This is a genomic window from Sphingopyxis sp. (assembly GCF_036261875.1).
GTDB lineage: Bacteria > Pseudomonadota > Alphaproteobacteria > Sphingomonadales > Sphingomonadaceae > Sphingopyxis.
Map to the genome: position 1 here is coordinate 220,523 of NZ_DATAJZ010000025.1, position 56,053 is coordinate 276,575.

Genomic DNA, 56,053 nt, shown 5'->3' on the forward strand with positions numbered 1-56,053 from the left:
CCACGAAGCGCGAGGGCAGGGGGCTGGGCCTCGCGCTCGTTGCCAAGCTGGCGCGCGACATGGGCGGAACGGCGCAGCATCTTCGCGACGGCGACTGGACGCGCTTCCGCGTCCACCTGCCCGCCGTATCGAAACAGGGACGAGGCGCATGAGCAGCGGCAAGACGATCCTGCTCGTCGAGGACGATCCGGCGATCGCGCTGATCATCCGCGAGACGCTCGATGCCGAGTGCAGCACCTTCGCGTCGGTTTCGAGCATCGGCGAGCGCAACGCCTGGCTGGCGGACCATCGCGCCGACCTGATCATCACCGATGTCGCGCTGCCCGACGGCGACGGCATCGACTCGCTGCCCGGCGCGGGCGTCGATCCCGACACGCCGGTGATCGTGCTGTCGGCGCAGAACACCCTCGACACCGCGGTGCGCGCGACGGGGATCGGCAGCTATGATTATCTGCCCAAGCCGTTCGACCTCGAGGAACTGACCGCGAGCGTCCGCGCCGCGCTCGAACGGAGCAGCCAGCCCGCGGTCAAGGCCGATCCGGGGCAGGCCGACAGCCACGGGCTGGTCGGCCGCGCGCCGGCGATGCAGGCGGTCTACCGCACCATCGCGCGGCTCGCGACCAACGATCTCGCGGTGCTGATCCTGGGCGAATCGGGCACCGGCAAGGAGGTCGTCGCGCGCGCGATCCATGCGACGGGATTGCGGCGCAGCGGGCCGTTCGTCGCGATCAACATGGCCGCGATCCCGCGCGAACTGATCGAGGCCGAACTGTTCGGCCACGAAAAGGGCGCCTTTACCGGCGCGACCAGCCGCAACGCGGGCCGCTTCGAGCAGGCGGCGGGCGGCACCCTGTTCCTCGACGAGATCGGCGACATGCCGCTGGAGGCGCAGACGCGGCTGCTGCGCGTGCTCCAGAGCAACGAATATTCGACCGTCGGCGGCAGCCAGGCGCTGCGTGCCGACGTGCGCGTCGTCGCGGCGACGCACCGCGACATGCGCACGCTCGTCGCCGACGGGCGCTTTCGCGAGGACCTTTTCTACCGGCTCAACGTGATTCCGGTGACGCTGCCGCCGCTGCGCGACCGGCGGAGCGACATTGCCGCGCTGGTGCGCCATTTCGTCGATGCGGGGCGGCATGCCGGGCTTCCCGACCGGCAATTCGCGCCCGCGGCGATGCAGCTTCTCGAACGCCACGACTGGCCGGGCAACGTCCGCGAGCTTGGGAACGTCGTTCAGCGCCTCGCAGTATTGTCGCGCGACACCTCGGTCGGTGCGCGCGATGTCGAGGCGGTGCTGCGCGACCATGGCGAGAGCGCGGCGATTGCCGCTCCCGCTGACCTGATCGCGCGCGCGGTCGACGATTGGGCGCGCGAGGCGCTTGCCACATCGGGTCAGGACGGCGCGATCCATGACGCGCTCGAAGCGATCGTCGAAACGGCGCTGCTGCGCCGGACGCTGCGCGAAGTGCGCGGCAACCAGCTCGAGGCGGCGCGCCGGCTGGGGATCAACCGCAACACGCTGCGCAAGCGGCTGGGGCAACTCGCCATCGACCCCGCGCGCCCCTGACGCCTCGCACCAACGGCAAAAAGTACACATATCGGCGTGCGTCCGCACTTTGTGTGTTTTCTATGCAACAGGATTGTCGTAGCAAGGCAACAATGGAGCCTGCCGCTTCCCTTGGCGTCGAAAACGATTCTACCGATCCGACCGCGGATTCGCGGGGCTGGCACTTTGCGGCGCCCGAATATTACACGCTGGCGATCATCATCAGTGTCGCGATCGCCACCTATATCTTCGTCACCGGCGACGCGCAGAGCGAAAGGCTGCTGACGCCCGCGCTCGTGGCGGCGATCATGGTCGTCAACCTCGTTCCGGCGATGGCGCTGATCGTGCTCGTGGGCAGCCGCATCGCGCGCGCGCGCGCGGTGCGGTCGATGGCGGGGGGCAATGGCCGCCTGCACGTCAGGCTGGTGGCGCTCTTTTCGCTGCTTGCGGCAACGCCGACGCTGCTGGTCGTGATCTTCGCCTCGCTGCTGTTCCAGTTCGGCGTCGATTTCTGGTATTCGGATCGCTCGCGCGGAATGTTCGAAAATGCGGCGAGCCTGGCACAGGCCTTTTACGAGGATAGTCAGAAATCGCTGAGCGCCCACACGACGGCGATGGCGAAAGACCTCAGTGCCTATCTTCAGCGCTATCCCATCGACAGTCAGTCGTTCCAGGATGCCTATGTGCAGCAGGTGGTGCTTCGCGAACTCAATGAGTCGGCGATCATCGAAGTCGGTTCGGATGGAATTGCGCGCACGGCCGCGATGATCGATCCGGACAACCGCGCCGCCGATGCCCGCATTTCACCGGATACGGTTGCCAAGCTCGATCGCGGCGATCCGGTGGTGGTTACGCAGAAGCCGGACCGGATCGAGGCGGCAACCCGGCTGCCGGGCAGGCCAAAAGTCTATGTATATGCGTCGCGCGAGGCCAATATGCTCGGACTGCGGCAATTTGACCGCGCGCGGACGGTTTTGGCCGATTATAATGGATTGTTCGAGCGATCTCAGCAATTGCAGCTTCAATTCAACGGCGCGCTCTATCTCGGCTCGCTGTTGCTGCTCGCGCTTGCGGTCATCGCGGCGATCGTCGTCGCCGACCGCATTGTCCGCCCGCTCGGCACGCTGATCGGCGCGACCCGAACGGCGGCGGGGGGCGATTTGTCGGTGCGGGTGACGCCGCCGGCGCGCGACGACGAGATCGCGGTGCTGACGCGAGCGTTCAACCGCATGACCGAGCAGCTCGAGGGACAGACCGGCGCCCTCGTCAACGTCAACGCCCAGCTCGAAGCACGGCGGAGTTTCATCGAGGCGGTGCTGAGCGGCGTTTCCTCGGCGGTCGTGTCGGTCGATGCCGATCATCACATCCTGCTCGTCAACGCCGCGGCCGAGCGGTTGATTGGACAGAGCGCGGCGGACCTCACCGGCCAGCCGCTCGCCGACGTCGCTCCCGAACTCGCGGGCCTGTTGACCAGCGGCGAACGCGAGGGCGTCGTTCAGCTCGCGCGCCGCGATGCCGAGCCCGCGACGCTGGCGGCAAAAGCGGTGGCGCAGGGCGATGGTTTTGTGCTGAGCTTCGAGGACATCACGCAGCAACTGCTCGATCAGCGCCGCGCCGCCTGGTCCGACGTTGCGCGGCGCATCGCGCACGAGATCAAGAATCCGCTGACCCCGATCCAGCTTGCCGCCGAGCGGCTTCAGCGCCGCTTCGGTGAAAAGGTCGAAGGCGACGCGCCGACCTTCCGCCGTCTGACCGACACCATCGTCCGGCAGGTGCACGACATGCGGCGCATGGTCGACGAATTTTCCAGCTTCGCGCGTATGCCCAAGCCGACGTTCGGGGTCGAGGATATCCGCGATATCCTGCGCCAGGCGGTCTTCCTGTTCGAGGTGGCAAAGCCCGATATCGTGTTCAGCGTGAAAACGCCCGACGAGATCGAGCCGCTCGTCTGCGACCGTCGCCTGCTGTCGCAGGCGCTCACGAACATCGTCAAGAATGCGGTCGAAGCGATTGAAGAAAAATCAGATAATATCGCATCATCGCCGGTCGGCCACATCAGCGCCGAACTCGCGACAGGCGCGGGCGACGCCATCGTCATCCGGGTCAGCGACGACGGAGTCGGGCTGCCGCAGGCCCGCGACACGATCGCCGAACCCTATATGACGACGCGGCAGGGCGGCACCGGGCTGGGGCTCGCGATCGTCAAGAAGATCGTCGAGCAACATTATGGCGAACTCGAATTCTGCGACAACCCGGCGGGGCCGGGCACATGCGTGACGCTGACCCTGCATCCGGGACGGCTGCGGTCGTTGGCGAGCAAGGGGGGGGAATTGGTAACAGGGCAGGGTGAATCGGTTCCCGGACGGGTCCGGAACCGGCAGGACAGAGAAGAATATGGCGCTTGATATCCTGATCGTCGACGATGAGCGCGACATTTGCGAATTGGTGGCCGGTGTCATGGAGGACGAAGGCTATGAGGCGCGCACCGCGTCGGACAGCGACGCCGCGCTCGATGCGATCCGCCAGCGGCGGCCGTCGCTGGCGTTGATCGACGTGTGGCTGCAGGGATCGAGGCTCGACGGGCTGGGGCTGGTCGAGGCGATCAAGGCGTTCGATCCGACGCTGCCGATCATCGTCATTTCGGGCCACGGCGGCCTCGACACCGCCGTCGCGGCAATCCGCCGCGGCGCATTCGACTTCATCGAAAAACCGTTCGAGGCCGAGCGACTGCTCCACCTCGTCGCGCGGGCGACCGAGAGCGAGCGGCTCAAGTTCGAATATGAGCAATTGCGCGAGAAAGCAGGGCCGTCGGACGAACTGACCGGCACCAGCGCCGCGATCAACAATGTCCGTGCGACCCTGAAACGCGTCGCCGGAACGGGCAGCCGCGTCCTCATCACCGGCGCGCCGGGCGTTGGAAAGGAAGTCGCCGCGCGCGTCCTCCACGGCTGGAGCGGGCGGCACAACGCGCCCTTCCGCGTGATTTCCTCGGCGCGCATGGACCCCGAAACGGTCGAGATCGAACTCTTCGGTTCGGAGGCCGAGGATGGATCGATCCGCGTCGGCCTGCTCGAACAGGCACATGGCGGAACCTTGTTCCTCGACGAGGTCGCCGACATGCCGTTGACGACACAGGGCAAGATTCTCCGCGTCCTGACCGATCAGAGCTTCACGCGCGTCGGCGGGCGGACGATGATCCGCGTCGATGTCCGCATCATTTCGGGTTCGGCGCGCGACCTGACGGTCGAGATCGCCGAAAACCGGTTCCGCGAGGATCTTTATTACCGGCTCAACGTCGTGCCGGTGCATATCCCGCCGCTGCGCGAGCGCCGCGACGACGTCGCCAGCCTCTGCGATCATTTCGTCCGCCGTTACGCCGCCGACCGCCGCGTGCCGCCGCCCGAAATCAGCGGCGAGGCCATGGCCGCGTTCCAGGCGCATGACTGGCCGGGAAATGTCCGCGAATTGCGCAACGTCATCGAACGGGTGATGATCCTCGCGCCGAGCGATCGGCTGGGCCGCATCGATGCCGACATGCTGCCCGCCGAACTGGTGCGCGGCGGCACCGATATCCTGCCGAACAGCGAGTCGATCACCGCGATTCCGCTCAAGGAAGCGCGCGAGAATTTCGAGCGCGAATATCTGCGCATCCAGATCAACCGCTTTTCGGGCAATATCTCGCGCACCGCCACCTTCATCGGGATGGAGCGTTCGGCGCTGCATCGAAAGCTCAAGCTGCTCGGACTGACCGAAAATCCCGACAGCGACGGTTGACGGCTTTCCCGCTAGACCTGCACCGAGCTTTGCCGCATATTGCGCGTGCGAAGATGGTCGCTAACGCCGGAAACGGCGTTGCATTTGCGGTTCCACCGCCAAAATCAAGGAGGCAAATATGTCCGACAAGAATCAGAATCTCCAGGATCTTTTCCTCAATGCGCTGCGCCGGACCAAGACGCCGGTGACGATGTTCCTGGTCAAGGGCGTCAAATTGCAGGGCATCATCACCTGGTTCGACAATTTCTCGCTGTTGCTGCGCCGCGACGGCCAATCGCAGCTCGTCTACAAGCACGCGATCTCGACGGTGATGCCGTCGCATGATTTCGATCTCGCGTCGCTGGGCAACGACATCCGCGACGCGCCGGCGAGCAAGGGCAAGGCGCTGCAGGACGTGTTCCTGAACGCGGTGCGGCGGTCGGACGAGTCGGTGACGATGTTCCTGGTGAACGGCGTGATGCTGCAGGGCGATATCGTCGCCTTCGATCTGTTCTGCATGTTGCTGGAGCGCGAGCGGCAGGTGCAGCTCGTCTACAAACATGCGATCTCGACCGTTCAGCCGAACGGGCCGATCAACCTCACCGGCGATGGCGACGAAGAAGGCGCTGCCTGATCGACGCGACGAGCGACAGCGACGATGACGTCACCCGCGGCGCCGCGGCGCTGCTGATCGTGCCCGAATGGCACGGACAGCGGCTGTCGCGCGATCTGGACGCGCGCGCCGAGGAAGCGAAGGGGCTGGCGCTGGCGATCGGGCTCGACGTCGTGGCGGTCCATGCGCTGCGGCTGCGGCAGACACGCGCGGCGACGCTGATCGGGGTAGGGCAGATCGAGGCGATCAAGCCCGATGTCGTCGAACGGAGCGCGCAGCTCGTCATCGTAGACGCGGCACTGACCGCGATCCAGCAGCGCAATCTGGAAACCGAGTTCGGGACGAAAGTCATCGATCGGACGGGGCTGATCCTCGAAATCTTCGGCGAGCGCGCGGCGACGGCCGAGGGACGATTGCAGGTCGAGCTGGCGCATCTCGACTATCAGGCGGGGCGGCTGGTGCGGAGCTGGACCCACCTTGAGCGGCAGCGCGGCGGATTCGGCTTCCTCGGCGGGCCGGGCGAAACGCAGATCGAGGCCGACCGGCGGATGATCCGCAACCGGATGGCGCGCATCCGCCGCCAGCTCGACGATGCCCGCCGCACCCGCCAGCTTCAGCGGTCGAAGCGCCAGCGCGCCCCCTGGCCGGTGATCGCGCTCGTCGGCTATACCAATGCCGGAAAATCGACTTTTTTCAATCGCCTGACGGGAAGTGATGTCATGGCGGAGGATATGCTGTTCGCGACACTCGACCCGGCGATGCGCGAGATACGGCTGCCGGGGATCGACAAGGCGATCCTGTCGGACACCGTCGGCTTCGTCTCCGACCTGCCGACCGAACTCGTCGCCGCCTTCCGCGCGACGCTGGAGGAGGTCACGACCGCCGACCTGATCGTCCACGTCCGCGACATCGCGCATCCCGACAGCGAGGCGCAATATGACGACGTTCGTGCGATCCTCGACTCGCTGGGCGTGAATGGACCGCGCGACGGGGAAGGGGAGGATGACCCCGAGGCCGTCCCGCAGATCGAAATCTGGAACAAGATCGACACCGCCGACGCCGAAAGGCGCGAGGCGATCGCGGAGATGGCGGCGCGGCGGCCGGACGTCGCGGTCATCTCGGCGGCGACGGGTGAGGGCGTCGAGGCGGCGCGGACGCTCATGGCGTCACAATTGACCGCGCGCCACCGCGTCGAACGCCTCTTCCTGCGCTTCGATCAGGGCGAGGCGATGGCATGGCTCCACGCGCGCGGCGAAGTGCTGTCCGATGTTGCCGAGGGCGAGGGGCATGTGCTGACGGTGCGGCTCGACCCCGCCGACCGCGCCCGGTTCGAGCGGTTGTGGCCGCAGGGGGATGGGTAGCGGGGCAACGCTGAGCAAGGTTGACATCGTCATTGCGCGGAGCGCAGCGACGAAGCAATCTCCAGCTACCAGGATCGTGCAAGGTCGATGGCTGGAGATTGCTTCGCTTCGCTCGCAATGACGAACCGGGGTTAATCTAACGTCAGTTTCGCTCCGACGCCTTGACCGCTTGCCAATACGCTTCGAGCGTATCGAGCGGCAGCGTGGCAATCTCCGGCCCCGCGCGCTCCTCGACGCCATGAAAGCGGCGGGCGAATTTATCGTTGGCGGCGCGGAGCGCACCTTCGGCATCGACGCCAAGATGGCGCGCGTAATTGACCACCGCGAAGAGCAGGTCGCCGATCTCCTCGGCGCGCGCCGCATCGTCGGGTGCGGTCACGACTTCGTCCAGTTCCTCGGCGATCTTGGCGCGCGGGCCTTCGGCGTCGGGCCAGTCGAAGCCGACGCGCGCGGCGCGGCCCTGCAGCTTTTGCGCGCGGAGCAGCGCCGGGAGCGACAGCGCGACGCCGTCGAGCGCGCTTTTGGGACCATCGGCGGCGCGCTCGGCCGCCTTGATCGTTTCCCACTGGACGCGGACATCGCCCGTCTTCGCATCACCGAAGATTTGCGGATGGCGGCGCTCCATCTTGTCGCTGATCGCGGTCGCGACATCATCGAAACCGAACAGCCCGCGGTCGGTCGCAATCTGGCTGTGAAAGACGACCTGGAGCAGCAGGTCGCCGAGCTCGTCGCAGATCGCCGCGGGATCGCCGCCGGCGATCGCGTCGGCGACCTCATAGGCTTCCTCGATCGTATAAGGCGCGATCGTCGCGAAATCCTGCGCCAGATCCCATTCGCAGCCGCCGTCTGGATCGCGGAGCCGCGCCATGACGCCAAGCAGGCGATCGATGGGGGACGCAGCCGAGGGGGCCTTGGTGTCGGTCATCTAATTATCCGATAATATATATTATGTTAAATAAATATGGAGATGGAGAGGGCGTAGCCCCGACGCTTCATCCCCCGCGCACCGTCTGGAATGTCCAGACTGCCAGAAAGATCAGCCCGAAGATCGCGACCCACGCGAGCGCCATCTTGATGCTGTCGGAGACTTTGATCCGGCGCGCGACGAGCGCGCTCAGCACCAGCGCGAAGGCTCCGGCGAACCAGATCAGATCGACCGCGCTGTTGCCGCTCATAATTGCACCTCCAGCCCGTCATAGCCCGGCTCGACGCCCGGCGGCAATTCAGCCGCCAGATCGTCATAGTCCATCGTATTATCCATATGCGTGATGATCGCGCGCGGATGACCGACTTTGGCGAGCCCTTCGAGCGTCATCGCCAGATGCGGATGCGTCGGATGCGGATAGCGGCGGAGCGAGTCGATAACGAACAGATCGACGCCCTGGAAGAAATCGACCATCTCGTCGGTGAATTTCGAAAAATCAGTCGCATAGGCGATCTTGTGCGCACCGTCGCTGAAGATCAGCCCGGTCGCCTTGATCGGGCCGTGCGGCATTTCGAGCGCCGACACCTCGATCGGCCCGATCGACTGATGATCGTGAAGGTCGATCGGATCGACCGACGCCGGATAGCCGGCGTTGCCCGCAAAGGCATAAGTGAAACGCCACTTCAATATGTCGAGCACATGCGCGCGGGCATAGGCGGGCACCGCCGAACGGCGCAGATGCATGATCTGGCGCAGGTCGTCGAGCCCGTGGGTGTGGTCGGCGTGCTCGTGGGTCCAGATGACGGCGTCGACCTCGCCTACGCCGGCGCCCAGCAGTTGCAGCCGCATGTCGGGACTGGTGTCGACGAGGATGCGAAAGCCGCCGAGCGAGATCATGATCGAGGCGCGGCTGCGCAGGTTGCGGGGATTGTCGGGGTCGCACGCGCCCCAGTCGTTGCCGATCCGCGGCACCCCGGAAGACGTCCCGCAACCCAGGATTCTTACCTTCATGAGCGGTGTGACGTCATGCTGCCGCCTTGTTGAAAAGCGTATAGAAATTAGCGCTTGTCGCGGCCGCCAATGCTTCGGCATCCTCCCCGCGCAGGTCGGCGAGATAGGCGAGCGTGTCGGCGACGAAGGCGGGCTCGCCGGTCTTGCCGCGGTGCGGGACGGGGGCGAGGAAGGGGGAGTCGGTTTCGATCAGCAGCCGGTCCTGCGGCAGCCAGCGCGCAGTCGCCTGAAGATCGGCGGCATTTTTGAAGGTCACGATCCCCGAGATCGAGATATAGAGGCCGAGATCGAGCGCGCGGCGCGCGAAATCGTCGCTGGCGGTGAAGCAGTGGATCACGCCGGGGAAGACCGCCCTTCCCATCTCCTCGCCGAGCAGCGCGAGCGTATCGGCTTCGGCTTCGCGCGTATGGACGATGATCGGCAGGCCCGTTTCCTGCGATGCATGGATGTGGCGGCGGAAACTGTCCTGCTGCCGCGCGCGATCGCTCTTGTCGTAATAATAATCGAGCCCGGTCTCACCGATCCCGATGACGCGCGGGTGCGCGGCGCGGCGGGTCAGCTTCGCGGTATCGACGTCGGGATGATGGTCGGCGTCGTGCGGATGGATACCGACGCTGGCCCAGACGTCGGCATTGGCTTCGGCCGCTGCGAGCACATCGTCCCATTCGCTTTCGCGCGTTGCAATGTTGAGCATCGCCGTGACGCCTCTCTCACGCGCCCGCGCCAGCACCTCGCCCTGCTGCTCGGCAAGGCCTTTGTAATTGAGGTGACAGTGCGAATCGACGAGCATCAGGCCTCCCCTTCCCCCTCCGGCAGTTCGAGACGGGGAAAGATGGGAACCGGCTGGCCCAGGGTGAAACCGCTCGCGGCGAGTTTCGCGAACCAGTCCCGGTCGGCGAGCGCCGCGAAATCGCGCGCGTCGGTGGCGATGCCCATCTGGTCGAGCAGTTTGTCGGCGGCATCGGGCACCACCGGGCGGATCGCGATCGCGAGCGTCCGCACCGCCTGGAACAAGGTCATCAGCACCGCGCGCATCCGTTCGGGATCACTCTTGCGCAGCGCCCAGGGCGCCTGCGCGTCGACATATTGGTTGCAGGCGAAGACGGCGCGGATCCAGTCCTCGATCCCGACCGAGAAAGCGAGCTGCTCGAACTCGCGCGGCAGGCGCTCTTCGGCCATCGCGAGCAGGTCGGCGAGCAGGTCTGCATCCTCCTGCGATGGCGTGTAGTCGGTCGAAAGCTTGCCATCCAGATTCTTGAAAATCATCGATAAACTGCGCTGGGCGAGATTGCCGAAGCTGTTCGCCAAGTCGGCGTTGGCGGTACGCACGATCGCCTCGGCCGAATAGCTGCCGTCCTGTCCGAAACTGACTTCGCGGAGCAGATAATAGCGCAGAGCATCGACCCCGAAACGCTCGGCCAGTTCCATCGGATCGACGACATTGCCGAGCGATTTCGACATCTTTTCGCCGCGGTTGAGCAGGAAGCCGTGGCCGAAGACCTGTTGGGGCAGCGGCAAATTAGCGCTCATCAGGAAGGCCGGCCAGTAAACGGTATGAAAACGCACGATATCCTTGCCGATCATATGGATATTCGCGGGCCAGAATTTACCGAAATCGCCATCGGGATCGGGGTAGCCGAGCCCCGAGAGATAAGTGGTCAGCGCGTCGACCCAGACATACATGACATGCCCCGGCGAACCCGGCACCGGCACGCCCCAGTCGAAGCTGGTGCGCGAGACGCTGAGATCCTTGAGCCCGCCCTCGACGAAGCGCAGCACCTCGTTGCGGCGGCTTTCGGGGCGGATGAAATCGGGCTGGTCGGCATAGAGCGCGAGGAGCTTGTCCTGATAGTTCGACAGGCGGAAGAACCAGCTTTCCTCGACCGTCCATTCGACGGGGGCGCCCTGCGGCGACAGGCGAACGCCCCCTTCCCCGTCGGTGAGTTCGTCTTCGTCGTAGAAAGCCTCGTCGCGGACCGAATACCAGCCCTCATAGCGGTCGAGATAAAGGTCGCCGTTCGCTTCCATCGCCTGCCAGATCGCTTGCGACGCCCGATGATGCGCGGGATCGGAGGTGCGCATGAAATTATCATAGCTGATATTCAGCCTGGCATACATCTCACGGAAATATCCCGACATTTCATCAGCAAGATCGATCGTTTCGCGGCCCTGGCCGCGCGCGGTCTGGAACATCTTCAGCCCATGTTCGTCGGTGCCGGTGACGAGGCGGACGTCGCGGCCGCGCGCGCGCTGGAACCGCGCCATCACGTCGGTGGCGATGGCTTCATAGGCATGGCCGATATGCGGACGGCCGTTGGGATAGCTGATGGCGGTGGTGATATAGAAAGGTTCGGACATGCGCGCGCCTTAGCGGGTGCGGGGCGCGAGGGGAAGCGTCCCGTGCCCCAGCGCCGCTCAGGCCTTGGGCGCCAGTTCGGCTAGGCAGTTGCCGATCTCGAAGCCGACCATTGACCCGTCGTAGGAGCCGCGGACCGCGTCGCGCACCGTGCGCTGGACCCGGCCCCACTGCGCGAGCACCGGGGCGATCTCGGCAACCGGGCGCTCGCGCGCCAGCCGCGCGAGCAGGCCGGGAACGATGTCGATCACCAGTTCGAGCCGGACGCGATTGCTCGTCCCGCCGACCTCGCGCGCGAGTGCTTCGCGGAGGCGATTGCCGGGGTCGCCGCCGGCCGCGATCGCGAGCAGCTTCGCCTCCATCGCCGCGACGTCGCTGTCGATCAGCGCGAGCGCCTTGCCGGGCACGCCGCCTGAGGCGGCGACGATCGCGCGCAGCTCAGCCCTGTCGGTCATCGGGCGTAGTTCGTGCAGCCACGCCGTCATGACGTCATGCTCAACCGGTTGAAAACGCAGGATTCGGCAGCGCGAGCGGATCGTCGGCAACAGACGCCCCGGCGAGTGGCTGACGAGCAGGAACAATGTCCGCGCGGGCGGCTCCTCGAGCGTCTTGAGCAGCGCGTTGGCGCCGTCGGTCTCGAGGTCGTCGACCGCGTCGACGATGATCACGCGCCAGTCGCCGAGCGACAGCGACAGGTGCAGCCGGCGGATGACGCCGCGCACCTGGTCGATGGTGATGTTGCGCGCAAGTTCCTTGCCCTTGTCCTTTGGCTGGCGCGCGAGTTGGATGATCTCGGGGTGATTGCCCGCCTCGACCAGCTTGCCCGCGGCTGCATCGCCCGGATCGTCGAGAGTGATCGCCTGCCCCGCGCCCGCCTGGCCGTGGGTGGCGAGGAAGCGCGCGACGCGCGCGGCGAAGGCCCCCTTCCCCATCCCCTGCGGCCCGGCGAGCAGCCAGGCGTGGTGCAGCCGCCCGCCCTGCCACGCTTCCAGAAATGCCTTTTCGACGTCGCTATGGCCGATCAAGGTCACAGCCACGGTTCCAGTTCGGCGAGGATCGCGGCGGTCACTGCGTCGGCGGGCGCGTCGGCGTCGATCACGCGCCAGCGGCCGGGCTCGGCCGCCGCCATTTCGGCGAAGCGCGCGGCGAGGCGGGCCTGATAGTCGGCGGGCTTGCTGCCCATGCGGTCGGCGCCCGCGGCGTCGCGCAGCGCGAGCCGCCGATCGGCCTCGCGCGCGCTGACGGTGAGCAGGAAGGTGCGGTCAGGGAGCAGGCCGAGCGAGCCGAAACCGTGCAGCGCGAGCAGATCGCCGTCGGTAATGCCGCCGCCGCCGCCCTGATAGGCGCGCGAGCTGTCGACGAAGCGGTCGCAGAGCACCCAGGCGCCGCGATCCAGCGCGGGGCGGATCGTGCGCGCGACATGGTCGGCGCGCGCCGCGGCGAAGAGCAAGGCCTCGCTCCGCGCGTCCCAGCGGTCGTCGCTGCCTTCCATCAGCAGCGCGCGGATCGCCTCGGCGCCGGCGCTGCCGCCGGGCTCGCGGGTCGCGACGACCTCGACCCCGCGCGCGGCGAGCGCGGCGGACAGCGCGCGGATCTGGGTCGACTTGCCGACCCCTTCGCCGCCCTCAAGGGTGATGAAGCGGCCGCTCACCAGCCGGTGAGCCGGTAGAATCCGGTGCGCAGCCGCCCACCGAAATCGCCTGCGCCGACATCGTTCGCGGCGAGCAGCGGCGTGACCTGCGGCGGCAGACCGTCTGGGGTGACGATCAGGTCGGCGACCCGCGTTCCGCGCGCGACCGGCGCCGGGACGGGCGAGCGGCTGCGCATCACCGCGCTGTAACCGCCGGTATAGCCGCGCGGGACCGTCATCCGCACCGGAATCGCGGCTTCGGCGAGGACGGCGGGCGCATTCCCCTGCCCCACGTCGATGCGGCCGATCTTCGCGCCCGCGGGCACGAGTTCGCGTCCTTCCCATTGCTCGAAACCCCAGGTCATCAGCCGTGCGGCCTCGTCGCGGCGCGCCTTGTCGCTCGCCATGCCGGCGACGACCATGATCAACCGCCGCCCGCCGCGTTTCGCCGAGCCGAGGAAGCAATAGCCCGCTTCGGCAGTATGGCCGGTCTTGAGCCCGTCGACCCCCTCGACGCGGCCGAGGATCGGATTGGTGTTCGGCTGGACGATCGGCTTGCCCTCGGGGCTCTTGCCGTGCTGGAGTTTCGGCAGCGAGAAATAGCGCGCATAGCCACGCGGATGCTCGCGGATCAGGCGGTCGGCGAGCAGGATCAGGTCGGCGGCGCTGACCTTCGTCACGCCACCGTCGGGCCAGCCGTTCGGCGTGCCGAAATGACTCGACCTCATGCCAAGTTTCGACGCCATCGCGTTCATTCGCTTGACGAAAGCCTCTTCGCTGCCGTCGATCCCCACCGCCAGCGCGGCGGCGGCGTCGTTGGCCGATACGGTGATCAACCCCTTGAGCAGTTCATCGACCGAGATTTTCTCGCCCGACCGCAGGAACATCGTCGAGCCGCCGTTGCTGCCGTTCCATTTCTTCCACGTCGCCTGACTGACGGTGACGATCTTGTCGCGCGGTAGCTCGCCCTTCTCGATCAGATCGAGCACGATATAGGCGGTCATCACCTTCGCCATCGAGGCGGGCGGGAAGCGCTTTTCGGCGCCGCGCGAAAAGAGGATTGCGCCCGAATCGAGATCCTTGAGCATCACGATCGGCGCCTGCGTCATATAGAGCGGGCGGCTGGCGGGCGCCGATTTCGAATGCGCATCGCCTGCCGAAGCCGCCGGAAAGGCCGCGATAAGTGCCAGCGCCGCGGCGCCGCCGATTGCGGCCCTGACGATGAAAAAGGGTCTTCGCATCGCGGCCGTCAACGGTCGCGAACGACCGCCGCGTCGCGGAAGCCCTTGTCCTTGGCCTTGCCGAGCGCGGTGCGCGCCTCGGCTTCATTGGCGAACGGCCCCATGCGGACCCGCCAATATTTGCCCGCCTTCGCCACCGTCCCGCCGACCGACTTGGCGGCGGCGGCAGCGCGCGCTTCGGTGCTGAAGGCGCCGACCTGGACCTGATAGGAGCCTGCGGCGGCGGCGGGCTTGGCGGGAACGGGCTTGGGGGCCGGCTTCGACGGCTGGACAGCGAGGCGGTCGTCGCCGGGCTTGACCTTGCCCGACGCCACCGGCGGCGCGGGCTGCGCCGCGACGGGCGCGGCGGCGGGCTTGGGTGCGGGTTGAGCCTTGAGCTTCTTGCGCAGGATCGCGAGCAGCGAGTCGGGGGTCGCGATCCGTTCGGGGACCGCGCGGCCCGCGCGAAGCTGCGCGCGTTCGGCCTGCGGCGGGTTCGTTCGGCGCACCCGCACCGCGGCTGTGCTCTCGGTGATGCCGAGCTGCCTGGCGGCGCCGCGCGACAGATCGATCAGCCGGTCGCCGACCATCGGCCCGCGATCGTTGACGCGGACAAGGATCGTGCGCCCGGTGTCGAGCGCGGTGACCTCGACATAGCTTGGCATCGGCAGCGTTCGGTGCGCGGCGCTGATGCCGTCGGGGTCGAAGATTTCGCCATTGGCGGTCGGCTTGCCGGCGCGTTCGTCGCCATACCAGCTCGCATAGCCGACATCGTCGTAATCGGGGATATCGACGGGCGTGTAAGTGACCCCGGCGACGGTGTAGGGCTCGCCGAGCTTGACCGGCGTGTCGCTGACCCGTTCGACCAGCGGCGCGGGCGCCGGACCCGCGGCGGGTCCGCCTTCGCGCTTGCCGTCCGTTACCCCGCATCCCGAAAGCAGCAACGCCGCCCCCGCGATCAGGGCCCCCTCCCTAACGATCGATTTCATCCGCCAGCAACCCCACAGACAATGCGTAAAAGTTGGAACAATTATAGTCCAATATCGCACGATAGTTGCCAGTCAGCAAATAAGCGGTTTTTCCCGGGCCGTCGGGTTCGAGCAGGGTCGCCTGCACCTGCCCGTCGGGCCAGCGGCCGCTGAGCGTCTGAAAACCGTCGGCGCGCCATTCGGCCATCGAGCGCCAGCGGCTGTAGCGCGCGAAGACGCGCGGGCAGCGCGTCGGCTGCAGGCGGCTCGCCATCGCGGCGCGGTTATAGCCCGCGGGCACCTGCACCGCGACGCCCCATGGCTGCCCCGCCCGCCAGCCGGCGCGGCGCAGATAGGCGCCGATCGATTCGATCGCGTCGGCCTCGCTCGACCAGATGCGCGCGACGCCGTCGCCATCGCCGTCCTCGGCCACTTGCAGATAGACCGAGGGGAGGAATTGCGGATAGCCGAAGGCGCCGGCCCAGCTTCCCTTGAGCACGTCGCGCGGCACGCCCTTTTGCACCATTTCGAGCGTCGCGATAAATTCGGGCTCGAACAAGGTGCGGCGGCGCCCTTCATAGGCGAGCGTCGCCAGCGCCTCGGGCAGATCGAAATTGCCCGTTACCGCACCATAAGCGGTTTCGTGCCCGAAGATCGCGATCATGATGCTCGTCGGTACCCCGGTGCGCTGCTCGATGCGCGACAGCAGGGGTAGCAGCCGGTCGTGGACGCGCCGCCCGCCGTTGATCCGCGCCGCATCGACATGTTTCACGCGATAGGGCGCGAAAGCCGGGATCGGCGTGTTCGGGTTCGGCGGCGCGCCGAGATTGTCGCGGTCGAGCGCAATGACGCGAGGGTTGTAGCGCAGTCCCGACGTCACCCGATCGAAGGTCGCGCGCGAAACCCCGCGCGCCTGAGCTTTCGGCCACAACGACTGGACATAGGCGTCGAACCCGGCATCGCCGCCGCTCTGGGCGTACAGCGGACCCGACATCACCATCGACCAGGCCGAGAGGGTGAAGCCCAGCAGGCTGGAAAGACGACCGATTCTGAAACCTCTAGCGTGCATCATGTCCCACCCCATAGAATCGGATTGAACCAGATGCACGCGGCTTCGCCATCCGCCGCGAGACAGGTCGAGTCATTCGCGCGGCGAACCGAGCCGTCGATCTTTTGCTTGCCGCGGGGGCGCCGCGCGCTATGTCGGCGGCAGCGGACAGGTGGCCGAGTGGTTTAAGGCAGCGGTCTTGAAAACCGCCGTGGGTGCAAGCTCACCGTGGGTTCGAATCCCACCCTGTCCGCCACCTTCTTTTTAATGCGCGACTTTATCGCGAGCGGCGATTTTGGGGTGGAAGGCTGCCCCTTCCTAGCTTTCGTCATCCCGGACTTGATCCGGGATCCATTCTCTCAGCGCCAGATAAATGGATCCCGGATCAAGTCCGGGATGACGATGTAAGATGGGGCAGTCCGGCCATTCAACTCGTCATCGACGAATGTAATCTGGGCGTCGCCTCCCTTCCTACCCCGCGTCGTGAAAGATCACGCCCAGCGTGAAGCGCTCGCCGCGGCGGATTTCGCTGACGCCATGGCGCAGCTTGACGCGATAGGGGCCGCGGCTGCCCTGACGCGGGGCTTCGTTGACCGCGAAGATCACCGCGTCGCCTTGCTTCAGCGGCACGACGTGTGGGCGCGACTGCATCCGCGGGCGCTGTTCGGTGAGGACGAATTCGCCGCCGTCGAAATCCGCGCCCGGCCGCGACAGCAGGATCGCGATCTGGAACGGGAAATGGAGTTCGCCGTACAAATCCTGATGCAGGCAATTATAATCGCCGGCGCCATAGCGAAGGATCAGCGGCGTCGGGCGCGACTGGCCCGCGAGCGCACATTGCGCGAGGAAGGTGGCATGGTCGGCGGGATAGAGCGATGTGCGTCCAAGCGTCGCCGCCCAATCGTTCGCGAGCCGTGCCAGCGGCGGATAGAAGGCTGCGCGAAGGGCCGCGACGGGATCGGGAAGCGGATAGCGGTAATAGCGATATTCGCCGCGGCCGAAGCCGTACCGCTGCATCGAGATCGTGCTGCGATAGAGGGTGTCCGCCGCATAATCGGCCCTGAGCGCGGCGCATCGGGCCGCTGGCAGCAGGCCGGGAACAACATGCCAGCCTCTGTCCCCGAGATCGGTTGCGAGCGCTTCCCTATCGAGACCGGCTACGCTGCGGGAGATGTCGTGGGTCGGCATGATCGTCTTTCAGTCGAGGCGGATATCGGCCCCTATCCGCGGCACGACGGCACTCCGCCCCGTTTCTTGCGATCAAATTTCTTTCAAGGCTGGCGCGCGGTGCCTCCGTCTTGAGGTCGGTTCCGGGAACACCCGGTCGACATCAAAAGAGGGATTTCATGCGCACGACCTTGCTGGCCTCCACCTGCCTTGCCGCCGTTCTTTCCACCACCGCTCATGCCGAAACGAGCATCAGCACCGCGACCACCACGCCGGTGCGCACCTCGACGGTAAAGTCGGGCGCCGCCGACGATGTGAAGATCACCTCGGCGGGATCGGTCAAGCCGACCAGCGGCACCGCCGTCACCATCGACAGCAACAACAAGCTGACCAACGACGGCACGATCCAGATCACCAATTCGGACGGCGCGACCGGCATCTTCGCGAACGCCGGCGTCAGCAGCACGATCACCAATTCGGCGACCGGCAAGATCATCATCGACGAAAGCTATGCGCCGACCGACATCGACAAGGACGGCGACATCGATGGACCCTATGCGGTGGGCAGCGGCCGCACCGGCATCGCGACCGGCGGCGCCTTCACCGGCAGCATCGTCAACAGCGGCGAGATCACGATCGAGGGTAATGACTCGGCGGGCATTCGCCTCGGCGGGCCACTGACCGGCAATTTCACCAACGACGGAAAGATTTCGGTGCTCGGCGACAATGCGCTCGGCGTCGGTTTGCAGGACGTGACCGGCAATGTCCGCCTGGCCGGCACGATTACCGCGGTCGGCGAGAATGCCATCGCCGCGCGGCTCGCCGGCAACGTCAACGGGGCGCTCGTCGTGCAGGGCACGCTGACGTCGACCGGCTATCGCTATACCACGGTCCCGACCGACCCGTCGAAGCTCGACGCCGACGACCTGCTGATCGGGGGGCCGGTGCTGTCGATCGAGGGCAATGTCACCGGCGGCATCGTCGTCGCGGTGCCCCCGAAGGACACCAAGCCCGACGACAAGGACGAGGACAAGGACGGTATCGAGGATGCCAAGGAGGGATCGGGCGCGATCCAGTCCTATGGCTCGGCGCCTGCGCTTCGCATTGGTTCGGCCAGCCAGGACATTGCGATCGGCGCGGTTGCGGGCACGGGGACCGGCCTGGGCCTGATCATCGACGGCACCGTCACCGGCAACGGCCTCTATGTGGGCAAGGACGCGGCCGCGATCCAGCTCGGCGGCATGGGCCGCAACGTGACGATCGCCGGCGGGGTCGGGATCAGCGGCGGCGTGTCGGCGATCTCGAACGGCGCGTCGGCGACGGCGATCCGCGTCGGCAGCGGTGCGACTACTCCCGAAATCCGCGTCGCGGGCAAGGTCGAGGCATCCGGCGGCAAGGAAGCCTCCGCCATCTCGACCGGCATCCTCGTCGAGGCGGGCGGCGACGTCGCTCTCATCCGCAACAGCGGCGTGATCAGCGCGAAGGCGGCGGGCGATGCCGGCACCGCGCGCGCGATCGTCGATCTGTCGGGCACCGTCGATGCGATCGAGAACAGCGGAACGATCAGCGCCACCGGCGCGCTCGCCACCTCGGACCGCAACATCGCGATCGACCTGTCGGCGAACGGCAATGGCGCGACGGTCAAGCAGACCGCGGTCGCCAGCGGCATCGCCGCGCCGAGCATCGTCGGCGACGTCCGCTTTGGTGGCGGCAACGACCTGTTCGACATCGCCGACGGTTCGGTGAAGGGAAACAGCTACTTCGGCGGGGGCGACAACCGCCTGAACCTGTCGGGCGACGCCACCTATGCGGGCAATGCGCGCTTTGGCGCCGGCAACGATACGATGACGCTCGCCGGCACGTCGGTGTTCAGCGGCACGGCCGATTTCGGCGGCGGCAGCGACATGCTGACCATCGGCGGCACGTCGCGCTTTTCGGGCAGCCTCGCCAATGCGCAGGGACTGGCGGTGTCGGTCGACGGCGGCACCTTCGACGTCAGCGGCGCGGCCTCGATCGCTTCGCTTGCGGTCACCAACAAGGGTGTGCTGGCGGTAACGCTCGACGACGGCAGCACCGGCACCGCGCTGACCGTCGGGGGCACCGCCAGTTTCGGTGCGGACTCGAAACTCGCGCTCAAGCTGTCGAGCCTCGAGGAGGCCGAGGGCAACCACATCGTGCTGACCGCCGGGACGCTGACCGGCGCCGATAATCTGACCACCGAATCGACGCTGCTGCCCTTCCTCTACAAAGGCACGCTCAGCTCGAATGCCAATCAGCTCGTCGTCAACGTGGCGCGCAAGAGCAGCACCGAACTGGGCCTCAACCGGTCCGAAGCGGGCGCCTTCGACGCGGTGATCGATGCGGTGACCGCCGACCAGAAGGTCGAGGACGTGTTCCTCGGCATCACCAACGGCGATCAGTTCCACAACCAGCTTCGCCAGATGCTGCCCGAGCATGAAGGCGGGGTGTTCGAGACTGTCACCTCGGGCTCGCGCGCGCTGGCGCGGCACCTGCAGGATCCGAACGCGCCGTTCCAGGACGAAGGCAAGTGGCGTTACTGGGTCAACCAGGCCGTGTGGGGCACCGCAAAGGGCGTCGGCCAGACCGCGGGCTACAATGTCAGCGGCTGGGGCCTGTCGATGGGTGCCGAGATCAAGAGCGACGTCGGCAACTTCGGTGGCTCGATCGCTTTCCTGAGCGGCAAGGACGGCAACAGCAGCAACGACAATGAAGTGTCGTCGAGCCAGTTCGAAGGGTCGCTCCACTGGCGCCTGCAATCGGACGGCTGGCTGGCGAGCGCCCGCGTGTCGGGCGCGCCGATCAGCCTGAAGGGGACGCGCTTCTTCCGCGCCGACGCGGGGGCCGAGGATATCGAAAAGACGATGCGCGGCAAATGGGACGCGACGCTCTATTCGGCGTCGGGCTCGGTCGCCAAGGACGCGCGCCTCGGCGGGCTGACGATCCGCCCCACCGTCGCGGTCGACTATTACAAGCTGAAGGAAGACGGCTATGCCGAATCCGGCGGCGGCGACGCGCTCGACCTGACCGTGCAGGACCGCAGCAGCGACGAACTGGCGGTGTCGGGCACGGTGGCGCTTGGCCTTCAGTTCGGCGGCACCGACGAATATGACGGCTGGACGCGCTTCGAACTCGAAGGCGGGCGGCGCCAGATCGTCGGCGGCTCGCTGGGCGCGACCGTCGCGTCGTTCAAGGACGGCACGCCCTTCACCCTGGTTCCAGAGGATCGCACGAGCGGCTGGGTCGGCCGTTTCCGCGGCATCGCCGGCAATTCGGCCTTTCAGGTCGCCGGCGAAGTGTCTGCGGAAGAACAGCAAAGCCACATCGGCTGGGCGTTCCGTGCGAGCCTGCGGGTCGGCCTTTAATCCCCCATTGGCCGGTCCCGCAGCAAGGGGGAAGCCCCTCCCTACCCCCGCTTCCCCCTTGCCAAGGCTCAAAGGATGAAAAGGAGATGACGATATTTCAGGCCGCTCTTGCCCGCCATGCCGGCCCCGCCATGCCGACGCGGTTGCATGGTGCGCGCCGGGCGCTATATGGCGGCATCATCAGGGGGCCGAACAGCGCGCGCCGATGGGGCGCGGGCCGACAGACAATGGCATTCCGCGGCAAGCAATCCATGACCGATGCGAGTGATCGAACCGACGCCGTCCAGGGCATCGAAGGTGTGTTGCTCGCCAACCGCGAGCGCATCGTCCGCTTTCTGGACGTGCGCGGCGCGGGTGATGCGGCCGAGGATCTGTTTCAGGATTTGTGGATGCGGCTGACCGAACGCGGCATGGGGCCGATTGCCGAACCGCTTGCCTATGTCATGCGCGCGGCGAACAATCTGATGCTCGACCGCTATCGTTCGGCGCGGCAAAGCGCGCTGCGCGATGCGGCGTGGAGCGACGCGTCGATCGCCGAAGGTCCATCCGCTGAAACGGCGCTGATTTCGCGCGAGCAACTGGCGCTGGTCGAACAGGCGATCGCGGCGACCGGCGAGCGGCCGGCGCGCATCTTCCGCCGCTTTCGCGTCGACGGCGTCCAGCAGCGCGAGATCGCGGCCGAAATCGGCGTCAGCCTGAGCACCGTCGAAGCCGATCTGCGCAAGGTCTATGCCGCGATCGCCCGGACCCGGAGGCAGTTCGATGTTTGACGATGCGAAAACCGCCGCCGAGGCCCGCGCAAGCGGCTGGATCATCCGGCAGCGCGACCCCGCGTTCGATGATTGGGACGGTTTCGCCGACTGGCTGGCCGAAGACCCCGGACATGCCGATCTTTATGACGCGCTCGCGAGCCTGGACCGCGACCTGGATGCCCTGCCGTCCGAGCGTGCGCCTTCGGTGGTGATCCGCCCCGAAACGCCGCGCCGCCCGTCGCGGCGCCTGTGGCTGGGCGGTGCGGTTGCGGCCGCGCTCGTCGCCGTGATCGCGCTGCCGCAGCTTGGCCTGTTCGGCGATGCGAACCGGATCGAAACGGCGGCGGGCGAGCATCGCTCGATCACGCTCGCCGACGGGTCGAGGATCGAGATCAACGGCGCCTCGGTCGTCGAACTCGACAAGGATCGGCCCCGCTTCGCGCGACTGGAATCGGGCGAAGCGATGTTCCATGTCGTCCACCGCGAAAGCGATCCCTTCGTTGTCGAGGCGGGGGCTGCGCGCATCGTCGATCTCGGTACGGCGTTCAACGTCGTCCGCCGCGAGCGCCGGACCTCGGTCGCAGTGTCCGAAGGCGTGGTACTCTACAACCCTCAGCGCGACAAGGTCCGCGTCACCGCCGGGCAAGCGATCGAGGCTGGCGATACAGACAGTAAGCCGCCGCAGGTCCATCCCGTCGATGTCGCCAATGTCGGCGGCTGGCGCACCGGGCTGCTCGTCTATAACGACGCGCCGCTCACCACCGTTGCCGAGGATCTGAAGCGCACGGCGGGAATCGAGGTCGCGGTTGCCCCCGGCGCCGAAGGGCAATCCTTCCGCGGTGCGCTGATCATCGACAAGGATCGCGCGCGCACCGTCGCCGATCTGGCCGCACTATCGGGCACGGTTGCCGAACGGCGCGGCAATGGCTGGGTGCTGACACGCTAGCCATGGCGCGCTGGCAAACGTCCCTGCTGGTTCTCGCGCTCGTTGGCCTGCCGGCGCAAGTCGCGGCGGCCGAGGAGCGGGCGTTCAACGTGCCGGGCGGCGCGCTGTCGACGGCGCTGCCGCAGCTCAGCCGGCAGGCGGGCGTCAGCATCAGCGTCGCCGATGCGCGCCTGTGGCAGGCCGACGTCAGGCCGGTGCGCGGGCGCATGGACGTGCAGGACGCGTTGAAGCAGATGTTAGCGGGAACCGACGCCCGTGCGGTGCGGGTCAATGCGACAAGTTGGCGGATCGAGCGCCGCGCGCCGCCCCCGAAAGTCGCACATCGCCTGCTGCCGCGTGCCGCGCCGCAACCGCGGGCGCGCGAACCGGCACCGGTCGTCGCGTCGGCGGATGAGACGATCATCGTCACCGCGACCAAGACCGACCTTCCCTATTCGCATTTCGCAGGCGTCGCCACCCGGCTGGATGGCGACGATCTGGCGTTCGGCGGCGAGCGCGGAACCGACTCGATCCTGTCGCGCGTCGCGACGATCTCCTCAACCTATCTGGGGGCGGGCCGCAACAAGCTGTTCATCCGCGGCATCGCCGATTCGAGCTTTACCGGCCCGACGCAGGCGACGGTCGGGCAATATCTGGGCGACGTCCGGCTGAGCTACAACGCGCCCGATCCCGACCTGCGCCTCTACGACATCGACAGCGTCGAGGTGCTCGAAGGGCCGCAGGGAACGCTCTATGGCGCGGGATCGCTCGGCGGGATCATCCGTTCGGTCCCCAAGGCGCCCGATCCGCGCGAAACTCGGTTGCAGGCGATCGCCGGGGTTTCGGCGACCCAGCACGGCGACCCCGGCGGCGACATCGCGGGAATCGTCAACGTCCCCGTCGGCGATGGCGGCAGCGCGGTGCGCCTGCTCGGCTATATGCTGACCGACGGCGGCTATATCGACAATCCATTGCTCGGAAAGAATGACGTCAATCGCACCCATATATGGGGCGGCCGTGCCGCCGCGCGGATCGAGGCGGGCGACAATTGGACGATCGACCTCAGCGGTGTCTATCAGGCGATCACGTCCGACGATGCGCAATATGCCGACAAGGATGCGCCGCCGCTGACGCGCAGTTCGCTGGTCGAGCAGAATGCGCGGACGCGCTACGGGCTCGGCACGATCGTCATCCAGAAGGACTGGGACGGCCTGCACTTTCAGTCGTCGAACGCCGTCGTCAGCCACCGGCTGTTCGAACGGTTCGACGCCGGGAAGCCGGGCGAGGATCCCCGCATTCTCGATCAATATAACCGCACCCGCATGTTCGTCAGCGAAACGCGGCTGTCGCGTCCCTTCGTCGACGGCTTCGGCTGGGTGATCGGCGCCAGCGTCATCGACAACCGCACCCGCCAGCGGCGCCAATATGGCACCACGCTGCTGCGCGCCGCGGTGCCGGGCGTGACCAACGAGATCACCGAGTTCACGGGCTATGCCGAGGCGACGCTCGAACTGCTGCCGCATGTAATCGCCTCGGCGGGCGGGCGGATTTCCCATGCGCGTCTCGGCGGCGAAGCCGATAGCGTCCCGCTTGCCATCGCCATGGCCGGACGCGCAACGACCGCGCATCGCACCGAAACCGACCTCCTTCCCTCTTTCTCGCTGCTCGCGACGCCGTTCGAGAATCTGCGCCTCTATGCCCGCTATCAGGAGGGATTCCGCCCTGGCGGCCTTGCCATCGACGGCGATTTCGTGCGCCGGTTCCGCAACGATCAGGTGCGGACCTGGGAAGGCGGAATCCGCTTCGGCGAAAAGGGGCGGACCCCGTTCGACGCAAGCGTTTCGGTGTCGCACACGCGCTGGCGCGACATCCAGGCGGATTTCATCGATGGCAACGGCTTTCCGACGACCGCCAATATCGGCAACGGCCGGATCACGAGCATTTCGGGTGCGGTTGCCTTCCGGCCGGTCGCCGCGCTCTCCTTCGATCTCGGTGCGGTCTATAACCACAGCCGCGTCGACGAACTATCCCCATTGGCGATGGCCGCCTTCGCCGACGCCCCGGCCAAGCTGGGACGCATCCCCAATGTTGCGAGCCATGCGGTGCGAGGGGCGGTGACCTATGTCGCGCCCGTCGGAGCCGATGCCGAGCTGCGCGTCAACGGCTGGGCGAATTATATCGGGCCGTCGCGGCTGGGCATCGGTCCGGTGCTCGGCGAGGGCCAGGGGGATTATGTCGACACCGGCCTCGCGCTGCGCCTCGGCACCGAACATCGCGGCCTGTCGCTGACGCTGACCAATTTGTTCGACGCGCGCGGCAATCGCTTCGCGCTCGGCACACCGTTCGTCGAGGGCGGCGCGGGCTATATCACCCCGCTCCGCCCCCGGACGATCCGGATTGCTGTTGACGTGGCTTATTAAAGCGCCGCGCGCTTAATCTGCACCGCCCCTTATCCGTTCGTGTCGAGCGAAGTCGAGACACCCATCGGCCTTGCGCCGTTCCGATGGGTGTCTCGACTTCGCTCGACACGAACGGGACGGTGAGTCAGATATACGTTAGAATTCGTCATTGCGAGCGGAGCGAAGCAATCTCCAGTCCACGCCCTTTCAGGACGACAGCTGGAGATTGCTTCGTCGCTGCGCTCCTCGCAATGACGAATGTTGATCAATCCGCCAGAGCGATGCGCTCGTAGCGGTCAAGATGATAGTCGGCGCTGCCGAACTGGCCCTCGATCATCGTCGCGCGCTTGAAATAATGGCCGATGGCGAGTTCCTGGGTGATGCCGATGCCACCGTGGGTCTGGATCGCGTTCTGGCCGACGAATTTGGCGCCGCGCGCGACCTTGCTCTTGGCTGCCGACACCGCCGCCATGCGCTCGCTTGCGGGCAGGCCCAGCTTCAGCGTCCCCATGATCGTCATCGATCGCGCCTGCTCGACCTCCATGAACATGTCGACCATGCGGTGCTGGAGCACCTGGAACTTGGCGATCGGCACGCCGAACTGCTTGCGCTGCTGCGTATATTCGAGCGTGCCTTCGTGAAGCTTCTGCATCACGCCGGTCGCCTCGGCGCACACCGCGATGGTCGCTTCGTCGACGATCTGCTCGATCAGCGGCAGGCCGGTTCCCTCGCCGCCGAGCAGTGCGTCGCCGGGGACTGCGACATTCTCGAAATAGATTTCAGAGGCGCGGTTGCCGTCGACGGTCGGATAGTCGCGGCGGACGATACCCGGAAGATTGGCGTCGATCAGGAACAGCGACACGCCGTCCGTGTCGCGCTGGCCGCCGCCGGTGCGCGCGGTGACGAGCAGATGCGTCGCCCACGGCGCGGCATAGACGACGCCCTTGTGGCCGTTCAGCACATAGCCCGCGCCGTCCTTCTTCGCAGTGGTGCGCAGGTTGGCCAGGTCGTAGCGGCCCTGCGGCTCGGCATAGGCGAAGGCGACGATCGCATTGCCCGCGATGATTTCGGGGATCATCGCATCGGCCTGCGCGCCGCCGACAGCCTTGAGCGCGCCGCCCGCGATGACGACGGTCGGCAGATAGGGCTCGATCGCGATGACCTTGCCCAGTTCCTCCATGATGATCGCATTTTCGAGCGCGCCGCCGCCAAGACCGCCCTGCTCTTCGCTGAACGCCGCGCCGAGCATCCCGAGCTCCTGCGCGAGCGCGGTCCAGATCGCGGGATCGCGGCCCATATCGCCATTGATGAACTTCTGGCGGGTTTCGAAATCATAGGTGTCGGCCAGAAAGCGCGACAGCGTGTCGCGGATCATGTCCTGCGTTTCGGTGTAGGTGAAATCCACTATCTTATCCTCTATTCCACCGTCATCCCGGCGAAGGCCGGGATCTCGCCGCCGCATCATGGCGAGAGGTCGAGATTCCGGCCTGCGCCGAAATGACGTCGATTATTCGATCAAAGGCCGAGCACCATCTTCGCGATGATGTTGCGCTGAATCTCGTTCGATCCGCCATAGATCGTCGTCTTGCGGACGTTGAAATAGGTCGGCGCGGCGCGATGGGCGTAATCGGGCCCGATCGGATGCTCGTTGTCGCCTTCCCCGAAGCCGCGGAAATAGGGCGCGCCATAATGGCCGACCGCTTCCAGCGTCAGTTCGGTCAGGCGCTGCTGGATTTCGGAGCCCTTGATCTTGAGCAGGCTCGATTCGGGTCCCGGCCCCTTGCCGGCATTGGCGCCGGCGAGGCTACGCAATTCGGTGAATTCGAGCGCGGTCAGGTCGATTTCGAGTTCGGCCATCTTGCGCTTGAAGAAGGGATTCGCGAGCAGCGGCCGATCGCCGTCGAGTTCGGTGCGCGCGATCGCCTTCACCTTCTCGACTCCGCGCTTCGACGCCGCGACGCCGGCGATGCCGGTGCGTTCGTGCGCGAGGAGGAACTTGGCGCAGGTCCAGCCCTTATTCTCTTCATAGACGCGCTGGTCGACGGGGACGCGGACATCCTCGAGGAACACCTCGTTCACTTCATGCTCGCCGCCGAGCGTGATGATCGGGCGAACGGTGATGCCGGGCGATTTCATGTCGATGAGGAGGAAGCTGATGCCTTCCTGCTGCTTGGCATCCTTGTCGGTGCGGACGAGGAAGAAGCCCCAGTCGGCATATTGCGCCATCGTCGTCCAGGTCTTTTGCCCGTTGACGACATATTCGTCGCCGTCCCGCACGGCGGCAGTACGCAGCGACGCGAGATCGGAGCCCGAACCGGGTTCCGAATAGCCCTGACACCACCAATCCTCACCCGACAGGATGCGCGGCAGGAAGCGCGCTTTCTGCTCGGGGGTGCCGAAGGTGTAGATGACGGGGCCGACCATCGCGAGGCCGAAGGGCATCAGGCGGACGCAGTCGGCGCGTGCGGTCTCTTCCGACCAGATGAAGCGCTGCGTCGGCGTCCAGCCGGTGCCGCCATATTCGACCGGCCAGGCGGGCGCGACCCATCCCTTTTTGTAGAGGATCTTGTGCCAGGAGAGGAAATCCTCCTTGCTGAGCTCGTCGCCCTCATCCTGCTTGCCGCGCAGTTCGGCGGGGTAATTTTCGGCGATGAACTCGCGCACTTCCTTCTGGAAGGCGAGGTCTTCGGGGCTGAACTCCATGTCCATTATCGATTCTCCCATTGGGCCATGGCGCCCTTATAGGAGGCGCTCACGTTTACGTAAAGGTAAGTTGCAGGCCGCAACGCTTTATGAAAGACTGCGCCCAGCTTTGCGGCTTGTCCAGAGAGACGAGGCGAGAACATCGGGCGGGAGGGGATGATGAAGAAGAGCTTGCGGGCGCTGACGGCGCTCTTGCTGCTATTGGTCGTCGCGGGGGGCGCGGCGATGCTGTTCCAGCGGCCGATCGGCCTGTGGCTCTATCAGCGCGGGCTCGACAGCCAAGCGGGGCGCGACAATCTGGCGAAGCTGCCCGATGGCTTGCATGTCGGGCTGTGCGGCACCGGGTCGCCGCTGCCCAACCGCGACCGTGCGGGCGCCTGCACCGTGGTGATCGCGGGCAAGGCGATGGTCGTCGTCGATGCCGGCGAAGGCGGCGCGCGCAACATCGCGCTGATGGGCCTGCCCAACGGCCAGATCCGCGCTTTGTTCCTGACCCATTATCATTCGGACCATATCGACGGCCTGGGTCCGATGATGCTGCTGCGCTGGACGGGGAGCGGCAACAAAAGTCCCCTCCCCGTCTATGGCCCGACCGGGGTCGAGGCGGTGGTCGGCGGCTTCGACGCGGCCTATGCCGCCGACAACGGCTATCGCACCGCGCACCATGGCCCAGTGATCACGCCGCCAGCAGCCGCGGGTGCGACGGCGATGCCGTTCGCGGTGCCGACGGGGCCGGTCGTGGTCTATGAAGCCGACGGGCTCAAGGTGACGGCCTTCCCGGTCGACCATCGTCCGGTCCAGCCCGCGGTCGGCTATCGCTTCGATTACAAGGGGCGCAGCGTCGTGATAAGCGGCGATACTGCGAAATCGCCGATGGTCGAAGCCGTCGCCAGGGGCGCCGACCTGCTGATCCACGAAGCATTGCAGCCCGAAATGGTGACGATGCTCGCCGCGCGGCTGAAGGCGGCGGGACGGCCGCAGACGGCGCAGATCATGCACGACATCCTCGATTATCACGCCAGCCCGGCGCAGGCCGCCGAAAGCGCCGAGGCGGCGCGGGTGAAGATGCTGGTGCTGACCCACATCGTGCCGCCTTATCCGGGGCGCTATCTCGACGCGGCGTTCCTCGATGGCGCGAAGAGCAAGTTCGACGGGCCGCTGATCATCGGCGAGGACGGCGACAGCTATTCGCTTCCGGCCGGAAGCAAGGCGATCACGCGCGGGAACTGGTTCTAGTCACGACCACCACCGCACCCTCGCTGGCGTAAGCGCCGCGCCGCTCGGCCATCGCCAGCGTAACTGGCAGCGCCGCGCCCTCGCGTGTCACCAATGCCGAGGTCAGGCGGGCCGGGGTGCCGGTGCGGAACAGGGTTTCGAGGGCATCGAGGAAGGCCGCGCGCTCGCCCATCGCGATCAGCGCCGAAAAGCGCACGCGGCGGATCGCGGCGGGATCGACGCCGACCATCGCGGTCAGCGCCGCGTTCGCGTCTTCGACCGCCTCGCGGACAGAAATCGAAGCGCGGCCGATGGCGCCGTGCATTTCGGCCGCATCGACGAACGCGCGCCGTATGTCGTCCAGCCCCTGATCGTCCATAGCGGCGCTGACATCGCGCAGGACGATTGCACCGCCGACCGGCAGGGGCACCAGCTCGACGCGCAGCCATTGACGCGGCCGCAGCAGTCCGGGCACGTCGCCCGCAAAACGCTCGCGATGGTCGAGCAGCCGGTTCACATGCGCGAGCAGCAGATGGTTACCGAGCGCCGGCACCGCGTCGGCCAGCGGACGGCCGATCAACTCCGCCGCCGCGGTTTCAAGCATATCCGATGCCGACGGATTGATCGCCGCGATCCGGCGTTCGCGGTCGATGAGGAGCACCGCATCGCGGATCGATTCGACCAGATCGGCGAGCGAATCCCGCAGCGCCGACGAAGGCGAATTCGCATCGCCGAGCCGGCGGTAATCGTCGAGCGAGATCAGCACATGGGCATCCTTGCCGTGATGGGTGACGACCACCGGCCGCCGTGACGCCTGCAATCGCCAGTTGCCGAAGCCGCGGATGAAATCCGCCGCCGATACGCGCTGCGTTTCTCCGGTCCTTGCCATCCCTTGCCTCCCCTCGAAGCTCTTTGCTTCCTTATGGGCGGATGATGCGCCCGATGGCGGGCAAGCGGGTCCGGATCGGCGCCGATATGGGGTCAGACGAGCTTCGCGCGGCCGCAGCGCAGCGCGTTCACGCGCGCGTCGGCCTCGCCGACATGGACGCCTAGCGTTTCGGTCAACCCCTCCAGCACCCCGTCGAGCACCGGCGCGGCCAGACCCAGCGCATCGCCCACCACGCCCGACAGGGCATTAAGGCCGAGGCCCAGACCTAGGATGTTGACCTTGAGGTCGATCCGGTCGGCGAGCGATTTGGCCGCTCCTGCGACAAGCCCGCTGCTTTCGACGGTCTTGACCGCGCCGTCGTCGATTTCGCCCCGCGTGAAGCGCGCGGGCTTTTCGTTGAGGTCGGAAAGCACCAGTTCGGCCTTTCCCTCGACGTTGGCGAGCGGCAGCTTGACGAGTTTGACCGGGGCGGGGTCGAGCGGGCGCTGCATATTCTGGAAATCGCTGTCGGCGACCGAACCGATGGTGAGCTTCGCGGGCGAGGTCGTGATGCCGAGCGTCACGGCGTCGCCGTCCCCGGCGAAACAATCGATGTCGGTGATCCGCGCCGACGCCGATCCCAGTTCGGCGTAGACCGGAATCTCGACGCTCGCGAGCGGAAGCGCGACTTTGGTCACCATCTTCAGCCGCACCTGTGCGGTGCGCACGATGACCTGCTGCGTGTCGGTGATCGCGATCAGGGGCGAGTCCGCGGGCGGTTCGCCAATGAGCAGCGCGACGTCGACCCCCGATCCGCCGGGCAGATTGCTGGCGACCGACAGATCGACCTGACGGTTCGCATTGGCGAGCAGCAGCATCGAGCGCAGCAGGCTGAGCGCGTTGACCTTGACCGGGTTCGCCTCGTCGACGCGGATGCTCGACGACCGCGGGCCGAGGCTCACCGCCCGCGAAGGGAAGAGGGTTTTCGGCACCGCCTTGGTCGCGAGCGCGCTGAGCGCCGTGGCTGCCTGCCCGTTGCTCGCCGCCGCGAGCGCCGACAGCACCTGCGGCAGCGTCGCCTGCGTGTCGAGCGTCTGGCCGAAGGTCAGCACATTGGCGCCAAGTTCGGTGCGCAATGCTTCGGAGAAAGCGAGCAGATCGACGTCGGCATTTGCCAGCGCGTTATAATCCATCACCGACAGATTGACCTGACTGCCGGTCAGCGCCGAAAGCAGCGCGTTCGGCACCCCACCGTGCAGCGCCGCGACGCGCGAGCCGAGCGAAAAGGCGGCATAACCCCGCCGCGCCGCTGTGGCCGAGGCGCCAATGATCGTTTCGTCGCGGCCGGTCACGAAGCGGCCAAAGACCATCGGCCGGTCGCGCGTCAACACGATCCGCACCGCGTTCGGCGCGCTGCCCCCCGCGGTGAAGCGCTGCTCGGCCGGAACGGCAGGATCGGGCTGATAGGTGCCGGTCGTCAGCGACGCGATGGCGATGGTGCAATTGCAGTTCGCGGCGATAATCCGCTCGGCCGCCGCACGTTCCTGGCCCGGGTGTCCGGCGGCCGCGAGCGCGGCGGCGTCGGCGATCCCCTGGAGCTTGCGGCGGTCGAGCGTGAACGAGCCGAAATCGACCGCCAGCGCCGCCGCGCCGATCAGCATTGCGAGCGCGAAGGCCGAGGCGATGCTGATCCCCGCGCGCCGGTCTTTCAGGAAAGTGCGGAACAGCGCCATGGGTCAGTCCACCGGAAGCTCGAAGGTCGCGCGGGCGCGGATGACATTGCCCGGCGATGGGACGAAGGAGGAGCGGATGAGGCTGGTGGCGGGGACAGCATAAGTGACAGCGACCGTCACCGCGTCGCTGGTCTCGCTGATCGCGACGCTGCGCGTGGTGGGAGTGAAGCCCGCGATCGCCGTCATGCTGCGATCGACGGCGCGGGTCGCGATCGCGCTGCGGTCGGCGGCATCGAGCCCGGTGATCGCGGCGCGGGCGCCGTCGTTCGCCGCCTGCTGGACGCTGTGCGCGAGCAGGAAATATTGGCCATAGACCAATATGCCCATGAGGAGCGCGAGGAAGAGCGGCAGCACCAGCGCCATCTCGACCATCGCGGCCGCCCGCTCGCTTCGCACCAGACGGGCGCGAAGCGAGCGGGCGGACCGCGGCAAGGGATCGGAAGCCATCATCCGCCCAGCATGGCGCGGGGGCGATGAAGGCAGGGTCGAGGCGGCGGCGCGCCGAATTTACGAATTTTACGGCAAGCGCGCGGCCCGCAACGCTCGCCAATCCGCGCCTCCTGCCGGGCCGTTAACAGCCGCGACAGGCGGTGCGCGGAAAATGCGTCATTCGGCGGGCTGCTGCGCCTCCAGCTTATCCTGCGTGCGCAGGTCGAAATCGGAGGCGTCGTGGCGTTCGCGAAGCTGGCTCGCCGGGTCGCCCATCACGCGGTTGACCATCCGCCCGCGCCTGACCGCAGGACGCGTCGCGAGCTGGTCGGTCCAGCGCTGGACGTTGCGATAGTCCTGCACTTGCAGAAACTCGCCTGCGTCATAGACGAGGCCTTTCGCGAGCGCGCCGTACCAGGGCCAGATCGCCATGTCGGCGATCGTATAGTCGGTCCCCGCGATATATTCGCTTGTCGCGAGCTGCCGGTCGAGCACGTCGAGCTGGCGCTTCACTTCCATCGCGTATCGGTTGATCGGATATTCCTGCTTGAACGGCGCATAGGCATAGAAATGGCCGAAGCCGCCGCCCAGGAAGGGGGCGCTTCCCATCTGCCACATCAGCCACGATAGCGTTTCGGCGCGCTGCGCGGGATCGGTGGGGAGGAAGGCGCCGAATTTCTCGGCAAGATGGATCAAAATCGCCCCCGATTCGAAGACGCGGATCGGCGCCGGCCCGCTGCGGTCGATAAGCGCGGGGATCTTGCTGTTCGGATTGGCACCGACGAAGCCGCTCGAAAACTGGTCGCCCTCGCCGATGTTGATCAGCCATGCGTCATATTCGGCGCCGCTGTGGCCGGCCGCGAGCAGTTCCTCGAGCATCACGGTGACCTTCACCCCATTGGGAGTCCCGAGCGAGTAGAGTTGCAGCGGATGCTGGCCGATCGGCAGCTCCTTGTCGTGCGTCGGACCGGCGACGGGGCGGTTGATGTTGGCAAAGCGACCCCCGCTTTCCTTGTCCCAGGTCCAGATCTTCGGCGGCACATATTCGGCTTGATCGGTCATCGGGAACTCCTGAGCTAAATCTATACTGACCGGTATCTAATGCTGCGAGGTGCCGCCGTCCAGCACCGGCGGCTCAAATAATATTTTGCGCTCGCAAAGCCGAAATCGCTTCGGCGTCGTAGCCGAGCTCGGCGAGGATCGCGTCGCTATGCTCGCCGAGCTGCGGCGCGCGCGTGGGCGCGGGCCTGGCGCTGGCCGACAGGCGGATCGGGGCGCGGATCATCGGCACCTCCCGCGTGGCGCCCGGATAGGCGACCGGTTCGACCAGCCCCATCGCGGCGACTTGCGGCTGCGCCAGCGCTTCGTGGGGGTGCAGGACCGGCGCGGCGGGGACGCGCGCGGCGGCGAGTTCGGCGATCGCTTCGGCGCTCGTGCGGGTGATGCACCACGTCTGCATGATGACGCTGAGGTCCTCGCCATTATCGCCGCGCAATATGTCGCTGGCGTAGCGCGGATCCTCGACGAGTTCGGGACGGCCGACCAGGTCCGCCCAGCGCGTGAAGATGCCGCCGCCGACGATCTGCGTGACGATCCAGCCGTCGCGGGTGCGGAACAGATCGGTCGGCGCCGAGCTATAGCTGCGATTGCCGATCGGCTGGCGCTCGATCCCGTTCAGCGCATGATCGATGGTGAGCGCATTGGTCATTGCGAGCGCAGTGCCGAGCAGCGATCCCGACACGCATTGCCCCTTCCCCGTCGTCTCGCGCTCGCGCAGCGCGATCAGGACGCCGAAGGCGGTGTGCAGCGCGGTGCCGAAATCGACATAATTGACCTGCGCGCGATAGGGCTGATCGGGCGTGCCGGTCAGATGCACCGCCCCCGACATGGCCTGACCGACCGCGTCGAACCCGACATTCTTCGCAAGCGGCCCCTCGCTGCCGAAGGCCGAGGCGGTCGCAAGGATGATGCGCGGATTGATTGCCGACAGGCTGTCGTGATCGAGCCCCAGCCTGACGAGCGCATCGTGCGGCAGGTTCGCGACAACGACGTCGGCGGTGCGGGCGAGGCGGCGGACGATCTCGCGCCCCTCGGGGCAGCCGGGCTTCAGCGTCAGACAGCGCTTGGCGCGGTTCATCTGCAGGAACATCGCGCCCGACCCGTCCGCCGCGACCGGCACGGTGAAACGATCGTCGTTGCCGCCCGGCGCCTCGATGCGGATGACGTCGGCGCCGTAATCGGCGAGCAGCGCCGCGCAATAGGGGCCGGCGATATAGCGGCCGAAGTCGAGCACCCTTATTCCGGTCAGTGGCACGCGTCGTTTCTCCCCGATGTTTTCCATCGGCTAGCAGCCGCGCGCCGATACTGCCAAGCGCCTTTGGGCTTTTTCGACGGGGCAATGATAAATGTGACGAGAGGCTTGCAAGACGCGCGAGCGGTCGCTAGGGGGCTCTCCTCTCAGCGAGGAGAGTTGGCTGAGTGGTCGAAAGCGTCGCACTCGAAATGCGAAGTGCCGGCAACGGTACCGAGGGTTCGAATCCCTCACTCTCCTCCATTTTCCTATTTTCAAACATCTCGGCCATTTGAAAAAGCCCAGGTTTCCCTGGGCTTTTTCGAGATAGTTCGGATTCCGCCTGCGGTCAGCCGTTCTCGGCGCTCGGATGATAGCGTTTGACGCGACGCAAGGTGTTGCGGTCGGTGTGGTGCATCTCCGCACCCGTGGCGGAGAGCCGGAGCATCAGGTCCGACGTATAGCTGAGCGTTCCATCGTCGTTGATCGTGAAATTGCTCTTGAAGTCGCGGATTTCGGCGCGTTCAAGCAGATATTTATTCTGCAATATGCCGTAGCAGGGTTGGCCCGGCGCGGCGTCGAAGGTCAGAACCTTGTCGTCGGGCTTGGCGCTGCTGCCCGCGAGGATCGCGATGCCGCGCCCGAACACCACCGTCCGCATGACTTCGCCATGGGTCTTGTCCCACAGCAGGAAGCCGATCTCGTCGTGGAAAGGGTCCATGGCCTCTTCGCCGTGACGCCATGCGGTCATGCTGTAGTTCAGCCCCCACAGGGTCTGTTGGCCGTTTTCCTGCATCGGGATCGGTTTGAACGACGCCTTTTCGAAATAGGTGGTCTCGGTCGTCCAGTCGTCCTTGTTGTGATAGGACAGATCGACCCCGACATCACCCTCCCATTCCCCGACGAGCGGCGTCAACGGACCCAGTTTACGCGAATAGGCAATATCGTTCGGCATCGCGATCTTCTCCCTCTCTTCTCATCGATCGAGGGATGCTAACATCGGGCCGCGCGCGATAACCAACTAAAGATTTTCAATCGTGTGACCATTTTCTTGCATAGGTCGCGACACAGGCTTGCCCCCAGCGCCGCGTTTCAAAACAGCGCTGGAGGTGCCGCAAAAGCAGGCCGTCACCTGATGGTGACGAACGAAGGGGTGGCCACGGCCGCGACGACCGCGCCGACAACCAGGAACAGGATGATCGCCACGACGATCACAACCGCCGTATAGCCCAGCGCCTTGTCCTCCGGCGCCTTCATCAGCGCCGGTAGCCCCAGATAGAGAAGATAGAGGCCATAGAGCGCGAAGAGCATACCGATGATGGCGAGCGCCGGGATCAGCCCGAAGATGCCGCCGACCCAGCCCGCGGTTCCGGCATAGGCCGCGACCTTCAGCGCCTGGACCTGGTCCTTCTGTCCGCCGAAGCTTGGTGCGAGGCCGTCGATGACCAGCGCGAGAAGGAACACGCTGGCGAGCGTCAGGCCATAGGACAGCACCGCCGAGACGAGCGCGCCGGCCAGCGGCGGATGGTAGGTCACGCCCAGAAAGGTGATTCCGAAAACCTGCCCACCGACGAGCCCCGCGAGCGGGCCGACCGCGGCCAGCAGCAGCACATAGGGGACGTAGATCGACTGGACCGTCGCCGGCTCTGCCGCAATGGCGGGCCAGGTCTCCTTCGGCCTGAGGAGGATATCCTTCGCGCGCTGAAAAAGGCCGGATGCCGCGGGCGGAAGAGGATTTGGTGTGTCGGTCATGCAATGCGTCTCCCTGGATTCTGGCGGCCCATGTCCCGTTTCGGTCATGCGAAGGCCGAATTGCACGCTAGCCCCGTCGGCCAGTGCATCTGTAACCGCGATCACAGGGCGAATTCGGCCTGTCGCGGTCCCGGCGGAGTGTAACGGACTTGAACCGTGCGTAAATAGCCATAGATTGAGGATATGACGTCAGAAACCTCCCCCGATTTCCGCGACCCGAATCCGCGCCGTGCGGCCGCGCCGCTGATCGAGCGCGCGCGCTTTGCGCCGGGCGATATCGTGCGGCACCGCATGTTCGACTTTCGCGGCGTCGTTTTCGACGTCGATCCGGTCTTCGCGAACAGCGACGAATGGTATGACGCGATTCCCGAGGCTATCCGCCCCGCGAAGGAACAGCCCTATTACCATCTTCTCGCCGAGAGCGAGGATTCGGCCTATATCGCCTATGTCAGCCAGCAGAATCTGGTGATCGACGGCGAGCATGGCCCGGTCGACCATCCGCAGGTCGACGCGATGTTCGACGGGCTGGTGCAGGGGCGTTACCGCGTCCGCCCGATCCACCGCCACTAGGTTTCAGGCTTCGCGGGGGCGTCAGGCCTTCAGTTTCCACCCCGAAGTCAGCAGGCGATAGGTCAGCACGCCGAGCGCGGCGTTGACCGCGATCAGCGTGACCGCCGCGGTCAGCACCGGGTGCGCGATCGTCGAATCGACCGTGCCGATGAAGCCGTAGCGAAAGCCCATGATCGCATAATAGACGGGATTCGCGTGCGCGACGCCCTGAAACCAGGGCGCGAGCCGGTCGACCGAATAGAAGGTGCCCGACAGCAGCGCGAGCGGCGTCACGACGAAATTGGTGACCGCGGCGGCATGATCGAATTTCTCGGCCCAGATCGAGGTGATCAGGCCAAGGAAGCTCAGCATCATCGCCCCGAGCAGCCCGAACAGCGCGACCGCCCACAGATGGTCGGGGCCGACATGGACGCCGGGCCAGAGGAGCATCGCGACCCACAGCGCCAGCCCGACGAGCACCGCACGGGTGATCGCGGCGCCGATCAGCGCGATGATCAATTCCCCCACCGCCAGCGGCGGCATCAGATAATCGACGATCGTGCCCTGGATCTTGCCGACGAGCAGCGAAAAGCTGGAATTGGCGAAACTGTTCTGCAGCATCGCCATCATGATCAGGCCGGGCGCGACGAAATCGGCGAAGGGAACGCCGATGACCTTGCGCCCCGCGCCGCCGAGCGCGACGGTGAAGATGACGAGAAACAGCAAGGTCGTGACCGCGGGGGCCCATATTGTTTGCAGCTGGACCTTGAAAAACCGCCGCACCTCCTTGACATATAGCGCCTGCATGGCCGGAACGTTGAGCGTCCGGATTTGCGGGACGCCGGGTTCGGCGAAAGCCGGGACCGCGGCGGAATTGGCCGAGTCGGGATGCGAAATTTGGGGCTGGTCGTTCATGGCGTTCTCGCCTATCGCCTCCCCGATCTTACCGCAAGCTGGGCAGTGACGGCGCCGGTCCTTCGGGATCGCCGGCTGGCGAGCAGCGTGGAATGATAAGGAACGAAACGAATGTCATGGACCGATGAGCGCATCGAGCAACTGCGCAGCATGTGGGAAAAGGGCCTGACCGCCAGCCAGATCGCCGACGAGCTGGGCGGGGTCAGCCGCAACGCCGTGATCGGCAAGGCGCACCGCTTGGGCCTGAAATCGCGCCCGTCGCCGGTGAAGGCCACCGAAAAGGTAGTGAAGGCGCCCAAGCCTGCCGCGCCGAAACCGGCCGCGCCTGCCGCCCCGCCGCGTGCAGCGGCGCCCGCTTTCTCGCGTCCGGCGGCCCCGCCGCGGGCCGAGCCGAAGCCGGCGGTCGAGCCGCGCCCCGCGGTCGAAGCCGACGCCGCCGAAGCGCCGCCGAAGCCCGATGCGCCGCGGATCGTGTCGATCGGCCCGGGCGGTTTCATCCGTCAGGGTCCGGGCGACCAGCAGGCACCGATCCCGCCCGCGCCGCCGCGCCGGCTGGTGCCTGCAAAGCCTAGCCCCGAGATCGCCGACAAGACGAGCCTGCTCGACCTCAACGACCGCATCTGCCGCTGGCCGATGGGGCATCCCGGCGAGCCCGACTTCCATTTCTGCGGCGAAGCGGTGAATCCGGGCTTCCCCTATTGCGTCGAGCATTGCGGCCGCGCCTATCAGGCGCAGCTTCCGCGCGGCACGCGCCGCCCGCCCCCGCCCCCGCCCTTCGGCGGCCCCCGAGTTCGTTAAGGGCGTCCGTTGAGGCCTTTCGGGCAGGATTTCCAGTTCGCGCGTGCGCTCGGCCTGCAAATGGTCGAGCGCGGCGACGGCCGTTGCGTGATGGCGATCGACATCGATCGGGACCAGCATTTCAGCCCGCAGGGCGCCGCGCACGGCGGCGTCGCCTATTCGCTCGCCGACACGGCGATGGGCGGTGCGCTGATCAGCCTGCTTCCGAAGGATTTCTGGTGCGCGACGCTGGAGATCAAATTCAACTATCATGTCCGCGTCACCGAAGGACGGCTGACCTGCGAAGCCGAAGTGCTGCATCGCGGCAAGCGCATCGCCAATATCGACGCGCGCCTGTTTCAGGACGATCGGCTCGTCGCCAGCGCCAACGGCAATTTCGCGATCTTTCCCGCGCCCGCCGCCGAATAAGCGAAAGGCGCCGGAGTATAGCCCCGGCGCCTCCCTGTTCCGCTTCCCAAGAGGTTTAGAAGCGGTAGCTCAAGGTTCCGCGCACAGCGTGGGTGCGGAAGTGCGGATCGCTGCGCCGGATATCGGTCGCACCATTGTCGAGAAGGAACGGATTGGTCGCGGGGTCGGCGGTGCCGGGCCCGACGTTCACCGTATAATCCTTGTCCTTCACGTCGGTGTAGAGATATTCCAGACCGACGGCGATCTTGTTCGTGACCATGATTTCGGCACCGCCACCGGCGGCATAGCCCCAGCCGTTGGTCTTGCCATTGTCGGCGAAGCTGTTGGCGGTGTTGGTCGTCGCGAACCGGTTGTTGAGCCGCGCATAAGCGGGGCCGCCCGTCACATAGAAGAGCGCGCCGCCGCCCGGCGTATAACCCGCGCGCAGCCGCGCATTCGCCTGCCAGTCGGCCTTGCGGCTGATCTCATAGGAGGCGGGTGTCGTCGAAAAGCCGCTGACGCTGTCGCGCGCTTCGCTGCGGCCACCCTCGATCACCGCGCCGAGGACGAAATTGCCCATGCGCTTGTCATAGCCGAGGCGGCCGAAATAATTCGCGCCGTCGCGGTCGTTGCGGCAATCGATATTGGCGGTTCCGGTCGCGCGGCCGTTGCAGAAGCCCGGCGAGAAAGCATCGGTTCCGCCCACGGTGGTCACGGTGTCGCCGTAAACGCCGTCGCCATCGGTATCGAAGATCAAGGTTTCGCCGCGGTCGCTGCCCTGCAGGGAGGCGCCGCCGCCGATCGAGATATAGGGACCGTTGAAGTCCTGCGCGGGATCGCGGTCATTTTGCGCGAAGGCCGGAACCGCCAGAACGGATGCTGCCGAAGCAGCGAGGAGAGCTGCGAATTTCATATGTTTTCTCCACTTTTTGAACGACTTTGCAGTCGGCGGACCAACCCGCCGGCGGGAGCGGAGTTTCATCCTTGTGCCGAAAACGGGACGAGCCGAGCCGGGCCTCTGTCTGCTCCAACGGCTTGAAAACCGCGCTTGCCAGCGGCCTTTCCGGCCTCCTATATCCACGCCATGAGTCACGATTTGTTCGACAGCAGCCAGCCCGCGGCCGACAGCTACAACGCCTCGCAGATCGAGGTGCTCGAAGGGCTGGAGCCGGTGCGGCGGCGTCCCGGCATGTATATCGGCGGCACCGACGAGCGGGCGCTCCACCACCTGGCCGCCGAGGTCATCGACAACAGCATGGACGAGGCGGTCGCGGGCCATGCGACGCGGATCGAAATCGAGCTCGACGTCGGCAATCGTCTGACCGTGATCGACAATGGGCGCGGTATGCCCGTTGATCCGCACCCGAAATTTCCCGGCAAGTCGGCGCTCGAAGTCATCATGACCATGCTCCATTCGGGGGGCAAGTTCGAGGGCAAGGCCTATGCGACCTCGGGCGGTCTGCACGGCGTCGGGGTCAGCGTCGTCAATGCGCTGTCGATCGAAACCGTGATCGAAGTTGCGCGGTCCAAGATATTGTATCGGCAGAGTTTTTCGCAAGGCGTTCCGCAGGGGCCGCTGGAAGAACTGGGCCCGACGCCGAACCGGCGCGGGACGAGCGTCTCCTTTGTCCCCGATCCCGCGATCTTCGGCGAGCATGGGCGGTTCAAGCCGCAGCGCCTCTATCGCATGGCGCGATCGAAAGCCTATCTGTTCGCGGGGGTCGAGATCCGCTGGAAATGCGCCGCCGAACTGATCGGCGACGATACCCCGACCGAGGCGGTGTTCCAGTTTCCTGGCGGGCTGGCCGATCATCTGAAGGAACAGATCGGTACCCGCGAATGCGCGACCGCCGAACCGTTCGTGGGGCGGCAGGATTTTCCCGGCGACCAGGGGCGCGCCGAATGGGCGATCGCCTGGCCGCTCTGGTCCGACGGCAGCTATAGCTGGTATTGCAACACCATTCCGACCCCCGCCGGCGGCACCCACGAAGCGGGGCTGCGCGCCGCGCTGACCAAGGGATTGCGCGCCTTCGGCGAGTTGATCGGCCAAAAGAAGGCGGCGCAGATCACAGCGGAAGACGTGTTCAACGGCGGCGAGATGATGCTGTCGGTGTTCATCCGTGACCCGCAATTCCAGAGCCAGACCAAGGACCGGCTGTCGAGCCCCGAGGCCGCGCGCTTCGTCGAAAATGCGGTGCGCGACCATTTCGACCATTTCCTCTCGGACAATATGGACCGCGGCCGCGCGCTGCTCGGGTTGATCCTCGAACGCATGGACGAGCGGCTGAAGCGCAAGGCCGAGCGCGAGGTGAAGCGCAAGACCGCCACCAGCGGCCGCAAGCTCCGCCTGCCGGGGAAGCTCACAGACTGTGCCAATGACGGCCCCGAAGGCACGGAATTATTTATCGTTGAGGGCGACAGCGCGGGCGGCAGCGCCAAGCAGGCGCGCGACCGCAAGACGCAGGCGATCCTGCCGATCCGCGGCAAGATTTTGAACGTTGCGAGCGCCAGCGCCGACAAGATCCGCGCCAATCAGGAAATCGCCGACCTCGCGCTCGCGCTCGGCTGCGGGATGCGCAAGGATTGCGACGCCGATCGGCTGCGGTACGATAAGATCGTCATCATGACCGATGCCGACGTCGACGGCGCGCATATCGCGACCCTGTTGATGACGTTCTTCTTTCAGGAGATGCCCGACATCGTGCGGAACGGGCATGTCTATCTCGCCCAGCCGCCGCTCTATCGCCTCACGGCTGGCGCGACGTCGGCCTATGCGCGCGATGATGCCCATCGCGCCGAGCTGGAAGCCACGGTTTTCAAAGGGAAAAAGGTCGAGGTCGGGCGTTTCAAGGGACTCGGCGAGATGAACCCGAACCAGCTCAAGGAAACGACGATGGACCCGGCGACGCGCTCGATGCTGCGCGTCACGCTGCCGCAGGAATATGAAGAGCGGCATCTGGTCAAGGATCTGGTCGACCGGCTGATGGGCAAGCATCCCGAACATCGTTTCCAGTTCATCCAGGCCAATGCCGCGACCCTCGACGAGGCGGCAATCGATGCCTGATAAATAATTTCGCGACGCCGCGTCAGAAATTCCCGTCGCCGCCGACTAATAGGCTATGCGACATGAAATTTCGGAGCATGGCGTGGACGAAGCCGAACAGGACCGGGCCTTTGCCGAGGCAATCGACCGCTTCGGGCCCGCCCTTGCCCGCATGGCGCGCGGTTATGAGGCTGACCCCGATCTTCGCCGCGACCTCGAGCAGGATGTGCAGGTCGCGCTGTGGCAGAGCTTCGCCCATTTCGACGGCCGCTGCGCGCTGAGCACCTGGGTGTGGCGCGTCGCGCACAATCGTGCGACGTCGCACATGCTCGCGCACCGTCGCCGCAACGCGCCCGGCTGGGCGAGTCTCGAGGACATCGAGATTGCCGATGCCGCCCCCTCGCCCTTCGATGCCGCCGAAAGCGGGCAGGCGATGACGCTGATCCTGTCGATCGTCGAGCGGCTCGATCCGCCCGACCGACAGATATTATTGCTCTATCTCGAAGGCGTCACGGGCGCCGAAATCGCGGCTGTCACCGGCGTTTCACCCGATGTTGCCGCCGCCAGGATCCATCGTTTCAAGACCATGCTAACGCGCCGCTTTGCGGCGGCTGGAGAGGCCCCATGATCGATTTCCGCAACGAAGCGGAGCTTCGCGCCCTGTGGCGGGACGATGAAGTCTCCTTCACGCCACTCGCACTTGATGACGTCAAGCGCCGGGCGGCGCGGTTGAGCAACGTCGTCCGGCGGCGCAATCGACGCGAATATATTGGCGCGGCGCTGGTTCTGGCGGTGTTCGGCATTTACGCGGTCATCCTGCCGGGGTTCCTGCTGAAGGCCGGCAGCTTGCTGACGATGGCCGCCGCCGTGATTGTCGGCCGACAGCTCGCCCACCGATCGTCCCGCCCTGATCCCGATGCCGAGGCACAGGATGTGCGCGGCTATTACCGGGCGAGACTGGTGCGTGAGGAGCATCTGCTCGCCAATGTCGGCCGTTGGTATCTTGCCCCGTTCCTGCCCGGACTGCTGCTTTTCCTGGCGGGGCTGGCCGAGGCGCGCGGGTTGGAGAATCCGCTGGCTTTTGCCCTGGTTCTCGCTTTTCAAATTCTGGTGTTCGGCGGAATATGGCTGCTCAATCGCCGTGCCGCCGCGCGGATACGCGCGCACATCGAACGGATCGATCGTGCGGCCTCTTTCAAGGGAGATATTCCATGAAAACCATGATCGCGATCCTGCTCGCCTCGATGACGGCCTTGCACGGCTCGCCCGCGATTGCCCATCAGCCGCCGGCGGCCAACGCCTCCTCCCAAAATGCCACGGCTTTCGATCGCCGCGCGGCAGATCTCGTCGATGTTATCAATGGCTACATGGCGTTCGACGCCTATTTCGCGCCTTCGTTTCAGGCCGCGGTTCCCGAAGCCCAGTTCAAAACGATGACCGCGGGGATCATCGCGCAATATGGCCGCGCGATCGCCGCCGAAGGCGCGCATTCGGCCGACGGACATTCGGGCACGTTGAAATTGCGCTTCGAAAAGGGCGTCGCGACGGTGCTGCTCGATGCGGGCGGCGCGCCCGACGGGCGGGTCACCGGGCTTCGCATCACCGGCTTCACGGTGGCCGACGACAGCTACACGCGGGTTTCGGGCGAGATCGCGGCGCTGCCCGGCACGGCGGGCTTTCTGGTTGCCGAGGTTGATGGCGACAGCTTCCGCCCGATCGCTGCGGCGCACGCCGACCGGCAATTTGCGGTCGGATCGACCTTCAAACTCTATGTGCTCGACGAGCTGGCGGCACAGATCGCCGCCGGAAAGCGCCGCTGGAACGACGTCGTGCCGCTGTCGCACCTCAGCTTTTCCTCGGCCGCGACCGCGAACTGGCCGAAGGATACGCCGGTCACGCTTCAGACACTTGCGAACTGGATGATCTCGGTCAGCGACAATGGCGCCGCCGACACGTTGATCCACCTGCTCGGTCGCGGCGCGATCGAAGCGCGGATGCGCGCGGCGGGAAACAGCGATCCGTCGCGCAACATCCCCTTCCTGACCACGGTCGAGGCGTTCGCGCTCAAGGGCAATAATTTCACCGATCTGCGCGGGAAATTTACCGCGGGCGACGATGCGGCGCAGCGCAAGCTGATCGACGGCAACGCCGACAAGCTGGTCCTCGGCAATGTTGACGGCGTCAGCTTCACCGCTGGACCGCGCTTTATCGACAGTCTCGAATGGTTCGCATCGCCGGCCGACATCGCGCGGCTGATGATCGACTTGAGGCATCGCGGGTCGGAGCAGGCGATGGCGGCGCTGGCGATCAACAATGGTCTGGGGCCGGTCGCGGCGGAGCCCTGGAGCTATCTCGGCTACAAGGGCGGGTCGGAGAATGGCGTGCTGTCGATGAGCCTGCTCGGGCAGCGCAAGGCCGACGGAAAATGGTTCGTCGTCACCGCAAGCTGGAACAATGCCGACGCCAATGTCGACACGGCGGTGTTTTCGGGGCTGGTGGCTCGCCTGCTGGCGCTGGCGGCGAAATAACCCGGAGATCAGGCCGTCAGCGCGGCCACCAGTGCCTTGACCTTCGCCTGCCGCCATTGCGGCGTCGGCGCGACGAGCCAATAGCCGCGGCTGACCGCGAAAGACTCCCGCACCAGGCGGACGCGGCCCGACGCGATGTCGGCTTCGGCGAGCATCGCGGGGACGTTGGCAAGGCCGAGGCCGTTGGCGGCGGCGTCGATCGCCAGCCCCGCATCGCCAAGGCGCAGCGCGGGCTCGCCGTCGTCGACGGGGCAGCCGGGCCAGGCGATCCGCGTGTCGCTTTCGGCACCGGGTCCGGCGACGGTCACCATCGCGGGCTCGGCGAGCGGAACGCCCTCATGCTCGCCGGCGCCGTCGGTCCAGAAGATCGCGAGGTCGAGGTTCGCTTCGGTGAAATCGATCCCGCCGTCGGCCGAAACGAGCGTGAAGCGCACGTCGGGCGCTTGCTGGCTGTAGCGCGCGAGCCGCGGCGCGAGCCATTTGGCGGTCAGGTCGCGCGGCGCGGCGATCGTCAGCGACTGCGACGATTGCCCCGCCTGCATCGCGCGCACCGATTCCTCGAACTGGAGGAAGCCCTGCCGCAGCGCGTCGAGCCCCGCTTCGGCTTCGCCGGTCAGCTCGAGCCCCTTGGGCGTGCGGCGAAAGAGGACGACGCCGAGCATATCCTCGAGCGCGCGGATCTGTTGGCCCACCGCGGCGGGGGTTACCGCGAGCTCGTCGGCGGCGCGCGTGAAGCTGAGGTGCCGGGCAGCGGCATCGAAGACGCGCAGGGCGTTCAAAGGCAGATGGGTGCGCTTCATGATGCGGTCGCGGGCGCCTGGAGCGGGAATTGCGGGATCGCGACGAGCATCTGCGACCCGTCGCCCATTTCCATCGTATAGCTGCCGACCATCGATCCTTCGGGGGTTGGGAGCGGACAGCCCGAGACATAGTCGAACGCACCGCCGGGGGCGATCAGCGGCTGCTCACCCACGACGCCCTCTCCCTCGACCTCGCTCACCTGGCCGCGGCCGTCGCTGATCCTCCAGTGGCGCGTCAGCAGTTGGGCGGCGACGTCGCCGTGATTTTCGACCCGAACATGATAGGCCCAGAACCAGCGCCCGAGTGCCGGATGCGACTGTTCGGGCAGATAGCTGACCGAAACGCGCACGGTGATCGGCCCCGTGGTCGCCGCAAAAGGGAAGAAGGAGTCGATCATTTCCACCCTAGCGTCGCTCAAAGCCCGACGCGGGTCAATGCCTGGTCCAGATCGGCGATCACGTCGCGCGGATCCTCAAGCCCGATGTTGATGCGCAACATCCCTTCCTCGACCCCCATGTCGAGCCGCGCCTCGGGGCTGACCCCGTAATGGGTGGTCGTCCAGGGGTGGCAGCAGAGGCTGCGCGCGTCGCCGATATTGTTGCTGATGTCGACGAGTTCGAGCGCGTTCAGGAACGCCATCGCCTGCGCCGCGCCGCCATCGAGGACGAAGGCGAAGATCGGGCCGCAATCGTCCATCTGGCTCATCGCCAGATTGTGCTGCGGGTGACTCGCCAACCCCGGATGAAGGATGCGGGCGACGCGCCCCTCGATCGCCTTGCCGACCGCCAGCGCATTCTCCGACTGACGTCGCGCGCGCAGGTCGAGCGTTTCGAGGCCCTTGAGCACCACCCAGGCGTTGAACGGCGACAGGTTCGGCCCGGTGTTGCGCTGGAACGGCAGCAGCACGTCGTTGATGAATTTTTCGGTTCCGCAGACCGCGCCGGCGAGCACACGGCCCTGCCCTTCCATCAGCTTGGTCGCCGAATATGCGACGACGTCGGCGCCGAAATCCATCGGGCGCTGAAGGACCGCGGTCGCGAAGGCGTTGTCGACGACGCTGGTGATGCCGTGCGCCCGGGCAAGGCCGCAGACATGCTTCATGTCGACGATGTCCATCGTCGGGTTCGCAGGCGTTTCGAAGAAGAAGACTTTCGTATTTGACTTGATGGCCTTTTCCCAGGCGTCGTTGTCGCGGCCGTCGACGACGGTGGTCTCGATCCCGAAGCGCGGACACAGGCTGTCGACCAGCCAGCGGCACGAGCCGAAGGCGGCCTTCGCCGCGACGATATGGTCGCCCGCCGAAAGCTGGCACAGCAGCGCAGTCGTCATCGCCGCCATGCCGGTCGCCTGGACGCGGCATGCCTCCGCCCCTTCCAGCAGCGCGATCCGCTCTTCGAGCATCGCGACGGTCGGGTTCTGGAGGCGCGAATAGGTCATGCCCTGTTCGTCGCCGGAGAAGCGCGCCGCGACTTCCTCGGCGCTCTCATAGGTGTAGCCCGAGGTCAGAAAGAGCGCTTCGGACGTCTCGCCATGCTCGCTGCGCCAGGTGCCGCCGCGCACCGCCTGCGTCGCGGGGTGCCAGCCCCGCGTCGTGTCGCGATCGAAACCCGTTTTCTTCTTCATATGCCTGTCCGCTCTAGTCGTTCAAAGCCGCGACGACCGCGTCGCCGAGCGCCGTCGTGCTCATCGTCCCGCCAAGATCGGCGCCGCGCGCACCGTCCGCCAGTATTTTCGCGACCGCCGCCTCGATCCGCGCCGCGCTTGCTTCGTCGTCACCCGAATGGCGGAGCAGCATCGCGAGCGACAGGATCATCGCGAGCGGGTTGGCGATGCCCTTGCCCGCGATATCGGGCGCGCTGCCATGGATCGGCTCGTAAAGCCCCAGCTTGCCATCGCTCAGCGACGCCGAAGCGAGCAGGCCGATCGAGCCGACGCACATAGACGCCTGATCGGAGAGGATGTCGCCGAACAAATTGCCGGTGACGACGACGTCGAACTGGCCGGGGTTGCGCACAAGCTGCATCGCGGCATTGTCGACATACATGTGCGACAGCGCGACATCGGGATAGTCGGCCGCGACCTCGACCACCACGTCGCGCCAGAGCTGCGAGGTTTCGAGGACATTGGCCTTGTCGACCGAGCACAGGCGCTTCTGGCGGCCCTGTGCGGCGCGGAAGGCGACGTGGGCGATGCGCCGCACTTCGCTTTCGCTATAGGCCATGACGTCATAGCCCTCGCGCTCGCCGGTCGCGGTAGTGCGGGTGCCCTTTTCGCCGAAATAGACGTCGCCGTTGAGTTCGCGGACGATCAGCAGGTCGATCGCCGACGCGACCTCGGGGCGCAGTGCGGAGCTGTCCTCCAGCCCCGCGAACAGCTTGGCTGGGCGCAGATTGGCGAACAGGCCGAGTTCGGAGCGCAAGCCAAGAATCGCCTGTTCGGGACGCAGATGGCGCTCGACGCTGTCGAAACGCGGATCGCCGACCGCGCCGAACAGAATGGCATCGGCGGCCTTGGCCTTGGCGAGCGTTTCGGGCGGGAGCGGGTGGCCGGTCGCTTCATAAGCCGCCCCGCCGACCAGCGCGCGGTCGAGCGTGACGGGCAGCGCCAGCGCCGCAAGCACCTTCTCCGCCTCCGCCATGATCTCAGGACCGATACCGTCGCCAGCGAGCAGCAGGATTTTCAATATTTCGCCCTTCCGAAAGCAGCAGGAGCATCCAAAACACCGTGTCCCCGCGAAGGCGGGGACCCATCATCTGCCGGTTCCAGACAGAGCCCACCGGAGATGGGCTCCCGCCTTCGCGGGAGCACGGGACTTGATACCCAAAGACGCTGCCGCTCTAGACAGCGGCCGCGAGTCACGCAACCGCCCTGCCCAGTCGGCTGACCAATCTTTCCCTTACGGTGAGCAAGTCGCGGTTTCGCCCGTCGAGGACGTCGCGGTCGAGAAAGTGGCCGGTGATCGCCAGCGCGTCGAGGACGTCTTCCGTCGAGGGATTGCTATCGTGGCCGCGCAGGAAGGGCGGCAGGCGAAACAATCGCTCTTCATAGCCCGCGGCTGCCCCGATACTGACCGCTCCCCCCGATCGCGGGCTGACGAAGGCGAGATTGTCCGCCGAACCCGTCGCGACGCATTCCTCGAGATTCAGCCCGAAACCCAGTTCGGCAAGCAGCAGCAGTTCGTAACGCGCGTGCGCTGCCGCCCACTGCCGCGCCGAGGGCGCCACCCCGATCGCGTCGAGGACGGCGGCCAGCGCCACGTAAAGCGCGGGATAGGGCTGGCCTTCGGGCAGCGTCGCGGCGGTCAGGCCGGTTACCCAGTCGATCGCCGCCGCCGCCAGCGGTTCGGCGAGCAAGGGTGCGCGGCTCGTGAGCAGCTCAGCCGTCGCGCTGCCGAGTTGATCTTCGGTGCGCGCGCGCAGTTCGAGCGCGATGGCATTGCCCGGCACCAGGATCGGCCGCAACCGCCGCGAGCGGCCGCCGCGCACATAGCCCGCAACGAGCCCCGCCTGCTGCGTCAGCGCGCGCAGGATCGCGCCATGCTCGCCATGCGCCCGCACCGCGCAGACGATCGCCTCGGCGGTCAGGACGGCCAAAGCACCATCTGCGTCTGCGTCACCAGCGCGACCTCGGCGCCTTCCTCGGTGCGGATGCGCGTCTGCCACACCGACAGCCTTTTGCCGGTCTTGACCGGCGTCGCTTCGCCGACGAGTACCGATCCGACCGGACCGCCGCCGAGAAAATTGGTCTTGCTCTCGATCGTCGTCGTGCCGCTCGCGCCCTCGGGCAGCGTCAAAAAGGCGCCGACCGCGCCGAGGCAATCGGCAAAGGCCATGATCGCGCCACCGTGGACGATGTTGCCTGCGGTGCAGATGTCGGGACGCACCGGGAGCTTGCCCGCGACGCGATCCTTGCTGCCTTCGTGGATGGTGACGCCCAATGTTCCGGCCAGCGGCATCATCGCGGTGAAATCCATCTATCCTCTCCTTCTGTTCCGTCACCCCGGCGAAGGCCGGGGTCTCATCCTATCGCCATGACGCACCGGCGAGATCCCGGCCTTCGCCGGGATGACGAACGGTTAGCCCCCCGGATTGTAGAAATCATACACCGCCTGCGCGACCCCCGCGCTGACGCCGGGCGCCTTCTTCAAATCCTCCAGGCTCGCGCCGCGGATCGCGCGGGCGGTGCCGAAATGCATCAGCAGCGCCTTCTTGCGCGCCGGGCCGATCCCCGGCACCTCGTCGAGCGGCGAGCTTCCCATTGCCTTCGCGCGCTTCTGCCGATGCGCACCGATCGCGAAGCGGTGTGCCTCGTCGCGCAGCCGCTGGATGTAGAAGAGCACGGCATTGTTCGTCGGCAGGGTGAATTCGCGGCCGTCGGGCAAGTAGAAGGTCTCGCGCCCCGCGTTACGGTCCGGCCCTTTCGCGACCCCGACATAGGGCAGATCGTCGATGCCGAGTTCGGCGAACACCGCCGAGACCGCCGACACCTGCCCCTTGCCGCCGTCGATCAGCACGAGATCGGGCCATTCGCCCTTCGTCCGCTCCGGGTCTTCTTCCAGCGCGCGCGCGAAGCGGCGCTGGAACACCTCGCGCATCATCGCGAAATCGTCGCCGGGCTGCGTCTCGGCACGCTTGATGTTGAACTTGCGATAGGCGCCCTTGATCCAGCCCTCCGGGCCCGCGACGACCATCGCGCCGAGCGCGTTGGTGCCCTGAATATGGCTGTTGTCGTAGATTTCGATGCGCTGCGGCACGTCCTCCAGATCGAACAGATCGGCCAGTTCGCGGCCCAGCTTCGCCTGGCTGCTGCTCTCGGCGAGCCGCCGGTCGAGTTCTTCTCCGGCGTTGCGCACCGCTTGCTCGAGCAGGCGCCTGCGGTTGCCGCGCTGCGGCACGCTGATCTCGACCTTGCGCCCCGCCGTCTCGCCCAGCGCCTCGGCGAGCAGCGCGCTTTCGTCGGGCTCGCCGTCGACGAGGATCAGTTTCGGCGGCGGCACGCCTTCGTAGAATTGCATGAGAAAGCTCGCCATCACCTCCTCCTCGGGCACGCCGGCGACGTGCGCGGGGAAGAAGCTGCGATGCCCCCAATTTTGCCCACCGCGGATGAAGAAGCCCGCGATGCAGAGCTGCCCGCCCTTCGCGGCCAGCGCGAAGACGTCGGCATCGCCGAGCCCGTCGGCGTGGACCGACTGGCTTCCCTGGATGAAGGTCAGCGCCTTCAGCCGGTCGCGCAGCACCGCGGCCTGCTCGAAATCCATCGCCTCGGCCGCCTTGGTCATCGCATCGCCAAGGCGTTTCTGGACGGCGGTCGAGCGGCCCTCGAGGAAATCCTGCGCGTCGCTGACCAGCGCGGCATAATCCGCCTTGCCGATGCGGTCGACGCACGGTGCCGAGCAGCGGCGGATCTGGTAGAGCAGGCACGGCCGCGAGCGGTTGGCGAAGAAACTGTCGGTGCAGCTGCGCAGCAGGAAGGTTTTCTGCAGCGCGTTGAGCGTGCGATGCACCGACCCCGCGCTCGCGAACGGTCCGTAATAGCGTCCCTTCGCGCGCCGCGCGCCGCGATGCTTCTGCACGCGCGGGAAATCATGGTCCATGCGGAGCAGGATGAAGGGAAAGCTCTTATCGTCGCGCAGCAGGACGTTGTACGGCGGGCGGTAGCGCTTGATGAGCTGCGCCTCGAGCAGCAGCGCCTCGGCCTCGCTCGTCGTGGTGACGATCTCCATCGCGCGCGTCTGTGCGACCATCCGCTGGAGCCGCTGCGGCAGCCGCGCGACTTGCGTGTAATTGGTGACGCGGTTCTTGAGCGCGCGCGCCTTGCCCACATAAAGCACGTCGCCGCGCGCATCGAGCATCCGATAGACGCCGGGGCGCACCGGCAATTTGCGCACGACGCTGCGAATCGCCTCGGCGCCGCGTTCGAGGTCGGGCTTGTCGGCGCCCTCGCCTTCGCCGCGGACGACATAGGTGGCTTTTTCCTCGTTGAATCTGTCGGGGGCGTTGGGGCGAGCCATGAATTTGCATGTAGGCGAAGGCGATGCGCCCCGCCATAGTGCGCGCGGGAAAACATCGGAGGGGTCGCTATGGACATAAGCGGAAAGCTGGCGCTGGTCACCGGCGGCAGCGACGGGATCGGGCGCGAGATCGCGCTGCAATTGCAGGGCGCGGGCGCCGAGGTGATCGTCACCGGGCGCTCGGTAGATAAATTGCAGGCGATGGCTGGGCTGGGTTTCGGGACGATCGCGAGCGATCTTTCGACACCTGAAGGCGTCGATGCGGTCGTGAACGGCGTCGCTGGCAAGCCGCTCGCGCTGCTCGTCAACAATGCCGGGGTCGGCAGCGATTATGAGCTCGACAAGCCCGAGACGCTCGACAGCGCCGCGCACTGCATCCGCACCAATCTCGACGCGCCGATTGCGCTCTGCACGCGGTTGCTGCCGGTGCTGCGCGCACAGCCCGAAGCGGCGATCGTCAATGTCACGTCGGGTCTTGCTATCGCGCCGCGCGCGGGCGGATCGGTCTATTGCGCGACCAAGGCGGGACTGCGCAGCTATACGCAGGCGATCCGGCACCTGCTGAAGGACAGCAATGTCCGGGTGATCGAAGCGCTGCCGCCGGTGGTCGAAACCGGCATGACGGCGGGCCGCGGGGGCAAGAAGATGAGCGCGCATGATTGTGCCGCCGAAATCGTCCACGGCATCCGCACTGGCCGGCGCGAGGTCAATGCCGGGATGGTGAAGCTGTTGCAGTTCGTGCACAGCATCTCGCCGGCGCTCGCGCGGCGGATGATGCTGCGGTTTTGAGGGGCGGCCGCTCTACGCAGGAAACGGTATTTCTCAACCTTCGTCATTCCCGCGAAAGCGGGAACCCAGTGTGGGGTTAGCCGACGCACGCCCTGGGTTCCCGCTTTCGCGGGAATGACGAAGGGGGAGAGGCAGAATGTTGCTTATCAGCCGATAGCGGACATCACGTCCCTCACACAGCAAAACGCCCGCGGAAATCCGCGGGCGCCTTGTTTCAGCGAAGCCGGAAAATTCAGCCCTTGGCGACCGCCGCGATGGCGTTGTCGACCAATGCCTTGTCGGCCTTGGCGTCATGCTTGTCGGCGATCAGCTTTGCCGCCGCCTCGGTCGCCGCCTTGGTCGCCGCGGTGCGGACTTCGGTCAGCGCCTGAGCTTCGGCCGCGGCGATGCGGTCTTCGGCCATCTGCTTGCGGCGCGCGATCAGCGCGGTGGCGTCGGCCTTGGCCTTGGCGACGAGCGCTTCGGCTTCGGTTTCGGCGCGGGTGCGCAGCTCGTCGGCTTCCTTTGCCGCGCGGGCGAGCTTGGCTTCATATTCGGCCTTGAGCGATTCGGCGTCGAGGCGAAGCTGCTCGGCTTCGCTGAGCTGCTTCGCGATCGCGGCGATCTTGCCATCAAGCATCGCGCCGATCGCGGCGGGTGCCTTTTTCCAGATCAGGACGACGAAGAAGATCGTCATCGCCAGCGCGACCCACCAGCTCGGCGACGACCAGAGCGCGCCCGCGGGCTCGGCGCCGTGCGCCGCTTCGGACAGGATCAGTTCAACCATGGAGCACCGCCTTCACCGCCGCCTTGGCGTCCGCCGCCGCGACTTTTACGCCCGACAGCTTGGCGACCAGATCGGCCGAGGCTTCGGCCGCGACCGATTCGATTTCCGCCATCGCCGACTTGCGCGCCGCCGCGACGTCGGCCTCAGCCGCCGTCATCTTGTCGGACAGTTCGGCATCGACCTTTGCGAGACGCTTTTCGGCGTCGCGCGCGGCCTTGTCCTTCGCGTCCTGCACCGCCTTTTGCGCCCCGGCGCGCGCGGCGTCGTTCTGCTGGCGATACTGGCTTTCCAGATCATCCGCACGCGCATGGGCTGCCTTCGCGGCCGCGAGGTCGTCGGCGACCTTGCGATCGCGCGCATCGACGGTGGCCTCGATCTTCGGATACATGCCGAGACCGACCACCACGAAGACCGCGCCGAAAATCAGCGCGAGCCAGAAGAGCTGCGAGGCGAGATACCAGTTTTCCGCCAGCTGGTTGATCTGTGGCATAAGTTTTCTTCCGATTGACGTCGAACCGATGCGTGCGTCGAACGCAGCGCATCGCAAGCGCGGCCGCACGTCCAGCGATCAGGCCGGACAGCGCGGCGCCGGCGTCAGGCCGCCTTCAGATAGAGAAGGATGGCGATCAGGAACGACAGCAAGCCGAGAAGTTCGGCGGCCGCGAAGCCGATGAACAGGCGGCCCTGCTGGCCGTCGGCCGCCGCCGGATTGCGCAGCGCGCTTTCCAGGAAGCTGCCGAAGACATTGCCCACGCCGATCGCGGCCATGCCGGCGCCGATCGCGGCGAGACCGGCACCGATGAGCGTCGCTGCTTGTGCGTCCATGAAATTAACTCCTTAGATAAAGATTGGGGTGATTAGTGAAGGTTGACCGCGTCGTTGATATAGAGCGAGGTCAACAAAGCGAAAACATAAGCCTGGATGCCCGCGACGAGCAGTTCGAGCGCGCTGATGCCGATCATCAACGCCATGCTGGCGAGGCCGACCGGGAGGCCGATCGCGGCCCCGGCGCCCGAGCTCTGGACGATGAAGTTGGCGAACACTTCGAGCAGCACATGCCCGGCGGTCATCGCGACGAACAGTCGCAGGCCGAGGCTGAACGGGCGCACCATGAACGACACGAACTCGATGGGCGCGATGAACGGGATCATCGGCCACGGCGTGCCGTGCGGGACGAAGAGCGAGAAGAAATGCAGACCGTGGCGCCAGAAGCCGACGACGAGGACGATCGCAAAGGAAAGAACCGCGAGCACGCCGGTGATGGTGAAGTGGCTCGTGACCGTCAGCGGATGCAGGCCACCGAGCGCAAAAGGCACCATTCCCAGGATGTTGCAGAACAATATGAACATGAAGAGTGAAAAGACATAGGGCGTATATTTGCGCCCTTCGGACCCGATGTTCGTCGACATCATCGACGAGATGAATCCGGTGAAGCCTTCGACCGCCATCTGCCAGCGGCCCGGAACGAGCTGGCGCTTCATGCCGCCGAGCATGAACAGCCACAGGATGATCGCCGCCGCCGCCATCCAGACCGCGCTGGTGGTCAGCCAGACCTCGCGTCCGTCGATCGCGAACAGTTTCGCGATCGGTTCGACGGTGAACTGGTGCATCGGGTCGAATTTACCGGCCTCAGCGGACACGCGCGTCACTCCAAAATACGTCCCGGCGCCTTGCGCCACCGGGCTGAACCTGACCTATTCCGAACCGTTTTTGCTGCGCGAGGCCGCATTGGCGATCCGAAAGATGTTCCTGAAGGCGACGATGATCCCGAGGGCCAACATCCCCAACAAACCCCAAGGCGAAGTATCGGCGAAACGGTCGATCAGCCATCCGATCAACGCCCCGCCGAGCAAACCACCCAGCAATTCGGCCAATACCCGGTTGCCGAGCCGGTAATTGGCGTCGGCTTCGGGTGGATTGACCCCGCTCCGCTTCGCTTCTGCGGCTTCGGCCCGGTCCAATCGCTCTTCGAGCGAGACCAGGCGCGAATCCTCCGAAGTGTGTTCCGGATCGCTGCCATTCTCCGTCATCTTGCGCCATCCTCCTGAAACAAAATCGGAATATTCCGATTCCGCCCGCGAAAAAAGGCCCGAAAATTCGGGAGACCCCTAAGGCGCGGCCCGTTTAGGAATGCCGCCCCGCGAAGTCAATGCTTCTGCTGCGGCGCGCAAAAATGCCGCCGCGTTTAGGGGCGCGGCGGCATATGCGGCCCGGAAGCCGCCTTGTAGATCGTCTCGTTACGGGCAGCGCGTATCGCGCACCGGCGGGCTTGCGTCGCGGGTCAGCCAGCGACCGTCGGGCGCCTTGTATTTCTCGCCCGGCTTGGTCTTCGCGATCAGGTTGCAGCCGGTGACGAAAGCGAACTGCTCGACCGTGCTGCCCTGCGGTGCACCGCTGGTATAGGCAGCCTTGCGCTTGATGTTGATGTCGGTGACGAGCTGGCGCACCGCCGGGGTCGGGGTCGAGACGAAGCCCAGATAGCCGGTGGGTTCCTCGCCGATCTGTCCGGCCGAGCGCGCCGCTTCATAGGCGGGATCGCGCTGCGCCATTGCCGAGGGCACGACCATGCCAATCGCCGCCGTTGCCGCAATCGCGGCCATCGCCCAGCCCGCCGGTTTCCACTGTTTCACCATCATCATTCCTATCTCGTCAGAATATGCCGCTATTCTGCTCAATGAGCTTCTTGGCATCACCATCCAGCTTGTAAACGATTTCCTGCTTGATGTTGATATTCAGGTTGATCTCGATCGGCTTGTCGGGGGTCGCGATCTGGACGCAGCCGCCCAGCATCGCCGCTCCCGCCATGATCATCCACCGATCGCCGATACCCGGCCTCCTTGCTTCCTTTGTCCTGCTCTTCATCGCACGGGCTCGCTTTCTGGGGGCTGAACGGTTGGAGAGGCGCCGGATGTCGCCGCTTCCTGCTCTTCTATCAATCTCGACAAATTCTGCTCGATCCAGACCGACGGGTCGTACAGCCCCTTGGCCGATGTCACCAATTGGCGGAAGGGCCCGGTGACCTTTATATTGAACACCAGCGGGATCTTCGCGATCTGTTTGGTCAGGAAATTGCGCGTTGCGCCCTCCCCCTGCCCCACGCCGCCGAAACGAATGTCGGTCACCATTTCCCCGTCGAGATCCCCGTTCAGGACGATCGTCAGATCGTCATATTTGAGGCTGCGCAGCGCACCAAAGGCAAAATTGGCGATCGTGCCGAGATTGTGATTCGACAATTCGCCGACATAGGCGATCGTACCGCCGCCCGAGCGCGCGTCGATGCGCCCGCCGCCGACGCGGCCGCCCAGCCCGTCGAACTCGACCGGCAGCGTCCCGTCGAATTTGCCGGTGGCGTTGATATTGTCGAAGCCGAACTGCTGGAGGAAGGTGGCGGCATCGACCCCGACGACATCGAAGCTGAGC

At 66.1% G+C, this 56,053-nt stretch carries 56 protein-coding genes and 2 tRNA genes (2 of these 58 cut by a window edge); 21 read left to right on the top strand and 37 right to left on the bottom strand.

Going from position 1 to position 56,053, the window contains the following annotated elements; genetic code table 11:
• The 6 genes from VHO04_RS12395 to hflX form a co-directional block, all read left to right on the top strand.
• Positions 1–152: the 3' portion of a two-component system sensor histidine kinase NtrB gene (locus VHO04_RS12395; RefSeq protein ID WP_329628562.1), read on the top strand. Its footprint begins 943 nt before the window's first position; only the last 152 of its 1,095 coding nucleotides appear in the window; its start codon lies off the left edge, out of view; its stop codon occupies positions 150–152.
• Positions 149–1,567 (top strand): sigma-54 dependent transcriptional regulator, encoded by a 1,419-nt coding sequence (locus VHO04_RS12400; RefSeq protein WP_329628563.1) that lies wholly within the window; start codon positions 149–151, stop codon positions 1,565–1,567. Before VHO04_RS12395 ends, VHO04_RS12400 begins: the two co-directional genes overlap by 4 nt.
• 92 nt (positions 1,568–1,659) lie before the next feature.
• Entirely contained in the window at positions 1,660–3,951 is a 2,292-nt protein-coding gene (locus tag VHO04_RS12405; RefSeq protein ID WP_329628564.1) for a sensor histidine kinase, read from the top strand.
• Entirely contained in the window at positions 3,941–5,320 is a 1,380-nt protein-coding gene (locus VHO04_RS12410) for a sigma-54 dependent transcriptional regulator (RefSeq protein WP_329628565.1), read from the top strand. Before VHO04_RS12405 ends, VHO04_RS12410 begins: the two co-directional genes overlap by 11 nt.
• A 103-nt stretch (positions 5,321–5,423) precedes the next feature.
• Positions 5,424–5,933 (top strand): RNA chaperone Hfq, encoded by a 510-nt coding sequence (hfq, locus tag VHO04_RS12415; RefSeq protein ID WP_414713111.1) that lies wholly within the window; start codon positions 5,424–5,426, stop codon positions 5,931–5,933.
• A 50-nt stretch (positions 5,934–5,983) separates the two neighbouring features.
• A complete protein-coding gene (hflX, locus tag VHO04_RS12420) occupies positions 5,984–7,273 on the top strand; it encodes a GTPase HflX (protein WP_329628639.1) in 1,290 nt (429 codons plus the stop codon).
• A 142-nt stretch (positions 7,274–7,415) separates the two neighbouring features.
• Here hflX and mazG read toward each other — a convergent pair whose 3' ends face one another.
• The 10 genes from mazG to VHO04_RS12470 form a co-directional block, all read right to left on the bottom strand.
• On the bottom strand, positions 7,416–8,198 hold the full coding sequence (mazG, locus tag VHO04_RS12425; protein ID WP_329628567.1) for a nucleoside triphosphate pyrophosphohydrolase: 783 nt from the start codon (positions 8,196–8,198) through the stop codon (positions 7,416–7,418).
• 67 nt (positions 8,199–8,265) lie between these two features.
• The gene (locus VHO04_RS12430; protein WP_329628568.1) at positions 8,266–8,448 is read right to left on the bottom strand and encodes a hypothetical protein; all 183 of its coding nucleotides are present in this window, start codon (positions 8,446–8,448) and stop codon (positions 8,266–8,268) included.
• Positions 8,445–9,209 carry an MBL fold metallo-hydrolase gene (locus VHO04_RS12435; protein WP_329628569.1) on the bottom strand — a complete coding sequence of 255 codons (765 nt, stop codon included), beginning with the start codon at positions 9,207–9,209 and terminating at the stop codon, positions 8,445–8,447. The genes VHO04_RS12430 and VHO04_RS12435 overlap by 4 nt, the downstream gene beginning before the upstream one ends.
• Positions 9,210–9,222: 13 nt before the next feature.
• A complete protein-coding gene (locus VHO04_RS12440; protein ID WP_329628570.1) occupies positions 9,223–9,999 on the bottom strand; it encodes a TatD family hydrolase in 777 nt (258 codons plus the stop codon).
• Positions 9,999–11,567, bottom strand: coding sequence for a methionine--tRNA ligase (gene metG, locus VHO04_RS12445; protein ID WP_329628571.1), 1,569 nt, complete (start codon positions 11,565–11,567; stop codon positions 9,999–10,001). Before metG ends, VHO04_RS12440 begins: the two co-directional genes overlap by 1 nt.
• Before the next feature lie 57 nt (positions 11,568–11,624).
• Positions 11,625–12,602, bottom strand: a complete 978-nt coding sequence (locus VHO04_RS12450; RefSeq protein WP_329628572.1) for a DNA polymerase III subunit delta' — start codon at positions 12,600–12,602, stop codon at positions 11,625–11,627.
• Positions 12,593–13,219 carry a dTMP kinase gene (tmk, locus tag VHO04_RS12455; RefSeq protein WP_329628640.1) on the bottom strand — a complete coding sequence of 209 codons (627 nt, stop codon included), beginning with the start codon at positions 13,217–13,219 and terminating at the stop codon, positions 12,593–12,595. Before tmk ends, VHO04_RS12450 begins: the two co-directional genes overlap by 10 nt.
• The gene (locus VHO04_RS12460) at positions 13,213–14,436 is read right to left on the bottom strand and encodes a D-alanyl-D-alanine carboxypeptidase family protein (protein ID WP_329628573.1); all 1,224 of its coding nucleotides are present in this window, start codon (positions 14,434–14,436) and stop codon (positions 13,213–13,215) included. The genes tmk and VHO04_RS12460 overlap by 7 nt, the downstream gene beginning before the upstream one ends.
• Before the next feature lie 8 nt (positions 14,437–14,444).
• Positions 14,445–15,404 carry a septal ring lytic transglycosylase RlpA family protein gene (locus VHO04_RS12465; protein ID WP_329628574.1) on the bottom strand — a complete coding sequence of 320 codons (960 nt, stop codon included), beginning with the start codon at positions 15,402–15,404 and terminating at the stop codon, positions 14,445–14,447.
• Positions 15,388–16,383: a lytic murein transglycosylase gene (locus VHO04_RS12470; protein WP_329628641.1), complete on the bottom strand. Its 996-nt coding sequence runs from the start codon at positions 16,381–16,383 to the stop codon at positions 15,388–15,390. Before VHO04_RS12470 ends, VHO04_RS12465 begins: the two co-directional genes overlap by 17 nt.
• A 214-nt stretch (positions 16,384–16,597) precedes the next feature.
• Here VHO04_RS12470 and VHO04_RS12475 point away from each other — a divergent pair.
• Positions 16,598–16,687, top strand: a tRNA-Ser gene (locus VHO04_RS12475).
• Positions 16,688–16,902: 215 nt separating this feature from the next.
• On the opposite strand, the gene VHO04_RS12480 is transcribed toward VHO04_RS12475, so the two are convergent.
• Entirely contained in the window at positions 16,903–17,619 is a 717-nt protein-coding gene (locus tag VHO04_RS12480) for a 2OG-Fe(II) oxygenase (RefSeq protein WP_329628575.1), read from the bottom strand.
• Positions 17,620–17,777: 158 nt separating this feature from the next.
• Between VHO04_RS12480 and VHO04_RS12485 the strand changes: the two genes are divergently transcribed.
• The 4 genes from VHO04_RS12485 (at position 17,778) to VHO04_RS12500 (ending at position 25,078) form a co-directional block, all read left to right on the top strand.
• On the top strand, positions 17,778–20,981 hold the full coding sequence (locus VHO04_RS12485; protein WP_329628576.1) for an autotransporter outer membrane beta-barrel domain-containing protein: 3,204 nt from the start codon (positions 17,778–17,780) through the stop codon (positions 20,979–20,981).
• A 251-nt stretch (positions 20,982–21,232) separates the two neighbouring features.
• Entirely contained in the window at positions 21,233–21,751 is a 519-nt protein-coding gene (locus VHO04_RS12490; RefSeq protein ID WP_329628577.1) for an RNA polymerase sigma factor, read from the top strand.
• A complete protein-coding gene (locus VHO04_RS12495; protein ID WP_329628578.1) occupies positions 21,744–22,679 on the top strand; it encodes a FecR family protein in 936 nt (311 codons plus the stop codon). The genes VHO04_RS12490 and VHO04_RS12495 overlap by 8 nt, the downstream gene beginning before the upstream one ends.
• 2 nt (positions 22,680–22,681) lie before the next feature.
• Positions 22,682–25,078, top strand: a complete 2,397-nt coding sequence (locus tag VHO04_RS12500) for a TonB-dependent receptor (RefSeq protein WP_329628579.1) — start codon at positions 22,682–22,684, stop codon at positions 25,076–25,078.
• A gap of 244 nt (positions 25,079–25,322) precedes the next feature.
• On the opposite strand, the gene VHO04_RS12505 is transcribed toward VHO04_RS12500, so the two are convergent.
• The gene (locus tag VHO04_RS12505; RefSeq protein ID WP_329628580.1) at positions 25,323–26,462 is read right to left on the bottom strand and encodes an acyl-CoA dehydrogenase family protein; all 1,140 of its coding nucleotides are present in this window, start codon (positions 26,460–26,462) and stop codon (positions 25,323–25,325) included.
• Between the two features lie 110 nt (positions 26,463–26,572).
• Positions 26,573–27,766 carry an acyl-CoA dehydrogenase family protein gene (locus VHO04_RS12510; protein WP_329628581.1) on the bottom strand — a complete coding sequence of 398 codons (1,194 nt, stop codon included), beginning with the start codon at positions 27,764–27,766 and terminating at the stop codon, positions 26,573–26,575.
• A 150-nt stretch (positions 27,767–27,916) separates the two neighbouring features.
• On the opposite strand from VHO04_RS12510, the gene VHO04_RS12515 reads away from it, so the two are divergent.
• Positions 27,917–28,996 (top strand): MBL fold metallo-hydrolase, encoded by a 1,080-nt coding sequence (locus VHO04_RS12515; protein WP_329628582.1) that lies wholly within the window; start codon positions 27,917–27,919, stop codon positions 28,994–28,996.
• On the opposite strand, the gene VHO04_RS12520 is transcribed toward VHO04_RS12515, so the two are convergent.
• The 5 genes from VHO04_RS12520 to VHO04_RS12540 form a co-directional block, all read right to left on the bottom strand.
• The gene (locus VHO04_RS12520; protein WP_329628583.1) at positions 28,974–29,864 is read right to left on the bottom strand and encodes a PAS domain-containing protein; all 891 of its coding nucleotides are present in this window, start codon (positions 29,862–29,864) and stop codon (positions 28,974–28,976) included. The two genes, VHO04_RS12515 and VHO04_RS12520, sit on opposite strands and share 23 nt — an antisense overlap.
• Before the next feature lie 92 nt (positions 29,865–29,956).
• Positions 29,957–31,576 (bottom strand): TadG family pilus assembly protein, encoded by a 1,620-nt coding sequence (locus VHO04_RS12525; protein ID WP_329628584.1) that lies wholly within the window; start codon positions 31,574–31,576, stop codon positions 29,957–29,959.
• A 3-nt stretch (positions 31,577–31,579) separates the two neighbouring features.
• Positions 31,580–31,972: a TadE/TadG family type IV pilus assembly protein gene (locus tag VHO04_RS12530; RefSeq protein ID WP_329628585.1), complete on the bottom strand. Its 393-nt coding sequence runs from the start codon at positions 31,970–31,972 to the stop codon at positions 31,580–31,582.
• 210 nt (positions 31,973–32,182) lie between these two features.
• A complete protein-coding gene (yghU, locus tag VHO04_RS12535; RefSeq protein WP_329628586.1) occupies positions 32,183–33,067 on the bottom strand; it encodes a glutathione-dependent disulfide-bond oxidoreductase in 885 nt (294 codons plus the stop codon).
• Positions 33,068–33,140: 73 nt separating this feature from the next.
• Positions 33,141–34,346, bottom strand: a complete 1,206-nt coding sequence (locus VHO04_RS12540) for a CoA transferase (protein WP_329628587.1) — start codon at positions 34,344–34,346, stop codon at positions 33,141–33,143.
• A gap of 123 nt (positions 34,347–34,469) precedes the next feature.
• Here VHO04_RS12540 and VHO04_RS12545 point away from each other — a divergent pair.
• A tRNA-Ser gene (locus tag VHO04_RS12545) sits at positions 34,470–34,559 on the top strand.
• An 85-nt stretch (positions 34,560–34,644) separates the two neighbouring features.
• Here VHO04_RS12545 and VHO04_RS12550 read toward each other — a convergent pair.
• Both VHO04_RS12550 and VHO04_RS12555 read right to left on the bottom strand, forming a co-directional pair.
• Positions 34,645–35,250: an FABP family protein gene (locus VHO04_RS12550; RefSeq protein ID WP_329628588.1), complete on the bottom strand. Its 606-nt coding sequence runs from the start codon at positions 35,248–35,250 to the stop codon at positions 34,645–34,647.
• A gap of 173 nt (positions 35,251–35,423) precedes the next feature.
• Positions 35,424–36,047 carry a Yip1 family protein gene (locus tag VHO04_RS12555; protein WP_329628589.1) on the bottom strand — a complete coding sequence of 208 codons (624 nt, stop codon included), beginning with the start codon at positions 36,045–36,047 and terminating at the stop codon, positions 35,424–35,426.
• 183 nt (positions 36,048–36,230) lie between these two features.
• Here VHO04_RS12555 and hspQ point away from each other — a divergent pair, with 183 nt between their 5' ends.
• Positions 36,231–36,617 carry a heat shock protein HspQ gene (gene hspQ / locus VHO04_RS12560; protein ID WP_329628590.1) on the top strand — a complete coding sequence of 129 codons (387 nt, stop codon included), beginning with the start codon at positions 36,231–36,233 and terminating at the stop codon, positions 36,615–36,617.
• Between the two features lie 21 nt (positions 36,618–36,638).
• Here hspQ and VHO04_RS12565 read toward each other — a convergent pair whose 3' ends face one another.
• Positions 36,639–37,511: an ABC transporter permease gene (locus tag VHO04_RS12565; RefSeq protein WP_329628591.1), complete on the bottom strand. Its 873-nt coding sequence runs from the start codon at positions 37,509–37,511 to the stop codon at positions 36,639–36,641.
• Positions 37,512–37,622: 111 nt separating this feature from the next.
• Here VHO04_RS12565 and VHO04_RS12570 point away from each other — a divergent pair, with 111 nt between their 5' ends.
• Positions 37,623–38,309 (top strand): GcrA family cell cycle regulator, encoded by a 687-nt coding sequence (locus VHO04_RS12570; RefSeq protein ID WP_329628592.1) that lies wholly within the window; start codon positions 37,623–37,625, stop codon positions 38,307–38,309.
• A 9-nt stretch (positions 38,310–38,318) separates the two neighbouring features.
• On the top strand, positions 38,319–38,717 hold the full coding sequence (locus tag VHO04_RS12575; RefSeq protein WP_329628593.1) for a PaaI family thioesterase: 399 nt from the start codon (positions 38,319–38,321) through the stop codon (positions 38,715–38,717).
• 55 nt (positions 38,718–38,772) lie between these two features.
• On the opposite strand, the gene VHO04_RS12580 is transcribed toward VHO04_RS12575, so the two are convergent.
• Positions 38,773–39,609 (bottom strand): outer membrane protein, encoded by an 837-nt coding sequence (locus tag VHO04_RS12580; protein ID WP_329628594.1) that lies wholly within the window; start codon positions 39,607–39,609, stop codon positions 38,773–38,775.
• Positions 39,610–39,780: 171 nt separating this feature from the next.
• On the opposite strand from VHO04_RS12580, the gene parE reads away from it, so the two are divergent.
• The 4 genes from parE (at position 39,781) to VHO04_RS12600 (ending at position 44,267) form a co-directional block, all read left to right on the top strand.
• Positions 39,781–41,760, top strand: a complete 1,980-nt coding sequence (gene parE, locus VHO04_RS12585) for a DNA topoisomerase IV subunit B (protein ID WP_329628595.1) — start codon at positions 39,781–39,783, stop codon at positions 41,758–41,760.
• Positions 41,761–41,842: 82 nt separating this feature from the next.
• On the top strand, positions 41,843–42,367 hold the full coding sequence (locus VHO04_RS12590) for a sigma-70 family RNA polymerase sigma factor (RefSeq protein ID WP_329628596.1): 525 nt from the start codon (positions 41,843–41,845) through the stop codon (positions 42,365–42,367).
• Complete coding sequence (locus tag VHO04_RS12595) at positions 42,364–42,954, top strand: hypothetical protein (RefSeq protein WP_329628597.1); 591 nt, start codon at positions 42,364–42,366, stop codon at positions 42,952–42,954. The genes VHO04_RS12590 and VHO04_RS12595 overlap by 4 nt, the downstream gene beginning before the upstream one ends.
• Entirely contained in the window at positions 42,951–44,267 is a 1,317-nt protein-coding gene (locus tag VHO04_RS12600; RefSeq protein WP_329628598.1) for a serine hydrolase, read from the top strand. The genes VHO04_RS12595 and VHO04_RS12600 overlap by 4 nt, the downstream gene beginning before the upstream one ends.
• A gap of 8 nt (positions 44,268–44,275) precedes the next feature.
• Here the strand turns inward: VHO04_RS12600 and VHO04_RS12605 are convergent, their stop codons facing one another.
• The 7 genes from VHO04_RS12605 to uvrC form a co-directional block, all read right to left on the bottom strand.
• On the bottom strand, positions 44,276–45,067 hold the full coding sequence (locus VHO04_RS12605) for a LysR substrate-binding domain-containing protein (RefSeq protein ID WP_329628599.1): 792 nt from the start codon (positions 45,065–45,067) through the stop codon (positions 44,276–44,278).
• Positions 45,064–45,465 carry a Co2+/Mg2+ efflux protein ApaG gene (gene apaG / locus VHO04_RS12610; RefSeq protein WP_257550117.1) on the bottom strand — a complete coding sequence of 134 codons (402 nt, stop codon included), beginning with the start codon at positions 45,463–45,465 and terminating at the stop codon, positions 45,064–45,066. The genes VHO04_RS12605 and apaG overlap by 4 nt, the downstream gene beginning before the upstream one ends.
• Before the next feature lie 17 nt (positions 45,466–45,482).
• Positions 45,483–46,691 (bottom strand): trans-sulfuration enzyme family protein, encoded by a 1,209-nt coding sequence (locus VHO04_RS12615; protein WP_329628600.1) that lies wholly within the window; start codon positions 46,689–46,691, stop codon positions 45,483–45,485.
• Between the two features lie 13 nt (positions 46,692–46,704).
• Entirely contained in the window at positions 46,705–47,751 is a 1,047-nt protein-coding gene (leuB, locus tag VHO04_RS12620) for a 3-isopropylmalate dehydrogenase (RefSeq protein ID WP_329628601.1), read from the bottom strand.
• A gap of 172 nt (positions 47,752–47,923) precedes the next feature.
• Positions 47,924–48,661 (bottom strand): DNA repair protein RecO, encoded by a 738-nt coding sequence (gene recO, locus VHO04_RS12625; RefSeq protein ID WP_329628602.1) that lies wholly within the window; start codon positions 48,659–48,661, stop codon positions 47,924–47,926.
• Entirely contained in the window at positions 48,649–49,041 is a 393-nt protein-coding gene (locus VHO04_RS12630) for a PaaI family thioesterase (RefSeq protein ID WP_329628603.1), read from the bottom strand. The genes recO and VHO04_RS12630 overlap by 13 nt, the downstream gene beginning before the upstream one ends.
• 102 nt (positions 49,042–49,143) lie before the next feature.
• Positions 49,144–51,078 carry an excinuclease ABC subunit UvrC gene (gene uvrC, locus VHO04_RS12635; RefSeq protein WP_329628604.1) on the bottom strand — a complete coding sequence of 645 codons (1,935 nt, stop codon included), beginning with the start codon at positions 51,076–51,078 and terminating at the stop codon, positions 49,144–49,146.
• A gap of 69 nt (positions 51,079–51,147) precedes the next feature.
• On the opposite strand from uvrC, the gene VHO04_RS12640 reads away from it, so the two are divergent.
• Positions 51,148–51,867 carry an SDR family oxidoreductase gene (locus VHO04_RS12640; RefSeq protein ID WP_329628605.1) on the top strand — a complete coding sequence of 240 codons (720 nt, stop codon included), beginning with the start codon at positions 51,148–51,150 and terminating at the stop codon, positions 51,865–51,867.
• 232 nt (positions 51,868–52,099) lie between these two features.
• Here the strand turns inward: VHO04_RS12640 and VHO04_RS12645 are convergent, their stop codons facing one another.
• The 8 genes from VHO04_RS12645 to VHO04_RS12680 all read right to left on the bottom strand — a co-directional run.
• On the bottom strand, positions 52,100–52,633 hold the full coding sequence (locus tag VHO04_RS12645) for a F0F1 ATP synthase subunit B (RefSeq protein ID WP_329628606.1): 534 nt from the start codon (positions 52,631–52,633) through the stop codon (positions 52,100–52,102).
• Positions 52,626–53,123, bottom strand: coding sequence for an ATPase (locus VHO04_RS12650; RefSeq protein ID WP_297665679.1), 498 nt, complete (start codon positions 53,121–53,123; stop codon positions 52,626–52,628). The genes VHO04_RS12645 and VHO04_RS12650 overlap by 8 nt, the downstream gene beginning before the upstream one ends.
• Positions 53,124–53,227: 104 nt before the next feature.
• Positions 53,228–53,458: a F0F1 ATP synthase subunit C gene (locus tag VHO04_RS12655; protein WP_067108963.1), complete on the bottom strand. Its 231-nt coding sequence runs from the start codon at positions 53,456–53,458 to the stop codon at positions 53,228–53,230.
• A gap of 32 nt (positions 53,459–53,490) precedes the next feature.
• Complete coding sequence (locus VHO04_RS12660; protein WP_297665675.1) at positions 53,491–54,273, bottom strand: F0F1 ATP synthase subunit A; 783 nt, start codon at positions 54,271–54,273, stop codon at positions 53,491–53,493.
• 54 nt (positions 54,274–54,327) lie between these two features.
• Positions 54,328–54,663 (bottom strand): AtpZ/AtpI family protein, encoded by a 336-nt coding sequence (locus VHO04_RS12665; RefSeq protein WP_329628607.1) that lies wholly within the window; start codon positions 54,661–54,663, stop codon positions 54,328–54,330.
• 207 nt (positions 54,664–54,870) lie between these two features.
• The gene (locus VHO04_RS12670; RefSeq protein ID WP_297665671.1) at positions 54,871–55,272 is read right to left on the bottom strand and encodes a YdbL family protein; all 402 of its coding nucleotides are present in this window, start codon (positions 55,270–55,272) and stop codon (positions 54,871–54,873) included.
• Between the two features lie 10 nt (positions 55,273–55,282).
• Positions 55,283–55,444, bottom strand: coding sequence for a YnbE family lipoprotein (locus VHO04_RS12675; protein WP_257550090.1), 162 nt, complete (start codon positions 55,442–55,444; stop codon positions 55,283–55,285).
• Positions 55,445–55,491: 47 nt separating this feature from the next.
• Positions 55,492–56,053, bottom strand: partial view of a YdbH domain-containing protein gene (locus VHO04_RS12680; protein ID WP_329628608.1) — the 3' portion only. The gene runs 2,594 nt beyond the window's last position; only the last 562 of its 3,156 coding nucleotides appear in the window; its start codon lies off the right edge, out of view — the gene reads right to left on this strand; it ends in the stop codon at positions 55,492–55,494.

Excerpts from the sequence above, each read along its gene's own strand:
- VHO04_RS12400 (WP_329628563.1), top strand. The coding sequence starts at position 149 with ATGAGCAGCGGCAAGACGATCCTGCTCGTCGAGGACGATCCGGCGATC.
- VHO04_RS12405 (WP_329628564.1), top strand. The coding sequence starts at position 1,660 with ATGGAGCCTGCCGCTTCCCTTGGCGTCGAAAACGATTCTACCGATCCG.
- VHO04_RS12410 (WP_329628565.1), top strand. The coding sequence starts at position 3,941 with ATGGCGCTTGATATCCTGATCGTCGACGATGAGCGCGACATTTGCGAA.
- mazG (WP_329628567.1), bottom strand. The coding sequence starts at position 8,198 with ATGACCGACACCAAGGCCCCCTCGGCTGCGTCCCCCATCGATCGCCTG.
- VHO04_RS12430 (WP_329628568.1), bottom strand. The coding sequence starts at position 8,448 with ATGAGCGGCAACAGCGCGGTCGATCTGATCTGGTTCGCCGGAGCCTTC.
- VHO04_RS12435 (WP_329628569.1), bottom strand. The coding sequence starts at position 9,209 with ATGAAGGTAAGAATCCTGGGTTGCGGGACGTCTTCCGGGGTGCCGCGG.
- VHO04_RS12440 (WP_329628570.1), bottom strand. The coding sequence starts at position 9,999 with ATGCTCGTCGATTCGCACTGTCACCTCAATTACAAAGGCCTTGCCGAG.
- metG (WP_329628571.1), bottom strand. The coding sequence starts at position 11,567 with ATGTCCGAACCTTTCTATATCACCACCGCCATCAGCTATCCCAACGGC.
- VHO04_RS12460 (WP_329628573.1), bottom strand. The coding sequence starts at position 14,436 with ATGCGAAGACCCTTTTTCATCGTCAGGGCCGCAATCGGCGGCGCCGCG.
- VHO04_RS12465 (WP_329628574.1), bottom strand. The coding sequence starts at position 15,404 with ATGAAATCGATCGTTAGGGAGGGGGCCCTGATCGCGGGGGCGGCGTTG.
- VHO04_RS12470 (WP_329628641.1), bottom strand. The coding sequence starts at position 16,383 with ATGGTGATGTCGGGTCCGCTGTACGCCCAGAGCGGCGGCGATGCCGGG.
- VHO04_RS12480 (WP_329628575.1), bottom strand. The coding sequence starts at position 17,619 with ATGCCGACCCACGACATCTCCCGCAGCGTAGCCGGTCTCGATAGGGAA.
- VHO04_RS12485 (WP_329628576.1), top strand. The coding sequence starts at position 17,778 with ATGCGCACGACCTTGCTGGCCTCCACCTGCCTTGCCGCCGTTCTTTCC.
- VHO04_RS12490 (WP_329628577.1), top strand. The coding sequence starts at position 21,233 with ATGACCGATGCGAGTGATCGAACCGACGCCGTCCAGGGCATCGAAGGT.
- VHO04_RS12495 (WP_329628578.1), top strand. The coding sequence starts at position 21,744 with ATGTTTGACGATGCGAAAACCGCCGCCGAGGCCCGCGCAAGCGGCTGG.
- VHO04_RS12500 (WP_329628579.1), top strand. The coding sequence starts at position 22,682 with ATGGCGCGCTGGCAAACGTCCCTGCTGGTTCTCGCGCTCGTTGGCCTG.
- VHO04_RS12510 (WP_329628581.1), bottom strand. The coding sequence starts at position 27,766 with ATGGACATGGAGTTCAGCCCCGAAGACCTCGCCTTCCAGAAGGAAGTG.
- VHO04_RS12515 (WP_329628582.1), top strand. The coding sequence starts at position 27,917 with ATGATGAAGAAGAGCTTGCGGGCGCTGACGGCGCTCTTGCTGCTATTG.
- VHO04_RS12520 (WP_329628583.1), bottom strand. The coding sequence starts at position 29,864 with ATGGCAAGGACCGGAGAAACGCAGCGCGTATCGGCGGCGGATTTCATC.
- VHO04_RS12525 (WP_329628584.1), bottom strand. The coding sequence starts at position 31,576 with ATGGCGCTGTTCCGCACTTTCCTGAAAGACCGGCGCGCGGGGATCAGC.
- yghU (WP_329628586.1), bottom strand. The coding sequence starts at position 33,067 with ATGACCGATCAAGCCGAATATGTGCCGCCGAAGATCTGGACCTGGGAC.
- VHO04_RS12540 (WP_329628587.1), bottom strand. The coding sequence starts at position 34,346 with ATGGAAAACATCGGGGAGAAACGACGCGTGCCACTGACCGGAATAAGG.
- VHO04_RS12550 (WP_329628588.1), bottom strand. The coding sequence starts at position 35,250 with ATGCCGAACGATATTGCCTATTCGCGTAAACTGGGTCCGTTGACGCCG.
- VHO04_RS12555 (WP_329628589.1), bottom strand. The coding sequence starts at position 36,047 with ATGACCGACACACCAAATCCTCTTCCGCCCGCGGCATCCGGCCTTTTT.
- hspQ (WP_329628590.1), top strand. The coding sequence starts at position 36,231 with ATGACGTCAGAAACCTCCCCCGATTTCCGCGACCCGAATCCGCGCCGT.
- VHO04_RS12565 (WP_329628591.1), bottom strand. The coding sequence starts at position 37,511 with ATGAACGACCAGCCCCAAATTTCGCATCCCGACTCGGCCAATTCCGCC.
- VHO04_RS12570 (WP_329628592.1), top strand. The coding sequence starts at position 37,623 with ATGTCATGGACCGATGAGCGCATCGAGCAACTGCGCAGCATGTGGGAA.
- VHO04_RS12580 (WP_329628594.1), bottom strand. The coding sequence starts at position 39,609 with ATGAAATTCGCAGCTCTCCTCGCTGCTTCGGCAGCATCCGTTCTGGCG.
- parE (WP_329628595.1), top strand. The coding sequence starts at position 39,781 with ATGAGTCACGATTTGTTCGACAGCAGCCAGCCCGCGGCCGACAGCTAC.
- VHO04_RS12595 (WP_329628597.1), top strand. The coding sequence starts at position 42,364 with ATGATCGATTTCCGCAACGAAGCGGAGCTTCGCGCCCTGTGGCGGGAC.
- VHO04_RS12600 (WP_329628598.1), top strand. The coding sequence starts at position 42,951 with ATGAAAACCATGATCGCGATCCTGCTCGCCTCGATGACGGCCTTGCAC.
- VHO04_RS12605 (WP_329628599.1), bottom strand. The coding sequence starts at position 45,067 with ATGAAGCGCACCCATCTGCCTTTGAACGCCCTGCGCGTCTTCGATGCC.
- apaG (WP_257550117.1), bottom strand. The coding sequence starts at position 45,465 with ATGATCGACTCCTTCTTCCCTTTTGCGGCGACCACGGGGCCGATCACC.
- VHO04_RS12615 (WP_329628600.1), bottom strand. The coding sequence starts at position 46,691 with ATGAAGAAGAAAACGGGTTTCGATCGCGACACGACGCGGGGCTGGCAC.
- VHO04_RS12630 (WP_329628603.1), bottom strand. The coding sequence starts at position 49,041 with ATGGATTTCACCGCGATGATGCCGCTGGCCGGAACATTGGGCGTCACC.
- uvrC (WP_329628604.1), bottom strand. The coding sequence starts at position 51,078 with ATGGCTCGCCCCAACGCCCCCGACAGATTCAACGAGGAAAAAGCCACC.
- VHO04_RS12640 (WP_329628605.1), top strand. The coding sequence starts at position 51,148 with ATGGACATAAGCGGAAAGCTGGCGCTGGTCACCGGCGGCAGCGACGGG.
- VHO04_RS12645 (WP_329628606.1), bottom strand. The coding sequence starts at position 52,633 with ATGGTTGAACTGATCCTGTCCGAAGCGGCGCACGGCGCCGAGCCCGCG.
- VHO04_RS12650 (WP_297665679.1), bottom strand. The coding sequence starts at position 53,123 with ATGCCACAGATCAACCAGCTGGCGGAAAACTGGTATCTCGCCTCGCAG.
- VHO04_RS12655 (WP_067108963.1), bottom strand. The coding sequence starts at position 53,458 with ATGGACGCACAAGCAGCGACGCTCATCGGTGCCGGTCTCGCCGCGATC.
- VHO04_RS12665 (WP_329628607.1), bottom strand. The coding sequence starts at position 54,663 with ATGACGGAGAATGGCAGCGATCCGGAACACACTTCGGAGGATTCGCGC.
- VHO04_RS12670 (WP_297665671.1), bottom strand. The coding sequence starts at position 55,272 with ATGATGATGGTGAAACAGTGGAAACCGGCGGGCTGGGCGATGGCCGCG.
- VHO04_RS12675 (WP_257550090.1), bottom strand. The coding sequence starts at position 55,444 with ATGATCATGGCGGGAGCGGCGATGCTGGGCGGCTGCGTCCAGATCGCG.